Below are 45949 nucleotides of genomic sequence, written 5' to 3' on the forward strand. Positions count from 1 at the left end.
CCCCCCCCCCCCCCCCCCCCCCCCCCCCCCCCCCCCCCCCCCCCCCCTCCCCCCCCCCCCCCCCCCCCCCCCCCCCCCCCCCCCCCCCCCCCCCCCCCCCCCCCCCCCCCCCCCCCCCCCCCCCCCCGCCCCCCCCCCCCCCCCCCCCCCCCCCCCCCCCCCCGCCCCCCCCCCCCCCCCCCCCCCCCCCCCCCTCCTTCCAGGCAGCAGCCGGCACACCAAGCACACCGGTGACCGGTGTCGAGACGTGCCCTCTCCCGATCTGAGCGCCGCCAGTGCCCTCGGCTCGATCCCGAACCGCAGCCGCACCCACACCGGCAGCCGGTCCCGCAGCGCGAGCGTGAAGCGCTCACGGCGGCCCAGCGCGCCGCCGGCGGCACCGCCGGTCCGCACCGGTGACGCGGACTCGGGCGAGGATTCCGACGCGTACGCGGCGTCGGACTCGGCGCCGGGCGCGGCCTCGGATGCGGCTTCGGCTGGGGCGCCTCCCAGCAGCGCGTCCGCGCGACGGCGCGCGACGTCCGGCCCGGCAGGCGGCCTCAGCGGAGGCATCAGTGCCGTGTCCGCCTCTCCCCCGCCTGCGCGCGCCCGCCTCTCGCGCGCACGCACGAGCGCCCGGGAAGAGCGCGGCACACGGCCAGCGCCGCGGCCCGCGGAACGCGTGGCCGAGGAACGCGTGGGCAGGGACGGGGACTGAGCACGAGGACGGACACGGAGGGTCATGCCTCAACACGTTAGGTATCCGTCAGGCTTCGCGATGATCGTGGTCGAAATCTGTGGACAATCAGCCGGGTGTGGACAACCCGGCCACCCCGGCGGGTGATGCAGCACCCCGCCGTCACGTCCTACCGGGGCGACACCACCGCGCCCAGCAGCCCCGGCCCCGTGTGCGCGCCGATCACCGCCCCCACCTCGCTGACGTGCAGCTCCGCGAGGCCCGGCACCCGGTCCGCGAGCTGCTCGGCGAGCGCGGCGGCGCGCTCGGGAGCCGCCAGATGGTGCACCGCGATGTCCACCTCTCCCCCGCCCGACCGCTCCACCACGATGTCCCGCAGCCGCCCGAGCGCCTTGGACGCCGTGCGTACCTTCTCCAGCAGTTCGATGCGCCCGCCGTCCAGGTGCAGCAGCGGCTTCACCGCGAGCGCCGACCCCAGCAGCGCCTGCGCGGCGCCGATCCTGCCGCCTCTGCGCAGGTAGTCGAGCGTGTCGACGTAGAAGTACGCGGAGGTCGCCTTCGCCCGCCTCTCGGCGGCCGCGACGGCGTCTTCGAGGCCGCCGTCACCCTCGGCCGCCTCGGCCGCGGCCACGGCGCAGAAGCCGAGCGCCATGGCCACCATCCCCGTGTCCACCACCCGCACGGGCACGGGCGCGTCCCGCGCCGCGAGCGACGCCGCGTCGTACGTGCCGGAGAACTCCGCCGACAGGTGCAGCGACACTATGCCGCTCGCCCCGGCCTCAGCCGCCTTGCGGTACGCGGCCGCGAACGCCTCGGGGCTCGGCCGCGAGGTGGTCACCGACCTGCGTTTGCGCAGCGCCTCGGCCACGGCACCCGCGGAGATCTCGCTGCCGTCCTCGAACGCCTTGTCGCCGAGCACGACGGTCAGTGGGACCGCCGTGATGCCGTGGTGCCGCAACGTCAGCGGCGGCAGGTAGGCCGTGGAATCGGTGACGATGGCGACATGGCGGGACATGCTCCGGAGGTTACCCGCAGCGGCGCTGCTCAGGCAGGCGGGGCCTCGGGCAACCGGAACCACCCGTACCAGTCCCCGGCCACGGGCTCAGCTGGACGCCTCCGGACGTTTCCGCGTGCGCCAGGCCTCCTTGCGCAACGGGTTCCCGGCTGTGAAGCGCCACGGGTCGGAAGGGCCGATCGCCTCGGGCCCCCCGGCGTCCCTGTCCTCCCCGGCGTCCACGGCCTCGGTGCTCCCCGCGCCGACCGGGCCCCACTCCCGCGGGCCCTCGTGCTCCTCGACGGGCGCCCAGTGGCGCAGCGCCCCCGACTCCACGTCGATGTCCGCGCTCAGCGCCGCCAGGTCGTCGTCCGCGAACTTCCTGGCCCTGTCCCTGATCGCCCACCGCAGCGAGTCGGCGGCGCGCGTGATCTGCTCCGTGCGGTCCCGCAGCTCCTGCAGGTGGGCGCCGACCGCCGCGCGGTCCGGGTCGCGCTCGGCGTACTTGAGGTGGCTTTCGAGCTCGTGGCCATGGGCGCTGAGCCGCTCGAACAGACGCACCGACTCCTCCAGCGACGCGTCGGCGCCGACGCCCGCGTACAGCGCCTCCTGCGTCGACCGCATGGACGTGCGCAGCCGCAGCCTGAGCTGCGCGAGCTCGCCGGCCATGCCGGGCTGCCCGAGGCTCTTGGCGCGCAGCGTCGTGTCCTCCACGGAGCGGCGCGCCTGCGCGATCGTGCGGTCCACGCCCCGCTTGGCCGCCCCGACCGCCTTCACCGTCGCATACGCGCCCACCACCACCGCGGCGACGAAGAGCAGCACCAGGATGAGCAACACGGCTTCCATGGGTGCCCTCCGAAACGGTCGCGGTCCGGTCGGTCCGGGCCTCAGCGGTCCCTTCCACGGTAAACGCAGCGGGGCGGCCGCGGGTTCCTCTCGAACCCCCAACCGCCCCGTAGGGGAGACCCTGACGAGCCGCGCGAACGGGCTGCCGGCGAACGGGCTGCCGGCGAACAGGCTGCCCGGCGGACGGGCTGCCGCGCGGACAAGCTGCCCGGCTAGGCAGGCACGATGTTCACGAGCTTCGGCGCGCGGACGATCACCTTCCTGATCCCCGCGCCGCCCAGCGCCGCCACCACCCCGGGCTGGGCGAGCGCCAGCGCCTCCAGGTCGGCGTCGGACACCGAGGGCGACACGTCGAGGCGCGCCTTCACCTTGCCCTTGACCTGCACCACGCACGTCACCGTCTCGTCCACGACGTACGCCGGGTCCGCGACGGGGAAGTCCTGGTGGACGACCGTGTCGGTGTGGCCGAGTCGGTGCCACAGCTCCTCGGCGATGTGCGGCGCGAACGGCGCGACGAGCAGCACGAGCCGCTCGGCCACGGACCGTGCGACCGGCGCCGCCGCCTTCGTCAGGTGGTTGTTCAGCTCGGTGATCTTGGCGACCGCCGTGTTGAACCGCAGCGCGTCCAGGTCCTGGGTGACGCCGTCGATCGCCTTGTGCAGCGCGCGCAGGGTCTCCTCGTCGGCCTCGGAGTCCACCACGGTGACCTCGCCGGTCGCTTCGTCGACGACGTTGCGCCACAGCCGCTGCAGCAGCCGGTACTGGCCGACTACCGCGCGCGTGTCCCACGGCCGCGACACGTCGAGCGGGCCCATGGCCATCTCGTAGAGGCGCAGCGTGTCCGTGCCGTACTCGGCGCTGATCTCGTCGGGCGTGACGGCGTTCTTCAGCGACTTGCCCATCTTGCCGAGCAGCCGGCTGACCTTCTCGCCCTCGAAGTAGTAGGCGCCGTCGCGCTCCTCGACCTCCGCCGCCGGGACGGCGATGCCGCGCTTGTCGCGGTGGACGAAGGCCTGGATCATGCCCTGGTTGTAGAGCTTGTGGAACGGCTCGGAGGCCGAGACGTGCCCCAGGTCGAACAGCACCTTGATCCACATGCGGGAGTACAGCAGGTGGAGCACGGCGTGCTCCGCGCCGCCCACGTACAGGTCGACGCCGCCGTTCGGCATGCCCTCGCGCGGCCCCATCCAGTACTGCTCGACGGCGGGGTCGACGGCCTGGGCGGTGTTGGTCGGGTCCAGGTAGCGCAGCATGTACCAGCAGGAACCCGCCCAGTTGGGCATGGTGTTGGTCTCGCGGCGGTAGCGCCTGACGCCCCGTCCGTCGCCCAGGTCGAGTTCGACGTCGACCCAGTCCTCGTTGCGTGACAGCGGCGTCTCGGGCTCGGTGTCGGCGTCGTCCGCGTCGAACGTGCGCGGCGAGTAGTCGTCGACCTCGGGCAGTTCGAGCGGCAGCATCGACTCGGGCAGCGCGTGTGCGGTGCCCTCCTCGTCGTAGACGATCGGGAAGGGCTCGCCCCAGTAGCGCTGGCGGCTGAACAGCCAGTCACGCAGCCGGTAGTTGACGGTGCCTTCGCCGATGCCGCGGTCGGCGAGCCAGGCGGTGATGCGGGCCTTGGCCTCGACGACGCCGAGGCCGTCGAGGGCGATGTCCGTGCCCGTGGAGTTGACCAGCACGGCGTCGTAGGAGGCGAACGCGTCGTCCCATTCGGCCGGGTCGGTGGAGCGGCCGTCGGTCGGCTCCACGACACAGCGCATCGGCAGCTCGAAGGCGCGCGCGAAGGCGAAGTCGCGGCTGTCGTGGGCGGGCACGGCCATGATCGCGCCGGTGCCGTAGCCCATCAGGACGTAGTCGGCGATGAAGACGGGCACCTGGTCGCCGCTGACCGGGTTGGTCGCGAACGCGCCGGTGAAGACGCCCGTCTTGTCCTTGGCCTCGGCCTGCCGCTCGACGTCCGACTTCGAGGCGGCCTGCTTGCGGTAGGCGTCGACGGCGTCGGCCGGGGTCGCGTGGCCGCCCGTCCAGACGTCGTGGGTGTCGGCGGGCCAGGCGGCAGGCACGATCTTGTCGACCAGGTCGTGCTCCGGCGCGAGCACCATGTACGTGGCGCCGAACAGCGTGTCCTGGCGCGTGGTGAAGACCGTGATGGCGTCGCCCGCGCCGCCCACCGGGAAGTCGACGCGCGCGCCCTCGCTGCGGCCGATCCAGTTGCGCTGCTGGAGCTTGATGGCCTCGGGCCAGTCCAGGGCGTCCAGGTCGTCGATCAGCCGGTCGGCGTACGCGGTGATCCGCATGTTCCACTGGCGCAGCTTCTTCTTGAACACCGGGTAGTTGCCGCGCTCGGAGCGGCCGTCCGCGGTGACCTCCTCGTTGGCCAGCACGGTGCCGAGCCCGGGGCACCAGTTGACCGGCGCGTCCGAGGCGTACGCGAGCCGGTACTCCCCCAGGACGTCCGCGCGCTCGGCGTCGCCCAGCGCGGACCACGGCCGTCCGTCGGGCGTATGGCGCTGTCCCCGCTCGAACTGGGCGACGAGCGTCTCGATGGGCCGCGCCTTGCCCGCGGCCGGGTCGTACCAGGAGTTGAAGATCTGCACGAAGATCCACTGCGTCCAGCGGTAGAACTCCGGGTCGATGGTCGAGATCGCGCGCCGCTTGTCGTGGCCGAGGCCCAGGCGGCGCAGCTGCCGCTTCATGTTCTCCATGGCGGCCTCGGTGGAGACCCTGGGGTGGGTGCCGGTGGCGACGGCGTGCTGCTCGGCGGGCAGGCCGAAGGCGTCGAAGCCCAGCGTGTGGAGCACGTTGTGGCCGGTCATGCGCTGGTGGCGCGCGTACACGTCGGTGGCGATGAAGCCCAGGGGGTGGCCCACGTGCAGGCCCACGCCGGACGGGTACGGGAACATGTCCATGACGTACCGCTTGGGCCTGGCCACGAGCGCGGGGTCGCCGGCCAGGTCACCGCTGGGGTTGGGCGCCTCGTACGTGCCGTCGGCGTCCCAGAAGTCCTGCCAGCGCGCCTCGATGTCGGCGGCCATGGCGGCCGTGTAGCGGTGGGGCGCGGTGTTCTCCGCGCCGGCGGCAGCCGGGTTCGTCTCGCTCATGTCCTCAGAAGCTCCATCGGTCGTCTCTGCCGCGGGTCCCAGTCGTTTCTGCCGCGGGAACGAAAAAACCCCTCGCACAGGAGGGGACGCCGCGCTGATTCCGACCGGATCTCTCATCCGTCGGTACTGATCAGCGCGGCTCGCCAAGCAGAAGGCGTACGGCACGCATGCGCACAGGTTACCGCAGCCGCCACAAGGGCCGCACCGCGCATGCGTGAGGGCCCATCCCCTGGGGGACGGGCCCTCACGACATTTTCACCGATTGTGGAGCTAAGGAGAATTGAACTCCTGACCTCCTGCATGCCATGCAGGCGCTCTACCAACTGAGCTATAGCCCCGTGCGATGGGGCAACAGTACACGGTGACCAGGGTGGATCACCAATTCGTCGGCCGCCGCGGCGTCTCGCCGGCCGTCGCGGCGTCAGGCTCTGGCGAACGAGTAGAAGCGCTTCAGCGTGCAGTGCTCGTCGAGCAGCCGCCCGTAGATCGGCTCGCCCTCCAGCTCGCGGTACGTCTCGATCGGGTCGCCTTTTATGATCAGCGCCCGCGCGCACTCCTCGCACCAGTACTGGTAGGAGAGGTTCAGCGGGTCCATGTCCCTGACAATGGGCGTGCCGCTGCCGCACCAGTCGCAGGTACGCCTGTGTGCGCCCATCACTAGCTCCAGCTGTGGCCGCAGGCCGTGCACACGTATGAGACTCCACCGTTGTCACCGAGCACCTGTGCCACATGGGACGAGCCGCAGGAGGGGCAGTTGAGACGGGCGGACCCGTCCGTTCCGGCACGCAGTGCATCGTCGTCGATGCTGCTGGCGGACATCGTGCTCTCCTCCCGGTCCCGGCCGACCGTCCCCTCCGGCGGTCCGATTCTGCCATGGCGGGGCCGCGTGGGGCAGCCGCAATCGGTACCGCTCGCTCCGCTGACAGCCGGGTCGTTATACGCACGGCCGCGAGGCGGGCGGGACGCGGGGAGGGGAAACGCGCAGCGCCCCCGATCCGTGAACGGATCGAGGGCGCTGTCTGCGCAAAACCGTGGAGCTAAGGAGAATTGAACTCCTGACCTCCTGCATGCCATGCAGGCGCTCTACCAACTGAGCTATAGCCCCGTGTGTCCTGTGCGCTGTGCGCTGCGGACAAGAAGAACCTTAGCCTGCGGGCCGCCGGAAAGTGAAATCAGTCGTCGTCGCCCAGGACCGGCTCGGGCAGCGAGCCCGCGTTGTGCTCCAGCAGGCGCCAGCCGCGCACCCCCTCGCCGAGCACCGACCAGAAGCAGTTGGTCAGCCCGCCGAGGCCCTCCCAGTGGCGCGCCTCGAGTCCGAGCAGCCGGCCGATCGTGGTGCGGATCGCGCCGCCGTGGCTGACCACGACGAGCGTGCCGCCGTCCGGCAGGGCGTCCGCGTGGCGCAGGACGACCGGCGCGGCCCGGTCGGCCACCTCGGTCTCCAGCTCGCCGCCGCCGCGGCGCACGGGCTCGCCGCGCTTCCACGCCAGGTACTCGTCGCCGTACCGCTCGTTGATCTCGGTGTGGGTGAGGCCCTGCCAGTCGCCCGCGTACGTCTCGCGCAGGCCGGCGTCGTGCGTCACGTCGAGGCCCGTCTCGGCCGCGAGTTCCGCGGCCGTCGCGGCGGCGCGACGCAGGTCGGACGAGACGATCGCGTGCGGCTTCAGCTGCGCGAGCTGCCCCGCGGCCCGCCTGGCCTGCTGGATCCCGACGTCCGTCAGCGCGATGTCCGTGGAGCCCTGGAACCTGCCCTCGACGTTCCACCGGGTCTGCCCGTGCCGCCACAGCACGATCCTGCGGTCGCGCGGGGGTGTCTCCGCGGCGGACGCGGGCGCAGTGGCACCGCCGTACGCGCTCAGCTCGCGTCCCCGTCCGCCTCCGCTGACAGCGCCGCGTGCTCCTCGCGCCTGCCCTTCGTCTTCACCGCGTCCTCGGGGAGCGGCAGCTCGGGGCAGTCCTTCCAGAGCCGCTCGAGGGCGTAGAAGACCCGCTCCTCGTTGTGCTGGACGTGGACGACGACATCCACGTAGTCGAGCAGGATCCAGCGCGCGTCCCGGTCGCCCTCGCGGCGCACGGGCTTGGCGCCGCACTCCTTCTGGAGCCGCGCCTCGATCTCGTCGACGATCGACTTGACCTGCCGGTCGTTGGGCGCGGAGGCGAGCAGGAAGGCGTCGGTGATCGACAGGACGTCGCTGACGTCGTAGGCGATGATGTCGTGCGCGAGGCGGTCGGCGGCCGCCTGGGCGGCGGTCTCGACGAGCTGGATGGCACGGTCGGTAGCGGTCACAAGCAGGCTTTCGTCGGCGGTCGTGGAGAAGTCCAGGGTCTCACGGACCACTGACAGGCGGCGCCGCATGGCGGTCCCAGGCCCGGCGGCAGCGGGGGCCGGGCCCGGGACCCGGCCCCCCGCCGCCCGCGCTGCCGTCTCAGCCGAGCTTCTGCTTGAAGTCCTTGCCGAGGACGACGGCGACGTCGGCGCTGCCCGCCGACCCCTTCCTGACCGCGCCCGCGGGCAGCCCCAGCGTCTTGGCGACCCCGGTGGCCTTCGTCTTCTCCTTCGGGTCCGCGTACGTGACCGAGGACGAGGCGGCCGTGGCGCCCTTACCGCTGTCGATCACGGTGTAGCCCGCGTTCACAAGCTTCACGCGTGCCGTCTCCGTGGCCGACTTGCCGCCCGTGGCGTTCTTCACACCGACCCGCAGGAAGCCCGACGGGTCCGAAGCCTTCACCGAGCCGCCGAGGAACTGCTTGACCTGGCTCTCGCCCCGCGAGTCGAGCTGCCCGTCGCTCCCGACGGGCAGGACGACGGTCTTGTACCGGTCCTTCTTCGCGTGGTCGGCGAGTTTGGCGAGGGCCGCGCCGAGATCGCTGTCGGTCAGCGACGGGTCGAGGATCTGCGCGAGGGTCTGCACCGTGACGGTCGCGGCCTTCGGGTCGCTCGACAGCTTCCGCAGCGTGGCCTGCATGACCTCGCCGAACCGTTCGAGCTGCTTGTCGTCGCTCTCACCCGGCGCACGGTAAGTGGCGTACGCGACGGCCGCCTTGCCGCTGAGGGTCTGGTCGGCGCCCTTGTGGACGAGGGGCGCGGTGCCCTTCTTCGTGTCGGGCACTTCGGTGTCGGTGGTGACGTCGATGTTGCCGACCAGGTCGACGAGGTTCTCCAGGTACGGGGTGTCGAGCCGCCATGTGCCGGCGACCTTGGTACCGAGCAGGTTGCCGAGTGCCGTGCGGGTGCCGTCGGAGCCGTCCTCGTCCACGGACTTGCCGAGCGTGGTGACCGTACCGTCGTCGTTGGTCACGGCCAGGGAGTTCGGCAGCAGGACCGTGCTGCCCTCCCCCGTGGTCTCGTTGTTGACCAGCAGGGCCGTCGAGGTGCTCTTGTCGGCCGTGTTGTGCAGGTGCACCACGATGACGTCGCGCTTCTGCGGGCCGCCGGCCGCCGCCGACTGCTTCTTCGCCGTCGCGCCCGAGCCCGGGAGCTTGCCCGCGTACCAGAGGTAGCCGGCGCCGCCGACCACCACGACGGCGAGGACGACGAGCAGCGCGACGAACCGGTGCTTGCCACGCCGCCTGGCCTCCTCGCGCCGCTCGGAGCGGCTCTCGGTGAACTTCAGCCAGTCGATGACGTCCTCGGAGTCCTCGTCGGGCTCCTCGATGAACGAGAACTGCTCGGTGCGGTAGTCCTGTTCGGGCGCGGAGCGCTGCCCGGGCACGACCGCCTGGCTCCCGGTGTCCGCGTCGGCCGGATCGCGGAACTCCTGCTGCCCCGGGGCGTACTGCTGCGGCGCCTGTTGCGGCTGCTGCGCCTGTTGCTGCTGGGGGATGTTCCACTGCTGGGTGGTGTCGACCGCGGCGGGCTGCTGCCCCGTGCCGTAGTCGCCCTGCCGGCCGTAGTCGCCGTAGCCGTAGCCCTGCTGCTGCCCGTAGGGGTCGTCGTACCCGGGCGGGCGGCCCTGCTGCGGCTGCCCCTGAGCCTGCGGCGGCTGCCCGTAGGGGTCGTACCCGTAGGCCTGTCCTGCGCCCGCGCCGGTGCCGGGGTCCTGGCCGGGCACGGACGGCTGCTGCCCGATGTCGTAGCCGTAGCCGTACCCCTGCTGCTCGTCGCCGGGCTGCTCGTACACGGGCCGGCCGTACGCGTCGTACCCGAGGACCCGCGGGCCGCCGTTGTACGGGTCGTATGGACCAGGGCCGTACGGCGGCTGCTGCTGGTCGTTCACCGGTGCCCCTCTTCGGTGGGTGACTGCCGTGGGCGCTCGCGCGCCCGGTCGCTCACGCGCGGTACAGCTGGCGCTTGTCGATGTACCGCACGACGCCGTCCGGCACGAGGTACCAGACGGGGTTGCCCTTGACGACGCGCTCCCGGCAGTCCGTGGACGAGATGGCCAGCGCGGGCACCTCGACCAGGGAGACGCCGCCCTTGGGCAGCCCGTCGTCCGTCAGATCATGCCCCGGGCGGGTGACCCCGATGAAATGCGAGAGCGCGAAGAGCTCCTCGGCGTTCCGCCATGTGAGGATCTGCGACAGCGCGTCGGCGCCGGTGATGAAGAACAGGTCGGCGTCCGGGTTGAGCTCGCGCAGGTCACGCAGCGTGTCGATGGTGTACGTCGGGCCGCCGCGGTCGATGTCGATGCGGCTGACCGAGAACTGCGGGTTGGACGCCGTGGCGATGACCGTCATCAGGTAGCGGTCCTCCGCCGGGGACACCGCCTTGTGGCTCTTCTGCCACGGCTCGCCCGTCGGCACGAAGACCACCTCGTCGAGGTGGAAAAGCGCCGCCACCTCGCTCGCCGCCACCAGGTGACCGTGGTGGACGGGATCGAACGTCCCGCCCATCACGCCTAGTCGGCGCCTGCCCGGGGCGGCGGGTCCTCGCTGCTCTTCCATGCCCGCAGAGCCTACTGGCACGTGGTTTCGACCGTCGCTCAGCGGTCCCGGTTGAAGCGCGTGGTGACCCACAGCAGCAGCAACAGGATGAACAGGGCCCCGCCACCGGTCAGGTAGGGGCTCAGGCTCTCATGGCCGCCGCCCTCCGCGAGGGTGGCGAGACGGGCGGTGGTACCGGAGGCGATCATCTTCAACAGGACCTATCGATCGACGGTGGGTCGGTGACTTCGGGCACATCGTATGCGGGCCCGCGCGGCGGGCTCATGCCGACTCAGTCGTTGCCGCCATTGTCCCCGTTGTCGCCGTAGCCGCGCAGCAGGAACCAGGCGAGGAAGACCGCGCCGAGGACCATGACGACGATCACGACACGCAGGACGGTACCGGCGCCCTGCTGGCCCGCGGTGGCCAACGCCGCGGCGAGTGTGGTGGCTGCCTGCATGACGAGTGCGCTCCTCGATCTCTCGCTGACCGCGGCACCGGAAACGTTCCGGGAAGCGGCTGTGGCCCCCACCCACACGGTAGCCCCAGCGCCTAGGCTGTTCTCCGGCAGGGGGACGAGCCGGCATCCCGTGCGGGATCCCGTACGGGACAGGTGACGCAGCAAGGGGACGGGCCATGACCGACGACAGCGACCACAGCGGTGTGCCGATGCGGAAGCGCAGGCGCTTCCCCGGAATCTCCTCGCGGGCGTACGAGCACCCCGCCGACCGCTCCGCGCTGGTCGCGCTGCGGAAGCTGAGCGGCTTCGACACCGTCTTCAAGGCGCTCAGCGGCCTGCTGCCCGAGCGCAGCCTGCGGCTGCTGTTCCTGTCCGACTCGGTGCGGGTGAGCGAGGCGCAGTTCGCGCACCTGCACGAGATGCTCCTCGACGCGTCGTACATCCTCGACCTGAAGAAGGTCCCGACGATGTACGTCACGCAGAACCCGCAGCCGACCGCCATGTGCGTGGGGCTGGACGAGCCGATCATCGTCGTCTCGACGGGCCTGGTCGAACTGCTCGACGAGGAGGAGATGCGGGCGGTCGTGGGCCACGAGACGGGCCACGCGCTGTCCGGGCACTCGGTGTACAGGACGATCCTGCTGTTCTTGACGAACCTGGCGATGAAGGTCGCCTGGATCCCGCTGGGGAACGTGGCGGTCATGGCGATCGTCACCGCGCTGCGCGAGTGGTTCCGCAAGTCGGAGCTGTCGGCGGACCGCGCGGGGCTGCTGGTCGGGCAGGACCTCCAGGCGTCGATGCGCGGCCTGATGAAGATCGCGGGCGGCAACCACCTGCACGAGATGAACGTGGACGCGTTCCTCGCCCAGGCCGAGGAGTACGAGAGCGCGGGCGACCTGCGCGACTCGGTCCTGAAGATCATGAACGTGCTGCCGCGCTCGCACCCGTTCACCACGGTGCGGGCGGCGGAGCTGAAGAAGTGGGCCGCGAGCCGCGACTACCAGCGGATCATGGACGGGCACTACCCGCGCAGGGACGAGGACAAGGACACCTCGGTGACCGACTCGTTCCGTGACTCCGCGTCGCACTACGCCGACACCGTCAAGAGCAGCAAGGACCCGCTGTTCAAGCTGGTGGGAGACATCGCGGGCGGCGCGGGCGACCTGGGCGGCAAGCTGCGTGACCGCTTCATGGGCGGCCAGGGCGGCGCGGGCGGCACGGGCGGCACCGGCGAGGAGCCGACGGACGGCGGGCGCGCGGGCGCCTGAGCCGGGTGCTGAGCCGGGTCAGTGCGCGGCGGACGAGTGCGCCGGCGCCGCGTGCGTACGTGCCGCGTGCGACGGCGCCGCGTGCCCCGGCGCGCCGAGTGCCCCGCACAGGTCGCCCGTCAGGCGGCCCGGCGCGAACGGGTCCACCTCCACCGGGTCGCCCGACGGGGCGCTCGCGCCCGCGAGCAGCGGCGCGAACGCCTTGCGTGCCGTCGCGGAGCACGCCTCGGGCCCCGCGTCGACATCGCTCTGCACGAGCTTCGCGCGCTTGGTCTCCAGGTCGCCCATGTCGAAGCGGAACCGCAGCTCCCGCCGCACGGTGAACAGCGACGCCGCGTCCTTCGCCGTCCGGCCCGCGGGGCGCAGCACGTAGACGAACGTGTGGTGCGTGGTGACCTCGAGCGCCTGGTCGGCGCTCTCGCGGAAGGCCATCGTGCCGTGCGCCCGCACCGCGCCGTCCGCCTGGCGCACCTTGCCGGGGTCGAACGACACCAGCCAGCCCGCCGGCTCGTGCAGTCCGTCCGCTTCCGGCGCGGCGAACGAGCGGTCGAACTGGCCGGTCTGCGCGGGGTCGAGAAGTTTGCGTACGACATCGCGGTCCCGGCCCGCGAGGACGTCCGGGTTCATCGCCGAGGCGACCAGGTAGCTCTTGGCGATGCCGAGCGCGGTCCCCACCTGGCTCGCGGAGAAATGGGCCGTGCTCTTCGGCGGCGGCGTCGGAATGCCACGGCCTCCCGTGTGGAAGTCCTTCGCGGGGCTGTTCGCCAGCAGCTCGGCAGGGGTGCCGCCGGGCACGTCGCCGGTGGGGGCGAGGGGTATGACGGTCATCCGGAGCTGCGCGGCGGACCGCGGCGTGCCCGGCGACCTGTTCGGCTGGCGGAAGCCCAGGTAGACGGCCGCGCCGAAGGCCAGCGCGAGCAGCACGAACAGCGTCAGGAACTGGCGCGGGCCCCTTCTGGGGCCGCGGGTGGCGGCGCCGGCGCGAGAGCCGCGCACGCGCACCGCGTGCTCGCTGCCGGCCATGCGCTCGCGCGCGGAGAGCTCCTGGATGCGGGCAGCGCGTACGAACGATTCGTCGAAGACGACGGAGCCGTACTCGTCGTCGCCTCCGGGCGGACCGTCGGGCGTCCTCTCGGGCGGGTCTCCGTGCCCTGCCATATTTTCAGAGTAGGCCGCGGCAGACAGAGGTAAACGCGGCCGTAGAGGTCAACTTGCCACAGAATCGGCCATCGGCGATCAGGGCTGGGATCGGGTTCCGGTTACCACGTGCAGGGGCGCGGCCTCAAAGGCACCTCAGTTGGTGCGCGGAACTGCCGAGACCGGCGGTGCCGACTGGCGCCGTCCGCCGCCGCCCGCCTTGCCGCCGCCGTCCCCCGGGTCGTCCGACCCCTCGACGCGCGGCGCGTCTATCCCCGTCGAGGCCGGCTGCGGCGCCTGTCCCGGCCTGCTGCCGCTGCCCGAGCCGCGGGAGACCGCGGAGAGCGCGAGCGCCACCATGCCGATGCCGATCAGCAGCGCGAGGAGCCAGGCCACCGGCCGGTGCCAGCGCGCCCGGCCGCGGTAGGGGAACAGCACGCCGCCGTGGCGGCCGTACGGGCTCGGCGCGTCCGGGTCGTCGGGGTCGTACGCGCCGTGCGCGCGGGCCTCCTCCGGGTGCCTGCGGCTGTACAGCTCGTCCCAGAGCTCGTGCTCCTCCTCGGGGGCGTGCCTTCCGGCGCGCGACCTCGCCGCGTCGGCCTCGGCGCGTGCCTGGGCGGCGGCCAGCAGCCGCTCGACCGCTGACGGCTCATGGAACTCGGCCGCCCGTACGAAGGCCTCGTCGAGCACCACGGAGGCGAACTCCTCGTCCGCTCCGCGGTCGTCGTCGGGCTCCCAGCCGTCCTGGAACGGCCTGCCCCCCACGTCGTCCGCCACGGATCCAGCGTATCCCCGCCGGGTCGGTTTGGGCAGGGAGAGTCCGTCTTCTTCCCTGCCCGCGCGGTATGAACCGCACCACTTGCCCGGTGTGACCGTCCTACCTGGTGTGGCCGTCGCCGGTGACGATGTACTTGGTCGACGTCAGCTCGGGCAGGCCCATCGGGCCGCGCGCGTGCAGCTTCTGCGTGGAGATGCCGATCTCGGCGCCGAAGCCGAACTGGCCGCCGTCGGTGAAGCGGGTGGACGCGTTCACGGCGACCGTCGTCGAATCCACCAAACGGGTGAACCTGCGGGCCGCGGCCTGCGAGGTGGTGACGATGGCCTCGGTGTGTCCCGACGACCAGAGCCTGATGTGCGCCACCGCCGCGTCCAGCGAGTCGACGACCGCGGCCGCGATGTCGTACGAGAGGTACTCGGTCTCCCAGTCGTCCGCGGTGGCCGCCACGACCGTCGCCTTGCTGCGCTCGCCGTACGGCACGACACGCTCGTCGCCGTGGACCGTCACGCCCGCGTCGGCGAGGGCGTCGAGCGCGCGCGGCAGGAAGTCGGCCGCGACGTCCTGGTGCACGAGCAGCGTCTCCGCCGCGTTGCACACGCTGGGGCGCGACGCCTTGGAGTCGACGAGGATCGACACGGCCATGTCCAGGTCGGTGTCGGCGTCGACGTACACGTGGCAGTTGCCCGTGCCGGTCTCGATGACCGGCACCGTGGACTGCTCCACGACGGTGCGGATCAGCGTGGCGCCACCGCGCGGGATGAGGACGTCCACCAGGCCGCGCGCCCGCATCAGTTCGCGCGCGGAGTCGCGGTCCTCGCCCGGCACCAGCTGCACCGCGTCCGCCGGGAGCCCTGCCCCGCCGACCGCGTCGCGCACCACCCGTACGAGCGCGGTGTTGGACGCGATCGCGGACGATGAGCCCCGCAGCAGCACGGCGTTGCCCGCCTTGAGGCAGAGCGCGGCCGCGTCGACGGTCACGTTGGGACGCGCCTCGTAGATGATGCCGACCACGCCGAGCGGCACCCGGACCTGCCGCAGGTCGATGCCGTTCGGCAGGGTCGAGCCGCGCACCACCTCGCCGACCGGGTCGGGCAGCGCGGCCACGTCGCGCACGTCCCGTGCCATGGCACGCACCCGCTCGGGGGTGAGCGTCAGCCGGTCGATCATCGCCTCCTCGGCGCCCGCCTGCCTGGCTCGCTCGACGTCCTCGGCGTTGGCCGTGACGATCTCGTGCGTGCGCACCTCGAGCGCGTCGGCGATCGCGAGCAGCGCGTCGTCCTTGGCCGCGCGCGGCAGCGGCGCGAGGTCCTCGGCGGCCGACTTCGACCGGTAGGCGGCCCTGGCGACCGCGGAGAGGTTGTCGTAGGGCGAGAGCGAGGTCATGACCCGCAGCGTAGTGCGCGCGGAGCGGGCTTTCCGCCCGTATCCCGCACTGCGAGACGCCCCCGCCGCCACCGCCGGCACCGACACCCCCGCCCCGTCCGCCGAGGCGGCGGGGGCACGGGGACGGGAAGAGTCAGAACGGATGGACGCCGACGCGTGCGGCGGGCGGCGGGCCGTACCCCTCCGCCACGCGCTGGTGGTACGTCTCCCGGTCGATGACCTCGAGGCCGACGATCTCCCACGGCGGCAGCTTCGCGCTGGACCTGTGCTCCCCCCACAGCCGCAGGGCGACGGCCGCCGCGTCGTGCAGGTCCCTGGCCTCTTCCCAGTACCTGATCTCGGCGTGGTCGCCCGCGTACCTGCTGGTCAGCAGGAAGGGGTGGTCGTGCGCCAGCTGTTCGAGTGCCCGGCGGACGTCGGTGAGCGGCGCCTCGTCGCCGGAGACGCTGAGCGTGACGTGCCACAGCCGCGACACGGGCCGCGCCCCGCCGCCGGAACCCTCGGGCTCGCCCGCGGGCCGCCCGTGCCCGCCGGGGGCGCCGAAGTCGTCGCCGGCGTCGACACTCGTGAGGATCGTCTCGTGTCCCGCCGTCCGCCGGGCGTGGACGCCTCCGCCCGGGCGGATCGCCGTGCCTGGACGCACTCGTCTCACCGGCGGCCTCCTCATGCTGATCGGTGCTGCTGCTTCCCCGTGCCTGTGCTGTCCCCCCACAAAGTTGACCAGTCCGAGGCCGCCCTTGGGGGCGTTTTCGGCAACCTCCACGCCGCCGGAACGCCTCCCACACCGTTTCTCAGCCCATCGGGGGGCCGCCTCAGCGCTGGAGTACCACCAGATCGTCCTTGTGTACGACCTCGCGCTCATAGGCGGGGCCGAGCTCTCTGGCCAGGTCGCGCGTGGAGCGCCCGAGCAGCTGCGGCAGTTCCTTCGCGTCGAAGTTGACGAGGCCCCTGGCGACCGCCCTGCCGTCCGCGTCCCGCAGTTCCACCGGGTCGCCGGCGCCGAAGTCGCCCTCCACGGCGGCGATCCCGGCGGCGAGCAGCGACGTGTGGCGCTCCACGACGGCGCGCACGGCGCCGTCGTCCAGGGTGAGGGCGCCGCGCGGCGTGGAGGCGTGCGCGAGCCACAGCAGGCGGCCGCGCGAGCGCCGCCCCGTGGGGTGGAAGTACGTGCCGGTCTCGCGTCCCGCTAGCCCGTCGGCCGCGCGGCTGGCGGAGGTCAGGACGACAGGGACGCCCGCGCCCGTGGCGATCCTGGCCGCCTCGACCTTGGTGGCCATGCCGCCGGTGCCCACGCCGGCCTTGCCCGCGCTGCCGATGGTGATCCCCGCGAGGTCGCCGGGGCCGCGCACCTCGCCGACGCGCGAGGCGCCGGGGGTGGCCGGGTCGCCGTCGTAGAGGCCGTCCACGTCGGACAGGAGCACGAGCAGGTCGGCGCGTACGAGGTGGGCGACGAGCGCGGCGAGGCGGTCGTTGTCGCCGAAGCGGATCTCGTCCGTGGCGACGGTGTCGTTCTCGTTGACGACGGGCAGAGCGCCCATCCGCAGGAGCTGTTCGAGGGTGCGGTAGGCGTTGCGGTAGTGGCTGCGCCTGCTGGTGTCGTACGACGTCAGCAGCACCTGCCCCACGCGCACGCCGTAGCGGGCGAAGGAGGCGGTGTAGCGGGCGATCAGCAGCCCCTGGCCGACGCTGGCGGCGGCCTGCTGGCGTGCCAGGTCGCGGGGGCGGCGCTCCAGGCCGAGCGGGGCGAGGCCCGCCGCGATGGCGCCGCTGGAGACGAGCACGACCTCGCGCTCGCCGCCGCGCACCGAGGCGAGCACGTCGACCAGGGCGTCCACCCGGTCGGCGTCGAGCCCGCCCGCGGCGGTCGTCAGGGACGAGGAGCCGACCTTGACGACGATCCTGCGCGCGCCCGTCACGGCGTCGTGCCGCGTGTCGTGCCGCGTCTGCGCCTGCTGCCGTCCCGCTGCCACGTGCTGTGCCCCTGCTCTCCCGCTCGCCGTCCGCCGCCCCGCGCCGGTCAGCGTACGCGTACGGTCCGTGGCGGCGGACACCCTTTTCACCTGCTGGACAGCGGGTCCCGCGGCAGTGTCCCGGGCCCTCACGGCCCGGCCGGTGCGCTCAGTCCGCCGTGGGGCGCAGCGACGCGCGGAAGGCCGTGCTCTCCTCGTAGGTCGGCAGGAGCCCGCGCCGCGCCGCCTCGGCCAGCGAGGGCGCCTGCGCGTCCTTCGGTGACAGCAGCGGCTCGATGCCCTCGGGCCACTCGATCCCGAGGTCCGGGTCGAACGGGTCGATGCCGTGCTCGCGTTCCGGCGCGTAGCCCGATGAGCACAGGTAGACGACGGTGGCGTCGTCGGTGAGCGCGAAGAACGCGTGCCCGAGCCCCTCGGAGAGGTAGACGGCGTGGTGCGTCTCGTCGTCCAGGCGCACGGCCTCCCACGACGCGTACGTGGGAGAGCCGGTCCTGATGTCCACGATGAAGTCGATCACCGCGCCCCGCACGCACTTGACGTACTTGGCCTGGCTGGGCGGCACGTCGGCGTAGTGGATGCCGCGCAGCGTGCCGCGCCGCGACACCGAGCAGTTGGCCTGGGCGAGCGCCAGGTCGTGCCCGTCGGCGCCTTGCAGGTCGGCGGCGCGGAACCACTCGTGGAAGGAGCCGCGGTCGTCGGGAAAGACCTTGGGTTCGTGGATCCAGGCGCCTTCGATGGACAGGGGTCGCATGGGTGACTCAGCTTTCTGGCTCGCGTCGGTGCTCGTGGTGGGGTCCGTCACGCCCGGGAGAGGGCGCGGCGCAGCCTTCTCATGATCCGCCGGGGCAGCGATGCCCGCCTACGGGGGTCACCGGCGAGGGCGGAAGCGGGCGCGAAGGCGGCCCGTCCGTCGGCGCGCACCCGCACGCCCACCGGCAGCGGCGCCCAGCGCGGTGCGCCGCGCCGCGCGGAGGGCACGCCCAGTTCCACCTTCCAGGTGCGGCGGGCCAGTTCGGCGGCCGGGAGGGTCGCGGTGAGCACGGCGCCGCCGTCCCCGGGCGCGAGCGACGCGGGCACGCGCGTGGCGGAGCCGCCCTTGACGGGCTTGAACCGCAGGTCCGCCTCCTGCCCGGCCGCCACGTGCAGCGGTACGGGGACGCGCACGGCGCCGCCCGCGAGCGTGACGTCCTGCGGGGTGAGCGGGGCCAGGTCGCGGTCGATCCAGCTCGTCGCGCAGTCGACGTCGAGGGAGAGGTTCCCGTACCCCTGCGTCCAGTACGGCATGACCAGGCGGCGCGGCTCGCCGGTCAGGGCGCCCCTGCGTGCCTTGTCGACGGTCTCGTCGCGCACGGAGCCGAGGCGCGCGGCCTTGGACCAGCCGCAGGCGATGATGCGCACGTAGATGTCCCAGATGCCGGGGCCGAGCGGGCCGCCGCCGGCGGCCGTGGCCGGGTCCACGGTGGCGCGTGCGCGCAGCACCATGCGGAAGTCGCCCTCGCCCTCGGCCTGTTCGGAGCCTTCGGGCTCCTCGCGCGGCAGCGGCACGCGCTCCACGGTGATCTCGATCGGCTGGTAGAACTCGGCGGCGCTGCTGCGTTCCCTGACGACGAGGCCGACCCGGGCGCCGTCGACGGTGGCGCGCGTGCTCGCGCCGGCCTCGGTGATCGCTGCGAGTGCCTCAGGATCGAACGGCAGGTCGAGCAGGGCTTCGCCGTCCTCGGTGCGGAACCGCAGCGGCTCGCCCCCGATCTGGAATTCGGCGGAGAAGCCGAGGGACAGGCCCGCCTCGCCCCACTCCATGGTCTCGAGACGCCCGGTGGGCTTGATCCCGGCCTCCCAGCGGGCGTACGTCCCGACGTCCTCGAAGCGTCCTGTGGAGATCAGCGCGGCGACGATCTGCTGGGTCGGCTGGAGGCCCGCCGCCACGCCGGGGCCCATGCGCTCACCGACCACGGCGCGGATCTCGTCGTACAGCTCCTTGCGGTAGTCCTCGGGCAGCGAGAGGAACCGCTGCCCGCGCAGCCGCTCCACCATCTCGTTGCGCAGCCAGCGGCGGTAGAGCTTGTCCCGCAGCCGTCCCGGCTCGGTGTTGTGCTCGACCACGTCGAGCGCCTCGCGCAGGTTGCGGAAGTATCCGACCGGGTCGAAGCGCTGGAATCCTGCGTTCGACGCGTCCTCACGCTTTACGTGGTAGTAGCACACGTAATCGCTGAGGACGGAGACGTTCGAGGCCAGGAGATATGCCTCGGCGACGAAGACGTGGTCCTCGAGCCGCCTACGTCCCTCCTTGAAAATGATTTTATGCTTTTCAAGGAACTCCCTGCGGAACATCTTGTGCGGGGTCAGGCTGTCGATCAGCGGCGCGTTGTCGACCGTGGCCTTCGGACGGTTCACCCGGAAGAGTTCCAGCGGAACGGGCCTGCCCTTGCCTGCCATCTTCCCCACGACGATGTCGGCCGCGTTGGCCACGCCGTAGTCGTACATCCGCTCGAGCGCCTCGTCGCCCAGCCAGTCGTCGTTGTCGACGAACATCACGAACTCGCCCTGCGCACGGGCCATTCCGACGTTGCGCGGGCGTCCCGACCAGCCCGAGGGCTCCTCGTGCACGACGTGCATGTGCGGGTGGGCGGCGGCCAGCTCATCCAGCCGTGCGGGCGTCTCGTCGCTCGATCCGTCGTCGACGAAAATGGCCTCGAACTGGTCGTTCGGCAGGCTCTGTCTCAGCAGTGAGGCGATGCAGTCCTCGATGTACTGACCGGGGTTGTACACCGGAATGATCACACTCACCTTGACGGACATGCACCAAGCCCCAACTCGTCCGGAAAAGGCCCCGAGACTTCGAAGCCCGCGTCGCGCCCAGCGTATAAGGCGGCATTCGTGTGGGCGAATCCGCGAAGGATCCGCGAAGGACCGACACAGAATCTGCGTAGGAAACACAGGCGATTCACAGAGTGGCAAAGCCGGGGAAATGAGAACGCCGCCGGGTCGACACCGTACTTCTGCGTGTCGACCCGGCGGCGTGGCGGGATGCCTGGGCCCGCCGTCACCCGGTCAGATTCCCGACGGTCAGTTTCCGACGGCCTCGATGCGCCGGCGGATCGGCGTGAAGGCGGAGCGCGACTTGCGCAGGTCGCGGGCGCGGGTCAGGTCGCGCCAGAAGCTCGCGCCGAGGAGCGCCTCGGGAGAGACGGCGGTCTTGCGCGTCAGGACCTCCTCGGGGACGTCCTGCGGGTCGTCGACGACGTACTCCTTGAGGATCGCGTCGTAGTTGTGCTTGAGGACCGTGCTCGTCGGGTCCATGCCGAAGACCACGAGCACGCCGGTGGGCGCGGTGTCGACCTCGACGACCACGAGGTCGGGGCGGAAGCGCCTGAGCACCTGCGCGACCTTGTAGACGTCGCCGGTCCACGCGTTCGTGTGGCGGTCGCGGGCCGCCTCGTCGATGTCACGCGGGAGCATGTCGTCGAAGACGACGACGCTCGACCACTGCGCGTGCTTCTCGACGTTCATGAAGTCGCGCAGCGCGTACTCGAAGATGTGCATGCCGTCGATGAACGACAGGTCGAGCCTGGGGTCCCCGCCGAACAGGGACAGCGGGTCCCGGCGCGCCAGCGCGCGGAACGGGTTGCGGCCGGGGCGCAGGTGGAGCAGCGGGTCCTTGCGAGCGAAGAAGTCGTCACTGGTCTGCTTGACCAGGTGGACGTCGCAGGCGATCTCCGTCACGACCTTGAACGCCGGGTCGACGGCGACGGACGGTACGCGGGAGAGGGTCAGGCTGCGCCCGTCATTGACCCCGATCTCGAAGTAGTTCCGGGGTTTGTACACGCGGTGCAGTTGGCGTAGGAAGCCGTGGCGGTCCACTGTGGTGCCCTTCGCTGAGAATCACTAAAGATTTTCCTCGATTCCCAGTGAAGTTAGCCCCTGACCGGACGGCTCGTAAACTCCCGGCGCGCGTCAGCCGCCATGGTGTGTCGTCTCACGTTTGGCGTCCAGCAGAGCGGGGAACGCGTCCGCCAGCGCATCGTGCCAGCTCCGCAGGGGTTCGATGCCCGCCGCGCGCCACCGGTCGTGGCCGAGGACGCTGTACGCGGGCCGCGGGGCCGGCCGTACGAACGCCTCGCTCGTGGTGGGCCGCACCCGCGTGGCGTCCGCCCCGAGCAGGCGGAAGATCTCCCGGGTGAGGTCGAACCACGTCGTGTCGCCCGCGTTGGTGCCGTGGTAGACGCCGGCGGGCGCGGTGCCCGCGAGCGCCGCGCGCCCGAGCTTCGCGAGCTGCCCCGCCAGGTCAGCCGTCCAGGTGGGCTGGCCGCGCTGGTCGTTCACCACATCGAGGGTCTCCTTGACGCCTTCGAGGCGGATCATCGTGTGGACGAAGTTGCCGCCGCCCGCGCCGTAGAGCCAGGCCGTGCGCACCACATAGCCGGTGTCCGGCAGTGTCGTGAGCACGGCGCTCTCCCCCACCGCCTTCGTGCGCCCGTAGGCGGAGCGCGGGTCGAGCGGGGCGCCCTCCGCGTACGGGGCGGCCGCGTCGCCGGCGAAGACGTAGTCCGTGGAGATCTGGATCAGCACCGCGCCTGCGGCCGCGCACGCCTCGGCGAGCACGAGCGGACCCCGGCCGTTCACGGCGAGCGCCTCGTCCTCCTTGGTCTCCGCGTCGTCGACGGCGGTCCAGGCCGCGCAGTTGACGACGACGGCGGGGGCGTGCGTTTCGAGCGCGGCCCGCACGGCGCCGGGGTCGGTGATGTCGAGGGCGGCGCGGTCGAGCCCGGTCGCGGGGTCGCCGTCCGCCGCGAGTCTCGCGAGCAGGTCCTGGCCCAGCATCCCGCCCGCGCCCGTGATCAGCCAGCCACCGCTCATCGCCGCTCCGCTCCTCTGCGGTCGTTCCTTTTCCGTCCGTCTGTCCGCGTACCCGTGTGCCCGCGTCAGAGCGCGGCGCGCTCCTTGAGCGGCTCCCACCAGGCGCGGTTGTCGCGGTACCACCTGACGGTCTCGGCGAGGCCCGTCGCGAAGTCCTTGCGGGGCTCGTACCCGAGCTCCTCGCGGATCTTCGCGCAGTCCACCGAGTAGCGGCGGTCGTGGCCCTTGCGGTCGGCGACGTACTCGACGCTGGTGTCCCAGTCGGCGCCGCACGCGTCGAGCAGCAGCCGGGTGAGCTCCTTGTTGGACAGCTCGGTGCCGCCGCCGATGTTGTAGACCTCGCCCGCGCGGCCCTTCGTGCGTACCAGTTCGATGCCCTGCACGTGGTCGTCGATGTGCAGCCAGTCGCGCACGTTGGCGCCGTCGCCGTACAGCGGCACCTGCTTGCCGTCCAGCAGGTTCGTGATGAACAGCGGGATGACCTTCTCGGGGAAGTGGTGGTGCCCGTAGTTGTTGGAGCAGCGGGTGACCCGCACGTCGAGGCCGTGCGTGCGGTGGTACGACAGCGCGATCAGGTCGCTGGACGCCTTGGCCGCCGAGTAGGGCGAGTTGGGCGCGAGCGGGTCGGTCTCGGGCCAGGAGCCCTCGTCGATCGAGCCGTACACCTCGTCGGTGGAGATGTGCACGAACGTCGCGATGCCGGCGCGGTGTGCCGCGTCGATCAGGGTGTGCGTGCCGACGACGTTCGTGCGGACGAACTCGGCGCCGCCGTCGATGGACCGGTCCACGTGCGACTCGGCGGCGAAGTGCACCACCTGGTCGTGCTCGGCCATCAGCTTCGCGACCAGTTCCGCGTCGCAGATGTCGCCCTGCACGAACGAGAACCCGGGGTGGTCGCGCACCTCGTCCAGGTTGGCGGGATTGCCCGCGTACGTGAGTGCGTCGAGCACGGTGACGGAGACGTCACCCGGGCCCGTGGGGCCGAGCACCGTGCGGACGTAGTGGGAGCCGATGAAGCCGGCGCCGCCGGTCACCAGGATGCGAGTGGTCATGAGGAGATCTGCACCTTGCTGTGGTCGCCGAGGACGAGACGGTGGACGGACGGGTTGCGGGGCGCCGGCGTGACCTCGACGTCCCGGCCGATCAGTGAGGTCTCCACGCGGCGCACCCCGCAGATCGAGGAGTTGCGCAGGACGATCGAGTACTCGATCTCGCTGTCCTCGATCCGGCACCCCTCGCTGACGGACGTGAACGGGCCGACGTAGGCGTCCTTGACGACGGTGTTCCTGCCGATGATCGCCGGGCCGACGATGCGGCTGCCGGTGATCGTGGCGCCCTCCTCGATCCTGACCCGGCCGACGATCTCGCTGGCGTCGTCGGCGAAGCCCTCGCACACCGGCTCGACGGTCTCCAGCACCGAGCGGTTGACCTCCAGCATGTCGGTGACGTTGCCGGTGTCCTTCCAGTACCCGGAGATGGTGGTGGAGCGCACGTCGCTGCCCCGGTCGATCAGCCACTGGATGGCGTGCGTGATCTCCAGCTCGCCGCGCCAGGACGGCTCGATGGACCGCACGGCCTCGTGGACGGCCGGGGTGAAGAGGTAGACGCCGACGAGCGCCAGGTCGCTCTTGGGCTCCTCGGGCTTCTCCTCAAGACCCACCACGGCGCCCTCGGCGTCGAGTTCGGCCACGCCGAAGGCGGTCGGGTTGACCACCTTGGTCAGCAGGATCTGCGCGTCGGGCCGGTCCTCGCGGAACCCCTCGACGAGGCCGGTGATGCCGCCGACGATGAAGTTGTCGCCGAGGTACATCACGAAGTCGTCGTCGCCGAGGAACTCGCGTGCGATCAGCACGGCGTGCGCGAGCCCGAGCGGCGCCTCCTGCGGGAGGTACGTGACGCGGATGCCGAACTGCGACCCGTCACCGACCGCCTCGCGGATCTCGTCCGCGGTGTCGCCCACGATCACGCCGACATCGGTGATGCCGGCCTCGGCGATCGCCTCGAGCCCGTAGAAGAGCACGGGCTTGTTCGCCACCGGGACCAGCTGTTTCGCCGAGGTGTGGGTGATGGGACGCAGGCGCGTGCCCGCTCCTCCGGAAAGTACGAGAGCCTTCACTATGCGTATCCCCTGCCGACACGACGATGCGGTACGGGCATGGCCCGCCGGACCGACTGTACCCACATCGGCTGTGCACGGACCGCCGGCTCGGGGACGACGCGGCCCGGCTCGGGGACGACGCGGCCCGGCTCGGGGACGACGCGGCGCGGCTCAGGCCGCCGTGGTCAGCTTGCGTACGCGTCCGCGCACCTTGCGCGCGACGCGGCGCGTCCGGGACACGGGCCTGCGCACCTGCTTGACCGGGGTGATCTTCGTGTCGCCCGACCAGTCCGTCACCGTCACACGGAACGTCTCGATCGGCAGCCCGGCGGTCCGTGAGCCGAAGTGCGGGAAGGCCAGGTAGGGGATCTTGTCGCGGCCCCTGAGCACGATCTCGGGGAGCTTCTTCGCGTCCATGAACCGGAGGACGTCGGCCAGCAGGTCTGATCTGCCGCGGGCTATGCACTCCAGCCGTATGCGGTCGACCACGCGGAAGTGCTTCGCGACGCGGGGGTTCCAGTGCTTCTCCAGGATCGCCTGGCCCCGCGCGACCTTGTCCTCCATGACCCCCTCGGGAGCACGCAGCAGCGGCGGGTTGAACTGCTGGAGCAGCGTCACCCACAGCGGTCTGACCATGATCTTGTCGCGTTTGGCACCGGGCGGGAGGAGTTCCGCGACGAGGTCGGTGATCGCGACCGCCGAGTCGAACCGGTGGGCGTAGGTACCGGACTTGGTGACCTGCTTGCCGTCGTCACGGCCGACGATCCACAGGCACGGCGAGTCGGCCACGACGGAGACGCCGTTGCCGCGCAGGTACGCCTGGAGCGTGAACATCTGGTCCTCGCCGGTGTACAGGCTCGTGTCGAACCGTATGCCCTGGCGGATCAGCAGTTCGCGGCGGAAGAGCTTCTCCGCGCTGAGCGTGTAGATGACTCGCGAGTTGTAGATGTCGGCGCGCTCGACCGTCCGTTTGAACATGGAGTTCGGCGCCTTCCTGTTGACGCCCGCGAGCTTTCCGAGAACGACGTCCGTGCCCGCCTTGTCCGCCATGGCGACCATGCGCTCCAGCGCGTCGTCCGTGAAGTAGTCGTCCGCGTCGAGGAAGAACACGAACCGCCCGCGCGCCATGGAGAGGCCCACGTTGCGGGGTCCGCTCGGGCCGCCCGAGTTGGCCTGGTGCACGACGCGGGTGGGCACGGCCGACCTGGCGGCGAACTCGTCCAGGTACTCCCCGGTACCGTCGGTCGAGCCGTCGTTCACGGCCACCAGCTCGATGCGGTGAGGGCCCAGGGTCTGCGACTCGACGGACTCAAGGCACCGGATCAGGTACGGCATGGCTTCGTATGCGCCCACGACCACGGTCACGTCCGGCGCCTCATAGGTTCTCATCGAGTCTTAAGACAGAGTTCTTACCGTCTTGGTTGTACTACCTGACCATCCCATCGCGTGACTCCTGTCACAGAACGCGAGAACCCGGCGGGCGGGCCCGCCGGGTTCTCCTCGCGCGTCGCTCAGTCGCGCATCGCTCAGTCGTCAGCCGCCCACGGGCGAGTCGTGAGCGTCACGCTCCGGGTCCTTCTCGGGTGCCGAGTCGTCGAGTCCGGTCGCTTCCTCGGGCTCCTCCAAGCGCTTGGCGACGCCCACGTTGCGCGCCTCGGACTTCGCCGCGAGCGCGCGCACGGCCGTGTTGAACTGCTCGATGGACGTGGGCTCCTCGGGGCCGAGGAGATAGCGCTTCAACTCAGTCCTGCGGTCCTTGAGACGGTCGGCACCCGGGTCCGCGACGGCGGCCAGCAACCGGTCGAGCTCCTGCGCCCCGTTGCTCAGGATGACCGCGGCGCGCACGGCGGTGTTCTGCCGGCGGAACTCGTCCTCGCCGAGGGCCGCCGAGTCGGTCACCGCGTACGGTTTGCCGCTCGCGATGAAGTCGGAGACCACGCTGGAGATGTCCGAGACCATGGCGTCCGTCTCGTTGAAGCAGTCGTAGAGACGGGGCTCGGGACCCGTCACGACCTGGTGCTCCCACCAGCCGAACGAGTGCCAGTAGGCGTCGTTCCACTGGGCGCGCAGCCGCTTGGCCTCGTCGAGGCGTGCCTGGTCGGTGAGCGACATCCGGGACTGCTCGGCCTCGTCGCCCGGGGAGCGGCCCGAGGTGGCGATCCGCGCCAGCTTCGCCTCGGCATCGGCCAGTTCGGCGCGGGCGCCCGTCAGCACGCTCCGGGCCTCGGACGCGGCCTCGGTCCAGCGCGGTTCGGCCGCCCGGGCCGCGTTGGCGGCCTCGATCATCGCGGTGATCCGCTCGTGCACCGTCTTCGCGTGCTTGTCCCGGATGCCGGTGAAGGGGTGCGGCTTGTAGATGACACGGACGGGCGGCTCGGCGGCCAGCAGCCGCTTGACGATGTTCTCGCCGGCGAGCAGCAGGGAGGTGTTGCCGGGGTTGTCGTCCCAGCCTTCCCAGGTCGGCGCGTACAGGACGGTCGGGACCGGGTTCTTCGGCGCGCCCGTCCAGGGCTCGATGGGGGCGAGCTGCGGCCTGCCCACCTCGACGATGTCATCGTCGCGGACGCCGACGTCGGCGAGCGCGTACCGGTCACGCCCTGCCCGGCCGGCCGTCCACACCTCGTCGTAGACCTTCGAGTACGGGTTCACGCTGGCGATCTTGTCGCTGTCGCCGTGGCCGATGAAGACGTGCTTCATGGTCGGTACCCGCAGCATGTGGATGTTCTTGCCGACGTTGGCGGCGTACAGGGCGACCCGGACGGTGGACAGGTCGAGGTTCATCAGGTGCGTGCCGCCGGGGACGCAGATCACCGGCACCGAGGTGGGTGCGAGCTGCGCCGCGATGCCCCGCTCGCGCAGGATGATCAACGGCCGGTCGACCTGCTCCATGGTCTCCAGCCACATGTTGACCTGGTAGGCGGACTCCTTGGAGCCGGAGAAGTACAGCACCGTGGCCGGCCGGTAGGCGTGCAGCCAGCCGTCGACGGCCTCCAGGACGTCGGCGGCCGGGGGGACGATCCGGCGGCGGCTGAGGCTGGGAGCGAGAAGCAGGACGTACAGCAGGCCGAGGCCGATCGAGACGGCGACCCCCGCGTATCCGAGCACGAACGTACCCGTGGCGGCGGCGGCGAAGACGCCGGCCTCCATGGGCAGGTCGAGGTGGAGCATCTTCGCGACCGACTGGGCCAGGAGGAACCGCTTGGGCCCGTCCGGAATGCGCACGGCGCTCAGGTCGACGTTGTGGGTGACGACCGGCATCGTGCGGCGCTTCCTGATGAGCGTCACCAGAGCGCCCTGGGTCGCACTGAGCCCGTAGAAGACCAGGAAGCCCGCGACGGCCACGTAGGTGAGCGCGACGCCGGTGAGGTGGAGCCGGGTCAGCAGCAGGATCAGCAGCAGCTGCCGTGCCAGGAAGCGGATCGCCACCCCGGCCCGCACCTTCTCCAGGCGGTTTATGAGGTAGCTGCCGCGCTGGTGCAGATAGCGGTCGGCCACGTACGTCACGGCCGCTGCCACCGCGAAGAACCAGAGGTTCGGAAGGAGTGCGGCCAGCATGACGCAGGGGTAGCCAAGACCCATCAGGACTGCCGCGGCAAGCTCGGACCGGCTGCCCACGCGGGCCAGTCGAATGGCGGTCGAAATCACGGAGAACCTGCTCCAGGGGATGCCGTTTATTTCACGGTTTACGGAAAATGTGAAGGGAGCTCTTACGCAGTCGGGCCTTTGTGGCCATGCGCCGCATTTCCAGCGCATGGCCACAAAGGCCCGAAAGATCCAACTTGGCGACGATTATTACACATCGCCGTGACGGTCCAGCACGGCGGCCAGCGCCTGCTCGAATCCGGAGGCCTCGGACGCACCGCGTGTCGGGTCCTGCTGCCGTACGTCGATGACATGGCCGGTCAGCTCGGACAGCAGCACGTCCAGCGAGGTACGGGCCACGGCCTGCGACGACAGCAGCGAGCCGGCGGGTTCCTCCCCGAAGGCCTTGGTGCGCATCGGCGTCGCCGTGCGCTCCGGGTTCACGCAGTTCACCCGGACGCCCTCGCCCGCCCACTCGTCCGCGAGGGCCTGGGTGAGGTTCACCATGGCAGCCTTGGTGGACGAGTACAGGCTGTATTCGGCACGCCCGCGGGTGTAGCTGCTCGACGTGTACAGCAGCAGCTGGCCCTTAGTCTCCGCCAGGTACTTGTACGAGGCGCGCGCGATCTGGACCGGCGCCAGGTAGTTCACGTTCAGCGCTTCCTGGATGGTGCTGTTGTCCGTCTCGGCGAGCTTGCCGATCCGCAGCACGCCCGCGGTGTTGACGACGTAGTCGATACGGCCGGTCTCCGCGTAGGCCTTGGAGAGGGCGTCGTCCACGTGCTCGGGGTTCTCCACGTGCGTGCCGGTGGTGGAGCGGCCGAGCGCGTAGACCTTGGCGCCGTAGCTCTCCGCCAGGGCGGCGATGTCCGCGCCGATCCCGTAGGAACCGCCGAAGACGACCATGGTCTTGCCCGAGAGCAGCTCCCGGTAGGCGGCCTCGTCAGCCTGCTCGGGGGCGGCCGTCGAGGCCAGCTGGAACAGCTTGTCCGCGATGAAGACGTCGACCGGCTGCGTGACCTTCATGTTGAACTCGTCGCCCGCCACGACGTGCACCGGCACGTCGGGCAGGTACTTGAGGACCACGGAACAGTCGTCGGTCGCCTGGAAGTTGGGGTCTCCCGCGGCGGCCTCGTAGGCACGGCGGATGGTCGAGAGCTTGAACGCCTGCGGAGTCTGGCCGCGCCGGAGGCGCGCACGGTCCGGGATGTCCGTGATGAACTCGCCGTCCTCGCCGTGCGTCCGCGTGACGATGATCGTGTCGGCGGACGGGATGGCGACGTCCACGGCCTGGTAGCGCTCCAGCGCCGCGACACAGTTCGTGATCACGTGCTGCGAGAGCAGCGGGCGCACCGCGTCGTGGAACAGCAGGTTGCGGTCCTCGCCCTCGGCGAGCCCCTCGCCGAGCACGGCGATGGCGCGCTCGGTCGTCTCATTGCGCGTGGCGCCGCCCTCGATGACCTGGCTGACCTTCGTGAACCCGGCCTTCGTGACGATCTTCTGCACGTCGGGCACGAAACCAGGAGCCATGAGCACGATGATGTCGTCGATGCTCTCCGACTGCTCGAAGATCGCGAGGGTGTGCTCGATGACGGCTTTGCCGGCGATCTTCAGCAGCTGCTTCGGGATCGACAGGCCGACGCGCTGACCGGTACCACCGGCGAGAACGACTGCGGTGGTGCGAGGTTTGGTGGTGGAGGGTCCAGACACGGATCGACCTGCCTTGAGGGAGTGGAGGACAGGGTGATGTTCGCACTCTGCGTGACCGTCTCGCAAGGCGGACGCTCAGTGCCCGCCCTGCGACGGAAACCGTCCGTTCACCCGCCGGCCAGGACTCCTGGAAACGCGGTGCGCGACCAGCGGGGAACGGGCGCGGTGACCGACACCACACCGTGGCCGTATCGTCACCGGGAGAACAGGGCCAGGGCGCCTGCCGCATGCCCGGGCGGCGCCGGCGAAGGCCGGAGCCGTCAGCTGAACGGGTCGAAGCCCTCGAACTCGCGTGCCGCCTCGTCCCGTGCCGCGTCGCGGTCCCTGCGGCGCTGCGCCGCCGGGCGCGGGGCCTCGAAGCGGTGGTCCTCGCCGCGCCTGCCGAGCATCTCGGCGCCGGCCGCCATCGAGGGCTCCCAGTCGAAGACGACCGCGTTCTCCTCGGGGCCGATGGCGACTCCGTCGCCCGGCCTCGCGCCCGCCTTCATCAGCTCGTCCTCCACGCCGAGGCGGCCGAGCCGGTCCGCGAGGTAGCCGACGGCCTCGTCGTTGTTGAAGTCGGTCTGGCGCACCCAGCGTTCCGGCTTCTCGCCGCGCACGCGGTAGATGCCGTCGTCCTCCAGCGTCACCGTGAAGCCCGTGTCGTCCACGGCCTTGGGGCGGATGACGACCCGGGTCGCCTCGGTCGGCGGTGCGCTCTCGCGCGCCTTGCCGACGATCTCGGCGAGCGCGAACGACAGCTCCTTCAGGCCGAGGTGCGCGACCGCCGACACCTCGAGGACGCGGTAGCCGCGGGCCTCCAGGTCGGGCCTGATCATCTCGGCCAGCTCCCGGCCGTCGGGGATGTCGACCTTGTTGAGCACGACGAGGCGCGGCCTGTCGTCGAGCCCGCCGTACTCCCGCAGTTCCTCCTCGATGGTGTCGAGGTCGGACAGCGGGTCGCGGTCGGACTCCAGCGTCGCGGTGTCCAGCACGTGCACGAGGACCGAGCAGCGCTCCACGTGCCGCAGGAACTCCAGGCCGAGGCCGCGGCCCTGGCTCGCGCCCGGGATGAGGCCCGGCACGTCGGCGATCGTGAAGACGGTGGAACCGGCGGTGACCACGCCGAGGTTCGGCACGAGCGTGGTGAACGGGTAGTCGGCGATCTTGGGGCGGGCCGCCGACAGCACCGAGATCAGCGAGGACTTGCCGGCGCTCGGGTAGCCGACGAGCGCGACGTCCGCGACCGTCTTCAGTTCGAGCACGACGTCGCCGCCGGTGCCCGGCTCGCCGAGCAGCGCGAAGCCGGGGGCCTTGCGGCGCGTCGAGGCGAGCGCGGCGTTGCCGAGGCCGCCGCGGCCGCCCTGGCCTGCCACGTACGTCGTGCCCTGGCCGACGAGGTCCGCGAGCACCTCGCCGTGCCCGTCGAGCACGACGGTGCCGTCCGGTACGGGCAGCACGAGGTCCTGGCCGTCCTTGCCCGAGCGGTGGCCGCCCTCGCCCGGCTTGCCGTTGGTCGCCCTGCGGTGCGGCGCGTGGTGGTACTCGAGCAGCGTCGTGACGGACTGGTCGACGACGAGCACGACGTCGCCGCCGCGGCCCCCGTTGCCGCCGTCGGGTCCGCCGAGCGGCTTGAACTTCTCCCGGTGCACGGAGGCGCAGCCGTGGCCCCCGTTACCCGCGGCGACATGCAGCTCGACGCGGTCCACGAAGGTGGTCATGGTGTGGTGCCTCCAAGCACGTACGGCGGAGATGGCTGAGCGGAGATGGTCTCTCCTGGCTAACACGCAAAGGGCGGACCCGCTTCCCGAGGGAAGGGGGCCCGCCCTGAGCGCGAAACCGCTGATCGGTCCGGGTCAGGCGACCGGAACGATGTTCACGACGCGGCGGCCGCGGCTGGTGCCGAACTCGACCGCGCCGGCGTTGAGCGCGAACAGGGTGTCGTCGCCGCCGCGGCCGACCCCGGTGCCGGGGTGGAAGTGCGTGCCGCGCTGGCGGACGATGATCTCACCGGCGAGGACGACCTGACCGCCGAAGCGCTTCACGCCGAGCCGCTGGGAGTTGGAGTCGCGCCCGTTCCTGGAGGACGATGCGCCCTTCTTGTGTGCCATGAATCCTCAGTCCCTTACTTCGCGGCCGTGGGGATGCCGGTGACCTTGATCGCCGTGTACTGCTGGCGGTGACCCTGACGACGGCGGTAGCCGGTCTTGTTCTTGTAGCGAAGGATGTCGATCTTCGCGCCCTTGTGGTGGTCCACGACCTTGGCCGTGACCTTGATGCCGTCCAGGACCCACGGGTCGCTGGTGACGGCTTCCCCGTCGACCACGAGCAGGGTCGAGAGCTCGACCGTGTCGCCCACCTTGGCAGTGGAAATCTTGTCAACCTCAACGATGTCGCCGACAGCAACCTTGTGCTGGCGGCCACCGCTGCGCACGATGGCGTACACGCGCATCTCACTCTCACTAGGAACGAAACCCCTGACGCCAGCCGCCCGCACGGCCGAGGGCCATGACAGTCCGGAGTGGATGAGCGGCCTCCCCCGGGGACCGGGAGGTGGGTGCTCAGAGGCGGGCGCGCACGCGGGCGCGCCGATCGCCCAGAATATGCTTGCCGCCGTCAAGGGGTCAAACCGGCGGGCGCCCGGCGATGCCCCCTGGCCAGGCCCGCCCGGTTTCCGTTTCCGAGCCGTGCGGTGCGGGCACCGAGCCGTGACCTGCACCCCGGCGCACGGACGGGGACACGTAAACTCACCAACCATTCACAATCGCAGAGAGGCCGCAAGGTGAACGTCAGGGTGCAGCCGACCGCGCAGGTCGACAAGGCCGCGGTGGTCGGGGACGGCAGCAGTGTGTGGGATCTCGCCCAGATACGGGAGGACGCCGTCCTTGGCGCCAACTGCATCGTGGGGCGGGGCGCCTACATCGGTTCCGGCGTACAGGTGGGCGACAACGTAAAGATCCAGAACCACGCGCTGGTGTACGAGCCCGCACGGCTCGCCGACGGGGTCTTCGTCGGCCCCGCGGCCGTGCTGACCAACGACCTCAACCCCCGTGCCGTGGATCCTGACGGTTCCCTCAAGCGCGGTAGCGACTGGGAGGCCGTGGGCGTCACGCTCGACGAGGGTGCCTCGCTGGGGGCGCGTGCCGTGTGCGTCGCCCCGGTGCGTGTGGGGCGTTGGGCCATGGTCGCGGCCGGAAGCGTTGTCACCAAGGACGTGCGGGACTTCGCGCTTGTCGCCGGGGTGCCGGCCCGGCCGATCGGCTGGGTGGGCAGGGCCGGCTTCCGGCTGGTGGAGCGGGACGGTGAGCCCGGCGTCTGGGAGTGCCCGCGTACAGGCGCGCTCCACGACGAGCGGGACGGCGTCCTCACCGAGCGCGGCGCGGGGGCGAGGGGATGAGCCGCCACGTTGTGTATCTCGCGTTCGGCACATGGCGGATACGGGCGGCGCGCTCCCACGTGGAGCGGCTCGTGCGCGGCGGGGACCGGGTCACCCTGGTCACGGGCGACGAAGTGCACTGGGACCCGGTCGTCGAGGAATTCGGCGGCTGGGCGCAGGTGGACGTCGTCCAGGTGCACCCGGGCCGGGACCGCTCCTTCCTGCAGTCCGCGAGGAAGGTCCTCACGGCCGGGACCGGGCCGCTCGCCGCTGCCGACGTGCTGGTCGCGGGGGACGCGCAGGCGCTGCCGCTCGCATGGGTACTGCGGCACAAGTACCCCGACGTGGAGTTCGTCCTCGAACCCGACAGCGGCCCGACCGATCCGCTGCCGTCGAGCGACCTCGCCGTCCTCACCCCGTGGTACCCCTCGCCCAACAACCCGTTCGCCGGAGCGTTCGTCCAGGCCATGACCGCCGCAGTGGCGGAGGGCACCGGAAGCATCTCCGTGCTGCACACCGAGGACTGGAGCGGCAGGGCCGCCCCCAAGCTGAACGACGCGATCAAGATCGCGACCTCGCGGATGCAGCGGCATCCCGACCTCTTCCCCACCCGGGAGACCCCCGAGGGCCTCCTCCTGCGCACCCCCGTACCGCTGGTGCACCGCAAGGACTACGCCCCGTGGGTGGCCGCGCAGGCGGCCGCGATGCGGCACGCGCTTCCGGGTGGGGTGATCGACGCCCCCGTGGTGCACGCCCACACCGGGATCTACGGCGGCGCGCTGGCCCTGCGGCTGGCCCGGCCGGACGCGCGCATCGTGGTCACGGAGCACGCGTCCTTCCTGGGCAAGGTCTTCGCGCAGCCGGCCGCGCTGAAGATCTACGGCGAGGTACTCGAACGGGCGGACGCCTTCCTCTGCGTGAGCGACCATCTGAAGCAGCAGATCGCGGCACGCTTCCCCGAACACGCGGGGAAGCTTCGCGTCGTGCCCAACGTGATCGACTTCAGCCGTTTCACACCGGGACCCGTCCGCTCCCCCGAGCTGCGACGATGGCTGTATCTCGGGCGCCTTCTGGCGGGCAAGGGGGTCGAGCCGCTGCTGGAGGCCTTCGCTCTGGTCGCCGAGAACGATCCCGAGGTCACGCTGACGATGGTGGGCAGCGGCACCCTGGAGCGGAAACTGCGCGAGCGCGGTGAGGAACTGGGCCTCGGCGACCGGTTCCGCATTCTGCCGCCTGTCTCACCCGACGAGGTCAACGACCTGATGCACGGCTACGACCTGCTGGTTCATGCCAGCCGGGTCGAGACATTCGGGATGACCATCCTGGAGGCCGTTGCTGCCGGTCTGCCCGTGCTGGCGGCGCGCAGTCGCGGCCCGCAGGAGACTCTGGCCGGCATCGAGGACCAGGTCGGTGCCCTGTTCGAGATCAGTGATGATCCGCAGGTGATCGTCGACGGGTACCTGCGGCTGAGGGAACGTTCCTCCGCCTTCGACCTGACGGCCGCGCGCACCGTCCTCGAGTCACGGTACGGCCCCGGGGCCGTCGGCCGGCAACTCCTGGACGTTTACGCGGGCCGGGAGCCCGCGCCCCTCCCGGCCGTGCCGCAGGCGGCTTCGGACGAGCGGCCCGCGGAGGAGCCCGTGCCCCGGCAGAGTGCCGCATCGCGGCCGGCCGTCCCGCCCGGCGAGCCTCGGGGCCGGGCGGTGCTCCTGGCGCTGTCGCCCACGAAGCCCCGCCGGGTCGTGGACTTCGCCGCGCATCTGCTGGATCGCGGTGTGGACGTCTGCCTGGTCACCGCCCGGCAGTCGGTATGGAAGTCGTCCGGCCTCGATGCCCGGGTGCCGGTCGTGAGCGTCGAGGCGGCCGAGAAGCGCCTGGCCGTGCCGCGTGGCGAGCGATTCCTCGTCTACCGTGTGCCGCGTTCCGTGCTCGGCCGGGTGCGCAGGGTGGCCGGCGGCCGCAGCCTGGGTTCCGAGCTTGCCGTCGCGTCGCTGCAGCGTGCGCACAAGAAGGGCGCGGACGCCTTTCACAAGAAGGTGTTCAACCGCGGCTACCGCCAGTTCAGGCCCCATCTGCTGGCCCGGGTCACGCGCCGTGCCGCACTGCCGGAACTGCGCCTCGACCTCACGGACCACGTGTTCGTCTGCGACATCGAGAGCACGGTCACCGGCTGGACGTGGGCGAAGGCGCATCCGCAGCTGACGGTGACGACACACCTGGACCGCACGCTGTACTCCTGAAGAAAGCCCCCGGAGGCCGCGACCGTTCGCCACGGACGAGACCTCCGGGGGCGCCTCCCCGCACCCGCCGCGCGATGATCCCGGTCAGTCCGCCGGGTCCGCGGCCGCGGGGCGTCCGATGATCTCTCGGAGCCGCTTCTCGAACGGGACGAGGACGGCGTCCCGCGTGTACGCCTGTGCGTGCCGGCGGGCGGCGGCCCGCTGTTGAGGACTCTGGTCTCTGGCCGCCTTGCCGGCCGCCACCATCGCGGCCGCGATTTCCTCCACGTCCAGGCTGTCGGGGTTGAACCACAGCGGATACCCGTCCAGCACGTCCTGCGCGGCGATGCCGGCCGCGTGCACGGACACGATGGGGTGGCCGAACGCCATGTACTCGAAGATCTTGCCGGACGTGACGTATTTGCCCCCGCCGGCGAGGAAGACGAGGACGTCGGCGTCCTCGTAGACCATGCCGACCTCTCTCTTGGAGACCGGGCCCTGGTAACGCAGCCCGGTGTCGTCGTCCCCCTGGTCCCGTGTGCCGCTGTCGAGGCCGAGCCGGCGCAGCAGGCTGGGCGGACTGTCCTTGAAGAATCCGAGGTGGCCGTGGATGCGCAGCTCCGCACCCTCGAGGTCGGGATGCCTGCGCGCCAGCCGGAACGCCTCTGCCATCTCCTCGACAGGCTGTTTGACCGTGAGAGTGCCCAAGTAGACGAATCGCAGCGGGCGCTGCCTTGGGGCGTCCGCCGGCGCGTCGGCACGCTGCTGCTCCGGAGACAGAGCCGCCGGCTCGGGCGCCTCGGCCCGAGTGTCCGCGGCCGACGGCAGGACGTCCGCGTCCCAGCCGTTCGCGACCACCATCATCCGGTCGGCGACATCCGGATAGCGCTCGGCGTGCCACTTCCGCAATGCCTCGTTGACGAAAACAGCGGCGGAGGCCTTGCTCAGCGCGCGCCGCTCCCAGGCCCAGGCGATGTGCCCCTCGGGGAACGCGGGCTGGTCGCTGAAGAGGTCCAGCGTCCAGGAGTCGCGGTAGTCCATCACGTAGGGCACGCCCGTGATGCGGTGGAAGAGCCACGCGGCACCGAACGAGGCGAAGGGGTTGCCCGTCGCCACCACGATGTCGAAGCGCTTGCGTGCGTGGAGTTTGAGTCCTCGCGCCACGGCCGCCCACGCCCAGGACGCGTAGCGCTCGGGGAAGACCTTGTCCTGTCCGAACGCGTGCAACCGCTGCGCGACGAGCGGGAACCGCCTGCGCAGCGCTCCGTAACTGCGCAGGTCCTGCTGCCACGAGTACTGGTTCAACGACGGGCGTTCCACCCGGACACGCGGGTCGACCGTCTCCGAGAGGGCCTCGTCGACCGAACCGATCACGTCGTAGAGGAAATCGAGTGGCGCGGCACAGACCGTGACGTCCCACCCGTCCCTGGCCAGGTGATTGGCCGTCGCCCGCGCACGGTAGACGCCGCTCGCGCGGGAGGGCGGGAAGTAGAAGGCGAGGTAGAGAACCCGGGGCCGGCGGCCGCCACGCTTCATGGTCATTCTCCTTGGCAGATGCGGTCAGCCGGCGTTTGAGGCCGTGGCCGGTGCCGTCGTGACGGGGGCGTCGTAGTCGATGCCGTAGCAGATGCGGGGCACGGGCAGGCCGTCGGCCGCCCACGCCTCGACGAGGGACACCGCTCGCTGCACGGACAGAGCGTCACTGACCACGAGCAGTTCGGGTACGCCGCCCGCACCGAACGGTGACCGCACCATCCGTGCGGGCGCGGTGGGCCAGAGTCTGCGGTGCAGCGGCATGAAGACCCTGCGGTGCACGGGGCCCGCGACTCGCCGCTTGTACGCGCGGTGCGAGCGACGTGCCGCGCTCTTCAGCGGACCGCGGTCGAGAGCGCGCGCGGCGGAACCGGGGGCCCGGTACAGCACGGCGCGCTCCACCCTGCGTGCCAGGTGACGGGCTTCCAGTTCGGCTGCGGAGTGCACTGCGACCCCGGGGGCGAACGCCTTGAGGTTCCATGACTTCTTCTGGTGGACGAGAACGACGACCTGCGCGCCGGCGGCGGCAAGGTCGGCGGATTCGGCGAGCACGGCCCGCTTGCGGGACGCACCCAGCGCGAGGAACAGGACCTGCATGTCACTCCATCAGTCGAGGCCGCCGACCGGGTCGGCGTCCCTGGGCCGGTACGAGTCGGGGAACCAAAGGCGGTGGTGGGCCTCCGCGACGGCCTCGTAGCCGTACCGTGCGGCGAGAACGGCCTGCGCCTTCTCCAGGTCGAGTCCGCGGGTGAACCGCTCGCGGAGCTCGCGGTACCCGTCGCTGATGGATTCCGCGTTCTCCTCGACGTCGATGAGCCGTCCCGCGGCGTCCTCGATGCCGGCGAGCGTCTCCTCCGGTCCGCCACACCGCGTCACGAGCACGGGCAGCCCTGCGGCGACCGCCTCGACGACCGTCATCCCGAACGTCTCGTAGCGGCTCGGGTGGACGAGAAGGTCGTGCTCCCGCATGAGCTCGAGCGCCCTCGGCGGTGGCACGGCTCCAGTGAACTCGACGGCGTTGCCGAGGCCGAGTTCACGGGCGCGCCCGGTCAGGCGGCCGCGCAGTTCTCCCTCGCCGACGAGGGTGAGCGTCAGCTCCGGGTCCTCCGCGTGACACTGTGCGAAGGCTTCGAGCAGCCAGTCGACTCCCTTGCGCGGGATGAGGCCGCCGAGGAAGAGCCATCGGCGCAACCGCGTGACCGGCTCGTCCCGTTTCTGTGTGAACGAGATCGGGTTGGGTATCTGGCCGACCTTGTCGATGTGGTGGGGGAACTCCCGGGCGAGGACCTCCTTGATCGGGTCCCCTACGGCGACGAACCCGTCGACACGGTGCAGGAGTTCGTCGTAGAGCGCGCGTGCGTCCGGTTCGGCCAGGATCCGGTCGAGGTACGTGGCGTGCTCGGTGACGTAGACGCGGGCGCCGGGGCGGGCGTTCTGCAGTGCGGCCCACCCGCCGGGGAGTCCGACGTGGGCGTGGACGACGGGGGCGTCGATGGGCTTTCCGCCGAGCGCGGCGCGCAGTTGACGCTCGTGATTGCGCGCGAGGGCGCCGAACTCCTGGTGGCGCGGGGTGGTGACGGCGAGGTGGACGAGGTCGGCGCCGCCGACAGTCGGAACGGGGCGCACGGCTCGTCGGAGGAGCTTGCTGTTGGCCGCTTCCACGGCTTCGACGGTGGCCGGGTCCATGGGCGAAACCCAGGTGTCGCAGTGGTAGACGACGCAGCGGTCGAGGCCGGGGGCGGTGGCGTCCACCATGGCTTGGACGAAAGCGCCGCGGAATGGGAGCTCACGCGATGGGTACCACGGCGTGACAATGGCTGCCTCTCTGGTCACCAACTGGCGCATTCGAACGCAGCCCTCCCGCTACACGGACATCGGTGAAGATATTATCATCGTGCAAGGTTTTCGATCCGCCTGTACATGACCGGGTCTTACGGGGACGGCGTAACGCACGTTCCCTCGCCTGTCCTCCCGAGGAGAATTCAGCCGTGAAGGTACTCAGCGTCGTCGGCGCACGCCCCCAATTGGTCAAGCTCGCGCCGATAGCCGCGGCCTTCGCCGGAACGGAACACGAACACGTCATAGTCCATACCGGACAGCATTACGACGCCGACCTGTCCGACGTCTTCTTCTCCGGCCTCGGCATCCCCGCCCCCGACGTCCATCTGGGGATAGGCTCCGGCAGCCACGGCGCGCAGACGGGAGGCGTGCTGGCCGCCATGGACCCCGTACTCGAAGCGGCACGCCCCGACTGGGTACTGGTCTACGGTGACACCAACTCGACCCTGGCCGGCGCCCTGGCCGCGGTGAAGATGCATCTGCCGGTGGCTCATCTGGAGGCCGGCCTGCGGTCCTTCAACCGCCGCATGCCCGAGGAACACAACAGGATCCTCACCGACCACGCAGCAGACCTGCTGCTCGCGCCGACGTCGGAGGCCGTGCGGCACCTCGCCGGCGAAGGACTCGCCGACCGCACCGTGCTGGTGGGCGATGTCATGGTGGACGTCTGCCTGCGGATCAGGGACGCCGTCCGCGGCGGCGGCGGAGAGGCTCCGGCGCTGCCCGACGGCATCGATCCTGCGGCGCCGTACCTGCTCGCCACGCTGCACCGGCCCGACAACACGGATGATCCGGAGCGTCTCGCAGCGCTGCTCGACGCACTTGCGGCGCTGCCCGTCCCGGTGGCGCTGCTCGCGCATCCGCGCCTTGTGGCGCGCGCGGAGCAGCATGGAATCACGCTGAGCCGCGGCAACGTGCACGCGGGCCGGCCGCTCCCGTACGCGGGCCTGGTCGCCGCGGTGCTCGGCGCCGTCGGCGTCGTCACCGACTCGGGCGGCCTGCAGAAGGAGGCGTTCCTGCTGGAGCGGACCTGCACGACCATCCGTCCCGAGACCGAATGGGTGGAGACACTCACCGGGGACTGGAACAGGCTCGTGCCCGACCCCCACCTGCTTTCTCCCGCCGACTGGGCACGCTGCGCAACACGGCCGGCGCCGAAGAACGAGCGCGGGTTGCCGTACGGTGACGGAAAAGCCGCACTGAGGGTCGCGGAAACACTGGAACAACACTTGAGGTAAACGCTCGGGAACCGGCATCGGCGAGTACGCCGATGCCGGTTTATTCGTGCTTCTCCGGCGCCGTATTCCTGCTTTCCACAGCGTTCCAGGCGGAAGGCGACTTGATAATTTCCGTGAAGTCACGCATTCGAACGACACCTATTGGAGCCAGGCAGGGCGAAAACGGCGGCCCGAAGACGTCAGCCGCCGATGACCACCCTGCGCACTCCGTGCCAGGCGGCGGGGTCCGTCGTACGGCGGCCGTCGACGAGCACCCGTACGTCCGGCAGGTCTGCCGGGGTGAGCGACCGGTACTCGGGGTGGTCCGCCTGGAGGACAGCCGCCGTGACACGCTCGCCGGAGTGCGGGGTCAGTCCGTGGGCGGCCAGTTCCTCAGCCGTGTACATCGGGTCGGACACGAACGGTACGGCGCCGCGGGCCTTCAGCGCCTCGACCGTCGGGAACACCCCGGAGAACGCCGTCTCCTTGACGCCACCGCGGTAGGCCGCGCCGAGCACGAGGACATGTGCGCCGGTGAGATCGCCGTACGCCTCGGCCAGGAGCTGGACCGCGTAGTCCGGCATCGCCGCGTTGGCCTCACGGGCGGAGCTCACGACCGTCGCCGAGGGGTCGTTCCACAGGTACATGCGCGGATAGATGGGGATGCAGTGCCCGCCGACCGCGATCCCCGGCTGGTGAATGTGGCTGAACGGCTGGCTGTTGCAGGCCTCGATGACCTTCTGGACGTCGACGCCCGTGCGGTCGGCGAACCGCGCGAACTGGTTGGCCAGGCCGATGTTGACGTCGCGGTAGGTCGTCTCGGCGAGCTTCGCCAGCTCGGACGCCTCCGCCGTGCCGAGATCCCACACACCGTTGGGGCGGGGCAGGTCGTCGCGTTCGTCGAAGGCGAGGACGGCCTCGTAGAAGGCGACACCGCGCGCGGTCGACGCCTCGTCGATGCCGCCGACCAGCTTCGGGTAGCGGCGCAGGTCTGCGAAGACGCGTCCGGTCAGGACGCGTTCCGGCGAGAACACGAGGTGGAAATCCTCGCCGGGGGTGAGGCCGGACCCCTCCGCGAGCATCGGCGCCCAGCGCGTGCGGGTGGTGCCGACCGGGAGGGTCGTCTCGTAGGAGACGAGTGTGCCGGGCTTCAGCCCGCGTGCCACCGACCGGGTCGCGGCGTCCATCCAGCCGAAGTCCGGTACGCCTTCCGCGTCCGTGAACAGCGGTACGACGATCACGACGGCCTCGGACGCGGCGACGGCCTCGGCGGTGTCCGTCGTCGCGCTGAGCAGGCCGGCGCTGACGGTCTCCTTGAGCTTGACGTCGAGGTCGTGCTCGCCGGGGAAGGGCTCGTCCCCCGCGTTGACCATGTCCACGACGCGCTGATCGACGTCGGCGCCGATGACCCGGTGGCCCGCCGCCGCGAACTGCACGGCGAGCGGCAGGCCGATCTTGCCCAGCGCGACTACACAGATGTTCATCGTTTCGTCTTCTTCCTCAAACGGGACAGGCCCCTGCGCACGCGGGCGGTGGCGGCGGGCGAACTCTCCCACGACGGAGCGGTGTCGACCACCAGGCGCTTCTTGCCGTTGACCCGGAGGGACGCTTTGAAGCCCCGCCAGTCACACGGCAGCGGCAGGCCCCTGTCCCGCGGCTGAAGGGGGATCTCGTAGGTCGAGCCCGCGACGTCCACGTAGAGGCGTACGCCCCGGGTCGCCTTGTCCAGTTCGATGGGCACCCTCGCCCGTAGCACCGTCCCCCGGGCGTCGGGCAGGGCCTCCGTGGTGAAGGTCCCGTCCGGGCGCGGAAGTTGCTTGTCGGGCTTCAGGCGCAGGGCTCCGGGCTTGTCCGCGGTGGCCGGCATGGCCCGGTCGGCGAGCCGGAGAACCGCGGAGGCCGCGTCCCCGACGATGCCCATGTGCACCTCGGCCGCGAGGGCGAGCCTGTTGCCCTCGAGCTCCCAGCCGAGGGACAGCACCTTGGTTCCCTGCGCGAGCCGCCCCGGCACGGCTTCGCCGATGAGCTCGAAGGCCTCGTCCGGCAGATCGGCCTCGGGGTCCCGAAGGCCGGGATAGCAGGCGTACGCGCGTCCACCGTCCAGCAGGAACGGCGGGGCACCGTGCACCGCTGTGATCGTCTTGTTCAGCAGGGAGACGGCACGGTGCTGGGCGAGGACGACACGGACCCGTCGCTTGACGTCCAAGGAGTCCCGCAAGGCGTCCGTAAGGTACGCGTCGGCCAGGGACGCGATCCCGTCGCACACGGCTGCCTGGGTGGCCGTGTCGAGACGGGCGAAGTCGGCCTGTACGAGCTTGGCTATCTCCCACTGGAAGTGCCGCTTGAACAAGGCGTCCCGGTCGCGCCCCGGCGGTATCAGGCCCGCCGCGTGGTGCATGATCCGCGCGGTGCACTCGAGCCGGGAGAGGTGGTTGGCACGGTAGGTGATGTTGCCGGCGTCCGCCCGCTTCACCGCGTAGTAGTACGTGTAGTCGGCGAGCACCGAGATCTTCGCCGCCCGTACGCACGCCTCGATCGTGAACGGCTGGTCGCTGCCGACCGGAAGATCCTCGGGGAAGCGCAACCCGTACTTCTCCACCAGGGCGCGCCGAAACAGCTTGGTGTTCGCCAGGGTGAACGGCATCGCGGAGTCGAACAACCCGACATCCGGATCCGTCTTCCGGTACAGCGCCTGGTGCACGTACCGGCCGTTGACACCCACCATCTTGCCGACGACGACGTCCGAGCCGTGCTCGTCCGCATACGCCACCATCCGCTCGAGCGCCTCGTCGCCCAGGTGGTCGTCGGAGCCGATGAAGAACACATAGCGGCCCGTGGCCAGGTCCAGGGCGCGATTGCTCGGCGCCGCGGGACCGCCGGAGTTGGCCTGGTGGACGACTGTGAACGTGCGGGGGTGGAGCGAGGCGAACCGGTCGAGCTCCGCACCGCTGCCGTCGGTCGACCCGTCGTCCACGGCGACGATCTGCAGGCGCTCCACGCCGATGGACTGGCGCACCAGCGAGTCGAGGCACTCGGTGAGGTAGGGCATCGTGTTGTAGACCGCCACGACGACGGTCACGTCGGGGACCGGCGGTATGCCCGGCTCGCTCATCGAGCCACGCTCCCCGGGACGGATTCGAGCCGGCCGAGGTGCTGCGTGCGGCCCGACTCGGCCGACTCCAGGACGGAGGCTGCGACCTCGACGGTGCGCAGTCCCTGCCGGAGGGTGCAGATGTCCGCGTCGAGGCCGAGCACCGCGTCACGGAACAGTTCGTGCTCCACGAGCAGCGGCTCGCGCTTCGGGATCGCGTAGCGGATCATGTCGCCCTCGGCGACCCCGCGGAAGGCGCGCAGCGCCTCCCACTCGGTGCTGATGGCCGCGTTGGAGTGGAAGGTGAGGTCCGCGGTGAGGGTGTCGGCGATGAAGCACCCGCGCTCGCCCGTGACGGAGGTGAAGCGCTCCTTGAGCGGGCTCAGCCAGTTGACGAGGTGGTTGACCATCGTCCCGTCCGTCAGCCTGCCCACGGCAGAGACCATGTCCTCGTGCGGACGGCCGCTCTTGGAGACGATGTGCGCCGAGACGGATTCGTAGTCCTGGCCCGTGACCCAGCTCGTCAGGTCGATGTCGTGGGTCGCGAGGTCCTTGATGACTCCGACGTCCGCGATGCGGTGCGGGAAGGGTCCCTGGCGACGGGTGACGACCTGGTAGACGTCCCCGAGCTCACCCGCTTCCAGCCGCGTCCTGAGATTGCGCAGCGCGGGGTTGCAGCGCTCGATGTGTCCGACTCCCGCGATGAGACCGCGGGACTCGAAGGCGTCGACCAGCCTGCGCGCGCCGTCGACGGTGTCGGCGAGCGGCTTCTCGATCAGCGCGCACACCCCCGCTTCGGCGAGCGCGACGCCCACTTCCTCGTGCATCGCGGTGGGGCAGGCGACGACCGCGTAGTCGACGCCGAGGGCGACCAGGTCCGCCACCGCGGGCAGCACGGGAACCCCCTGCGACGCACCCGACTTGTCCCCGAGGGGGTCCACGGCCGCGACGAATTCCACGCCCTCGAGCCCGGCCAGTATTCGGGCGTGGTTGCGCCCCATCGAGCCGAGGCCGATCAGGCCGGCCCTCAGTCCCCGCGTTGTCACTGCGTCTCTCCCCAGTTGTTCACGGCAGCGGCGATCCGCTCCAGTTCCCCGTCGGTGAGTGAGGGGTGCACGGGCAGCGAGACGACCTCGGCGGCCGCCCTGTCCGTCTCCGGCAGGTCCCAGTCACGGCCGGCCTTCCGGTCCGGCTCCGCATAGGGCTTCAGCCGGTGGATCGGGGTCGGGTAGTAGACGGCACTGCCGATCCCCGCGCCGGTGAGCGCCTCCATGAACCCGTCACGGTCACCGCGGACTCGCACCGTGTACTGGTGGTAGACGTGGCGCGCGCCCTCCGCTACGGGCGGCACCGTCACGGCGCGTGTGGTGATGTGCTTGTCCAGGTAGGCGGCGTTGGCGCGGCGCTGTTCTGTCCACCCGTCGACCTTCGACAGTTGCACGCGGCCGACCGCGGCGGAGACGTCGGTCATCCGCATGTTGGCGCCGACGATCTCGTTGGCGTAGCGCTGCTCCATGCCCTGGTTGCGCAGCAGCCTGAGGGTGCGTGCCACCTCGGGGGCCGCCGTGGTGACCATGCCCCCTTCCAGGGCGTGCATGTTCTTCGTCGGATAGAAGCTGAACGTGCCGCCGTCCCCGAACGCGCCGACCCGCGTACCGTGCAGGCTCGCCCCATGGGCCTGACAGGCGTCTTCGACAACGGCGAGCTTGTGCCGCTCGGCGATCGCCATGATGCGGTCCATGGCGGCCGGATGGCCGTAGAGGTGCACCGGCATGATGGCCGCCGTGCGCGGGGTGACGGCCGCCGCGACGGCGTCCGCCGACAGGCAGAAGCTGTCGGGGTCGATGTCGGCGAAGACGACGTCGGCGCCCACGAGCCGCACCGCGTTGGCGGACGCGGCGAACGAGAACGACGGGACGATCACCTCGTCGCCCGGCCCGATCCCGAGGGCGAGCAGCAGCAGATGCAAAGCGGAGGTACCCGAGTTGACGGCGACGCAGTGCCGCCCATCCACGAGCCGCGCGAACTCGTCCTCGAAAGCGGCGACTTCGGGGCCCTGCACCACCCGGCCGCTACGGAGGACGCGTACCGCCGCCTCGATCTCCTCCTCGCCGATGACCGGCTTGGCGGCAGCGACAGTCGATGGTTGAGCGGCGTCGCTCGACACGGACATCCTCCTCCAGAACACCACAAAGCAGTCCTGGGCGGTGATGTCGGGAGCAACGGGCATCGGCGACAGCCTCTTGCGCACTCCGGCTTCAGCCGACGCTCCACCAAGGAATGAGCAGTCATATTAACAGCCGGTCTCACAGGACTTACACATAAGTCTGCTTGGTGAACATCACATGGTCTGCGTGCAACCAAGCAACAGTTGCGGTGGTTTACGCACCTTGTCCGGTAGAGACGAGACGGCCCCGGGCGGGCCCGCACCGATGGGGTGCGGGCCCGCCCGGGGCCGGTCGGTCGCGGGTCGGTCGCCGGTCAGTCGTCCGTGGCGTCCGTCGCGGACACCACGCCCGAGGGTGCGGCCTGTTCCGCCGCCGCGGTCTTCTTCGCCGACTTCTTCGCCGTCGTCTTCTTCGTGGCGGCCTTCTTGGCGGTCGTCGTCTTCTTCGTGGCGGTCTTCTTGGCCGCCGTCTTCTTGGCGGCGGCCTTCTTCGCCGGGGCCTTCTTCGCGGCCGTCTTCTTCGCCGTCTTCTTGGCCGCCGGCTCCTGCGCGGCGGCCTCCTCGGCGGGTGCCTCCGCCTCGGGGGCCGTCTCCGCCTCCGGGGCCGCCTCCGCCTCCGGCTTCTGGCCGGCGGACGGGACGACCACGACGGCGCCGCCGTCGCCCGAGGGCGCGGCCGCCGGAGATCGGAAGAGCACACGACCGGACTGCAGACACCGATGTAACTCGTAGGTCAGCTTCCGGGCGGGAAGAGGGAGGGGGGGAGGGGGGGGGGGGGGGGGGGGGGGGGGGGGGGGGGCGGGGGGGG

At 71.1% G+C, this 45949-nt stretch carries 40 protein-coding genes and 2 tRNA genes; 4 read left to right on the top strand and 38 right to left on the bottom strand.

Going from position 1 to position 45949, the window contains the following annotated elements:
- Nucleotides 1–845 precede the first annotated feature (845 nt).
- From JFN87_RS13065 to JFN87_RS13125, 13 genes are all read right to left on the bottom strand, one after another.
- On the bottom strand, nucleotides 846–1691 hold the full coding sequence (locus JFN87_RS13065) for a DegV family protein (protein WP_209340189.1): 846 nt from the start codon (nucleotides 1689–1691) through the stop codon (nucleotides 846–848).
- An 87-nt stretch (nucleotides 1692–1778) separates the two neighbouring features.
- Entirely contained in the window at nucleotides 1779–2516 is a 738-nt protein-coding gene (locus JFN87_RS13070) for a hypothetical protein (RefSeq protein ID WP_209340190.1), read from the bottom strand.
- A gap of 212 nt (nucleotides 2517–2728) precedes the next feature.
- On the bottom strand, nucleotides 2729–5614 hold the full coding sequence (gene leuS / locus JFN87_RS13075; RefSeq protein WP_209340191.1) for a leucine--tRNA ligase: 2886 nt from the start codon (nucleotides 5612–5614) through the stop codon (nucleotides 2729–2731).
- Nucleotides 5615–5879: 265 nt separating this feature from the next.
- Nucleotides 5880–5952 (bottom strand) — tRNA-Ala (locus tag JFN87_RS13080).
- Between the two features lie 83 nt (nucleotides 5953–6035).
- Nucleotides 6036–6269 (bottom strand): hypothetical protein, encoded by a 234-nt coding sequence (locus JFN87_RS13085; protein WP_209340192.1) that lies wholly within the window; start codon nucleotides 6267–6269, stop codon nucleotides 6036–6038.
- A 2-nt stretch (nucleotides 6270–6271) separates the two neighbouring features.
- Nucleotides 6272–6433, bottom strand: a complete 162-nt coding sequence (locus JFN87_RS13090) for a hypothetical protein (RefSeq protein WP_209340193.1) — start codon at nucleotides 6431–6433, stop codon at nucleotides 6272–6274.
- Nucleotides 6434–6646: 213 nt separating this feature from the next.
- Nucleotides 6647–6719 (bottom strand) — tRNA-Ala (locus tag JFN87_RS13095).
- 67 nt (nucleotides 6720–6786) lie between these two features.
- Nucleotides 6787–7473 carry a histidine phosphatase family protein gene (locus tag JFN87_RS13100; protein ID WP_245179420.1) on the bottom strand — a complete coding sequence of 229 codons (687 nt, stop codon included), beginning with the start codon at nucleotides 7471–7473 and terminating at the stop codon, nucleotides 6787–6789.
- Nucleotides 7470–7901: a ribosome silencing factor gene (rsfS, locus tag JFN87_RS13105; protein ID WP_209340222.1), complete on the bottom strand. Its 432-nt coding sequence runs from the start codon at nucleotides 7899–7901 to the stop codon at nucleotides 7470–7472. The genes JFN87_RS13100 and rsfS overlap by 4 nt, the downstream gene beginning before the upstream one ends.
- A 139-nt stretch (nucleotides 7902–8040) precedes the next feature.
- Entirely contained in the window at nucleotides 8041–9831 is a 1791-nt protein-coding gene (locus tag JFN87_RS13110; protein ID WP_209340194.1) for an LCP family protein, read from the bottom strand.
- 52 nt (nucleotides 9832–9883) lie between these two features.
- Nucleotides 9884–10498, bottom strand: coding sequence for a nicotinate-nucleotide adenylyltransferase (gene nadD, locus JFN87_RS13115; protein WP_209340195.1), 615 nt, complete (start codon nucleotides 10496–10498; stop codon nucleotides 9884–9886).
- Between the two features lie 38 nt (nucleotides 10499–10536).
- Nucleotides 10537–10686, bottom strand: coding sequence for a hypothetical protein (locus JFN87_RS13120; protein WP_209340196.1), 150 nt, complete (start codon nucleotides 10684–10686; stop codon nucleotides 10537–10539).
- Nucleotides 10687–10769: 83 nt separating this feature from the next.
- Nucleotides 10770–10937 (bottom strand): hypothetical protein, encoded by a 168-nt coding sequence (locus tag JFN87_RS13125; protein WP_037843707.1) that lies wholly within the window; start codon nucleotides 10935–10937, stop codon nucleotides 10770–10772.
- Between the two features lie 176 nt (nucleotides 10938–11113).
- Here JFN87_RS13125 and JFN87_RS13130 point away from each other — a divergent pair, with 176 nt between their 5' ends.
- Nucleotides 11114–12205, top strand: a complete 1092-nt coding sequence (locus JFN87_RS13130) for a M48 family metallopeptidase (RefSeq protein WP_209340197.1) — start codon at nucleotides 11114–11116, stop codon at nucleotides 12203–12205.
- Nucleotides 12206–12223: 18 nt separating this feature from the next.
- Here the strand turns inward: JFN87_RS13130 and JFN87_RS13135 are convergent, their stop codons facing one another.
- The 17 genes from JFN87_RS13135 to rplU all read right to left on the bottom strand — a co-directional run bounded on the left by JFN87_RS13135 (nucleotide 12224) and on the right by rplU (nucleotide 32145).
- The gene (locus tag JFN87_RS13135) at nucleotides 12224–13363 is read right to left on the bottom strand and encodes an SCO2583 family membrane protein (protein ID WP_209340198.1); all 1140 of its coding nucleotides are present in this window, start codon (nucleotides 13361–13363) and stop codon (nucleotides 12224–12226) included.
- A gap of 135 nt (nucleotides 13364–13498) precedes the next feature.
- Nucleotides 13499–14119 (bottom strand): SCO2584 family spore wall biosynthesis protein, encoded by a 621-nt coding sequence (locus JFN87_RS13140; RefSeq protein WP_209340199.1) that lies wholly within the window; start codon nucleotides 14117–14119, stop codon nucleotides 13499–13501.
- A gap of 100 nt (nucleotides 14120–14219) precedes the next feature.
- Nucleotides 14220–15503, bottom strand: coding sequence for a glutamate-5-semialdehyde dehydrogenase (locus JFN87_RS13145; protein WP_209340200.1), 1284 nt, complete (start codon nucleotides 15501–15503; stop codon nucleotides 14220–14222).
- Between the two features lie 133 nt (nucleotides 15504–15636).
- Nucleotides 15637–16155 (bottom strand): DUF8830 family protein, encoded by a 519-nt coding sequence (locus tag JFN87_RS13150; protein WP_209340201.1) that lies wholly within the window; start codon nucleotides 16153–16155, stop codon nucleotides 15637–15639.
- Nucleotides 16156–16315: 160 nt separating this feature from the next.
- Nucleotides 16316–17419 carry a glutamate 5-kinase gene (gene proB / locus JFN87_RS13155; protein WP_209340224.1) on the bottom strand — a complete coding sequence of 368 codons (1104 nt, stop codon included), beginning with the start codon at nucleotides 17417–17419 and terminating at the stop codon, nucleotides 16316–16318.
- A 202-nt stretch (nucleotides 17420–17621) separates the two neighbouring features.
- Nucleotides 17622–18224: a dTDP-4-dehydrorhamnose 3,5-epimerase gene (rfbC, locus tag JFN87_RS13160; RefSeq protein WP_209340202.1), complete on the bottom strand. Its 603-nt coding sequence runs from the start codon at nucleotides 18222–18224 to the stop codon at nucleotides 17622–17624.
- Nucleotides 18225–18271: 47 nt separating this feature from the next.
- Nucleotides 18272–20272: a glycosyltransferase family 2 protein gene (locus tag JFN87_RS13165; RefSeq protein ID WP_209340203.1), complete on the bottom strand. Its 2001-nt coding sequence runs from the start codon at nucleotides 20270–20272 to the stop codon at nucleotides 18272–18274.
- Nucleotides 20273–20539: 267 nt separating this feature from the next.
- Nucleotides 20540–21334, bottom strand: a complete 795-nt coding sequence (locus tag JFN87_RS13170) for a class I SAM-dependent methyltransferase (RefSeq protein WP_209340204.1) — start codon at nucleotides 21332–21334, stop codon at nucleotides 20540–20542.
- Nucleotides 21335–21427: 93 nt separating this feature from the next.
- A complete protein-coding gene (gene rfbD / locus JFN87_RS13175; RefSeq protein WP_209340205.1) occupies nucleotides 21428–22330 on the bottom strand; it encodes a dTDP-4-dehydrorhamnose reductase in 903 nt (300 codons plus the stop codon).
- 65 nt (nucleotides 22331–22395) lie between these two features.
- The gene (rfbB, locus tag JFN87_RS13180; protein ID WP_209340206.1) at nucleotides 22396–23382 is read right to left on the bottom strand and encodes a dTDP-glucose 4,6-dehydratase; all 987 of its coding nucleotides are present in this window, start codon (nucleotides 23380–23382) and stop codon (nucleotides 22396–22398) included.
- On the bottom strand, nucleotides 23379–24446 hold the full coding sequence (locus JFN87_RS13185; RefSeq protein WP_209340207.1) for a glucose-1-phosphate thymidylyltransferase: 1068 nt from the start codon (nucleotides 24444–24446) through the stop codon (nucleotides 23379–23381). The genes rfbB and JFN87_RS13185 overlap by 4 nt, the downstream gene beginning before the upstream one ends.
- 153 nt (nucleotides 24447–24599) lie before the next feature.
- On the bottom strand, nucleotides 24600–25817 hold the full coding sequence (locus JFN87_RS13190) for a glycosyltransferase family 2 protein (protein WP_209340208.1): 1218 nt from the start codon (nucleotides 25815–25817) through the stop codon (nucleotides 24600–24602).
- A 144-nt stretch (nucleotides 25818–25961) separates the two neighbouring features.
- A complete protein-coding gene (locus JFN87_RS13195; protein ID WP_209340209.1) occupies nucleotides 25962–28073 on the bottom strand; it encodes a hypothetical protein in 2112 nt (703 codons plus the stop codon).
- A 147-nt stretch (nucleotides 28074–28220) separates the two neighbouring features.
- Nucleotides 28221–29720, bottom strand: a complete 1500-nt coding sequence (locus JFN87_RS13200) for a bifunctional cytidylyltransferase/SDR family oxidoreductase (RefSeq protein WP_209340210.1) — start codon at nucleotides 29718–29720, stop codon at nucleotides 28221–28223.
- 260 nt (nucleotides 29721–29980) lie between these two features.
- Nucleotides 29981–31420 (bottom strand): GTPase ObgE, encoded by a 1440-nt coding sequence (gene obgE, locus JFN87_RS13205; RefSeq protein WP_209340211.1) that lies wholly within the window; start codon nucleotides 31418–31420, stop codon nucleotides 29981–29983.
- Nucleotides 31421–31555: 135 nt separating this feature from the next.
- Entirely contained in the window at nucleotides 31556–31810 is a 255-nt protein-coding gene (gene rpmA / locus JFN87_RS13210; RefSeq protein ID WP_030911538.1) for a 50S ribosomal protein L27, read from the bottom strand.
- Between the two features lie 14 nt (nucleotides 31811–31824).
- Nucleotides 31825–32145: a 50S ribosomal protein L21 gene (gene rplU / locus JFN87_RS13215; protein WP_209340212.1), complete on the bottom strand. Its 321-nt coding sequence runs from the start codon at nucleotides 32143–32145 to the stop codon at nucleotides 31825–31827.
- Between the two features lie 336 nt (nucleotides 32146–32481).
- Between rplU and JFN87_RS13220 the strand changes: the two genes are divergently transcribed.
- Together JFN87_RS13220 and JFN87_RS13225 are read left to right on the top strand one after the other, a co-directional pair.
- On the top strand, nucleotides 32482–33096 hold the full coding sequence (locus JFN87_RS13220) for an acyltransferase (protein WP_209340213.1): 615 nt from the start codon (nucleotides 32482–32484) through the stop codon (nucleotides 33094–33096).
- Complete coding sequence (locus tag JFN87_RS13225; protein ID WP_209340214.1) at nucleotides 33093–35315, top strand: glycosyltransferase family 4 protein; 2223 nt, start codon at nucleotides 33093–33095, stop codon at nucleotides 35313–35315. The genes JFN87_RS13220 and JFN87_RS13225 overlap by 4 nt, the downstream gene beginning before the upstream one ends.
- Before the next feature lie 84 nt (nucleotides 35316–35399).
- Here the strand turns inward: JFN87_RS13225 and JFN87_RS13230 are convergent, their stop codons facing one another.
- Genes JFN87_RS13230 through JFN87_RS13240 form a run of 3 tightly spaced genes read right to left on the bottom strand, consistent with a single transcriptional unit; the run spans nucleotide 35400 to nucleotide 38582 of the window.
- A complete protein-coding gene (locus JFN87_RS13230; protein WP_209340215.1) occupies nucleotides 35400–36830 on the bottom strand; it encodes a glycosyltransferase in 1431 nt (476 codons plus the stop codon).
- Nucleotides 36831–36854: 24 nt separating this feature from the next.
- The gene (locus tag JFN87_RS13235; protein ID WP_209340216.1) at nucleotides 36855–37424 is read right to left on the bottom strand and encodes a hypothetical protein; all 570 of its coding nucleotides are present in this window, start codon (nucleotides 37422–37424) and stop codon (nucleotides 36855–36857) included.
- 9 nt (nucleotides 37425–37433) lie between these two features.
- Nucleotides 37434–38582 carry a glycosyltransferase family 4 protein gene (locus tag JFN87_RS13240; RefSeq protein WP_245179418.1) on the bottom strand — a complete coding sequence of 383 codons (1149 nt, stop codon included), beginning with the start codon at nucleotides 38580–38582 and terminating at the stop codon, nucleotides 37434–37436.
- A 233-nt stretch (nucleotides 38583–38815) separates the two neighbouring features.
- On the opposite strand from JFN87_RS13240, the gene wecB reads away from it, so the two are divergent.
- On the top strand, nucleotides 38816–39904 hold the full coding sequence (gene wecB, locus JFN87_RS13245) for a non-hydrolyzing UDP-N-acetylglucosamine 2-epimerase (protein ID WP_209340217.1): 1089 nt from the start codon (nucleotides 38816–38818) through the stop codon (nucleotides 39902–39904).
- 179 nt (nucleotides 39905–40083) lie between these two features.
- On the opposite strand, the gene JFN87_RS13250 is transcribed toward wecB, so the two are convergent.
- The 5 genes from JFN87_RS13250 to JFN87_RS33655 all read right to left on the bottom strand — a co-directional run bounded on the left by JFN87_RS13250 (nucleotide 40084) and on the right by JFN87_RS33655 (nucleotide 45839).
- The gene (locus JFN87_RS13250) at nucleotides 40084–41367 is read right to left on the bottom strand and encodes a nucleotide sugar dehydrogenase (protein WP_209340218.1); all 1284 of its coding nucleotides are present in this window, start codon (nucleotides 41365–41367) and stop codon (nucleotides 40084–40086) included.
- Complete coding sequence (locus tag JFN87_RS13255; protein WP_209340219.1) at nucleotides 41364–42995, bottom strand: glycosyltransferase family 2 protein; 1632 nt, start codon at nucleotides 42993–42995, stop codon at nucleotides 41364–41366. The genes JFN87_RS13250 and JFN87_RS13255 overlap by 4 nt, the downstream gene beginning before the upstream one ends.
- The gene (locus JFN87_RS13260) at nucleotides 42992–44020 is read right to left on the bottom strand and encodes a Gfo/Idh/MocA family protein (protein WP_209340220.1); all 1029 of its coding nucleotides are present in this window, start codon (nucleotides 44018–44020) and stop codon (nucleotides 42992–42994) included. The genes JFN87_RS13255 and JFN87_RS13260 overlap by 4 nt, the downstream gene beginning before the upstream one ends.
- Nucleotides 44017–45141 carry a DegT/DnrJ/EryC1/StrS family aminotransferase gene (locus JFN87_RS13265; protein ID WP_209340221.1) on the bottom strand — a complete coding sequence of 375 codons (1125 nt, stop codon included), beginning with the start codon at nucleotides 45139–45141 and terminating at the stop codon, nucleotides 44017–44019. The genes JFN87_RS13260 and JFN87_RS13265 overlap by 4 nt, the downstream gene beginning before the upstream one ends.
- A 314-nt stretch (nucleotides 45142–45455) precedes the next feature.
- Complete coding sequence (locus tag JFN87_RS33655; protein WP_245179445.1) at nucleotides 45456–45839, bottom strand: hypothetical protein; 384 nt, start codon at nucleotides 45837–45839, stop codon at nucleotides 45456–45458.
- Nucleotides 45840–45949: the final 110 nt, after the last annotated feature.

This window comes from Streptomyces montanisoli (genome assembly GCF_017813245.1).
Classification (GTDB): domain Bacteria; phylum Actinomycetota; class Actinomycetes; order Streptomycetales; family Streptomycetaceae; genus Streptomyces; species Streptomyces montanisoli.

Excerpts from the sequence above, each read along its gene's own strand:
- JFN87_RS13230 (WP_209340215.1), bottom strand. The coding sequence starts at position 36,830 with ATGAAGCGTGGCGGCCGCCGGCCCCGGGTTCTCTACCTCGCCTTCTAC.
- JFN87_RS13125 (WP_037843707.1), bottom strand. The coding sequence starts at position 10,937 with ATGCAGGCAGCCACCACACTCGCCGCGGCGTTGGCCACCGCGGGCCAG.
- JFN87_RS13165 (WP_209340203.1), bottom strand. The coding sequence starts at position 20,272 with ATGTCCGTCAAGGTGAGTGTGATCATTCCGGTGTACAACCCCGGTCAG.
- obgE (WP_209340211.1), bottom strand. The coding sequence starts at position 31,420 with ATGACCACCTTCGTGGACCGCGTCGAGCTGCATGTCGCCGCGGGTAAC.
- JFN87_RS13120 (WP_209340196.1), bottom strand. The coding sequence starts at position 10,686 with ATGATCGCCTCCGGTACCACCGCCCGTCTCGCCACCCTCGCGGAGGGC.
- JFN87_RS13255 (WP_209340219.1), bottom strand. The coding sequence starts at position 42,995 with ATGAGCGAGCCGGGCATACCGCCGGTCCCCGACGTGACCGTCGTCGTG.
- JFN87_RS13130 (WP_209340197.1), top strand. The coding sequence starts at position 11,114 with ATGACCGACGACAGCGACCACAGCGGTGTGCCGATGCGGAAGCGCAGG.
- JFN87_RS13225 (WP_209340214.1), top strand. The coding sequence starts at position 33,093 with ATGAGCCGCCACGTTGTGTATCTCGCGTTCGGCACATGGCGGATACGG.
- JFN87_RS13090 (WP_209340193.1), bottom strand. The coding sequence starts at position 6,433 with ATGTCCGCCAGCAGCATCGACGACGATGCACTGCGTGCCGGAACGGAC.
- JFN87_RS13135 (WP_209340198.1), bottom strand. The coding sequence starts at position 13,363 with ATGGCAGGGCACGGAGACCCGCCCGAGAGGACGCCCGACGGTCCGCCC.
- JFN87_RS13235 (WP_209340216.1), bottom strand. The coding sequence starts at position 37,424 with ATGCAGGTCCTGTTCCTCGCGCTGGGTGCGTCCCGCAAGCGGGCCGTG.
- leuS (WP_209340191.1), bottom strand. The coding sequence starts at position 5,614 with ATGAGCGAGACGAACCCGGCTGCCGCCGGCGCGGAGAACACCGCGCCC.
- JFN87_RS13085 (WP_209340192.1), bottom strand. The coding sequence starts at position 6,269 with ATGGGCGCACACAGGCGTACCTGCGACTGGTGCGGCAGCGGCACGCCC.
- rpmA (WP_030911538.1), bottom strand. The coding sequence starts at position 31,810 with ATGGCACACAAGAAGGGCGCATCGTCCTCCAGGAACGGGCGCGACTCC.
- JFN87_RS13190 (WP_209340208.1), bottom strand. The coding sequence starts at position 25,817 with ATGAGAACCTATGAGGCGCCGGACGTGACCGTGGTCGTGGGCGCATAC.
- JFN87_RS13145 (WP_209340200.1), bottom strand. The coding sequence starts at position 15,503 with ATGACCTCGCTCTCGCCCTACGACAACCTCTCCGCGGTCGCCAGGGCC.
- rfbC (WP_209340202.1), bottom strand. The coding sequence starts at position 18,224 with ATGCGACCCCTGTCCATCGAAGGCGCCTGGATCCACGAACCCAAGGTC.
- rfbD (WP_209340205.1), bottom strand. The coding sequence starts at position 22,330 with ATGAGCGGTGGCTGGCTGATCACGGGCGCGGGCGGGATGCTGGGCCAG.
- JFN87_RS13065 (WP_209340189.1), bottom strand. The coding sequence starts at position 1,691 with ATGTCCCGCCATGTCGCCATCGTCACCGATTCCACGGCCTACCTGCCG.
- JFN87_RS13240 (WP_245179418.1), bottom strand. The coding sequence starts at position 38,582 with ATGGTGGACGCCACCGCCCCCGGCCTCGACCGCTGCGTCGTCTACCAC.
- nadD (WP_209340195.1), bottom strand. The coding sequence starts at position 10,498 with ATGGAAGAGCAGCGAGGACCCGCCGCCCCGGGCAGGCGCCGACTAGGC.
- JFN87_RS13250 (WP_209340218.1), bottom strand. The coding sequence starts at position 41,367 with ATGAACATCTGTGTAGTCGCGCTGGGCAAGATCGGCCTGCCGCTCGCC.
- rfbB (WP_209340206.1), bottom strand. The coding sequence starts at position 23,382 with ATGACCACTCGCATCCTGGTGACCGGCGGCGCCGGCTTCATCGGCTCC.
- JFN87_RS13070 (WP_209340190.1), bottom strand. The coding sequence starts at position 2,516 with ATGGAAGCCGTGTTGCTCATCCTGGTGCTGCTCTTCGTCGCCGCGGTG.